Annotated in this window: 35 protein-coding genes, 2 tRNA genes, 1 other RNA gene and 3 pseudogenes (2 of these 41 only partly in view); 15 read left to right on the forward strand and 26 right to left on the reverse strand. The window is 57.0% G+C overall.

Annotated elements, in window-relative coordinates; all coding sequences use genetic code 11:
- From J2Y83_RS00750 to J2Y83_RS00775, 6 genes and pseudogenes are all read right to left on the reverse strand, one after another.
- A protein-coding gene (locus J2Y83_RS00750; RefSeq protein ID WP_253392643.1) for a M48 family metallopeptidase crosses the window boundary here: on the reverse strand, positions 1-927 show its 5' portion. 651 nt of this gene lie to the left of the window's left edge; only the first 927 of its 1,578 coding nucleotides appear in the window; it begins with the start codon at positions 925-927; its stop codon lies beyond the left edge, outside the window.
- Between the two features lie 13 nt (positions 928-940).
- Positions 941-1,306 carry a hypothetical protein gene (locus tag J2Y83_RS00755; protein ID WP_253392645.1) on the reverse strand — a complete coding sequence of 122 codons (366 nt, stop codon included), beginning with the start codon at positions 1,304-1,306 and terminating at the stop codon, positions 941-943.
- Positions 1,307-1,343: 37 nt separating this feature from the next.
- Entirely contained in the window at positions 1,344-2,687 is a 1,344-nt protein-coding gene (locus tag J2Y83_RS00760; protein ID WP_253392647.1) for a CHASE2 domain-containing protein, read from the reverse strand.
- Positions 2,688-3,057: 370 nt separating this feature from the next.
- Entirely contained in the window at positions 3,058-3,522 is a 465-nt protein-coding gene (locus J2Y83_RS00765; protein ID WP_253392649.1) for a DUF2442 domain-containing protein, read from the reverse strand.
- A pseudogene (locus J2Y83_RS00770) lies at positions 3,510-3,739 on the reverse strand (DUF4160 domain-containing protein). The gene J2Y83_RS00765 and the pseudogene J2Y83_RS00770 overlap by 13 nt, the downstream one beginning before the upstream one ends.
- Positions 3,740-4,770: 1,031 nt before the next feature.
- Entirely contained in the window at positions 4,771-5,667 is an 897-nt protein-coding gene (locus tag J2Y83_RS00775; protein ID WP_253392651.1) for a LysR family transcriptional regulator, read from the reverse strand.
- A 136-nt stretch (positions 5,668-5,803) separates the two neighbouring features.
- Here J2Y83_RS00775 and J2Y83_RS00780 point away from each other — a divergent pair, with 136 nt between their 5' ends.
- Both J2Y83_RS00780 and J2Y83_RS00785 read left to right on the forward strand, forming a co-directional pair.
- Positions 5,804-6,550 (forward strand): SDR family oxidoreductase, encoded by a 747-nt coding sequence (locus J2Y83_RS00780; protein ID WP_212801742.1) that lies wholly within the window; start codon positions 5,804-5,806, stop codon positions 6,548-6,550.
- A gap of 81 nt (positions 6,551-6,631) precedes the next feature.
- Complete coding sequence (locus tag J2Y83_RS00785; protein ID WP_253392654.1) at positions 6,632-7,306, forward strand: glutathione S-transferase family protein; 675 nt, start codon at positions 6,632-6,634, stop codon at positions 7,304-7,306.
- Positions 7,307-7,935: 629 nt separating this feature from the next.
- Here J2Y83_RS00785 and J2Y83_RS00790 read toward each other — a convergent pair.
- Entirely contained in the window at positions 7,936-8,211 is a 276-nt protein-coding gene (locus tag J2Y83_RS00790; protein ID WP_253392657.1) for a hypothetical protein, read from the reverse strand.
- Positions 8,208-8,495, reverse strand: a pseudogene (locus J2Y83_RS00795) (integrase domain-containing protein); the annotation flags it as partial. The gene J2Y83_RS00790 and the pseudogene J2Y83_RS00795, both read right to left, overlap by 4 nt.
- A gap of 370 nt (positions 8,496-8,865) precedes the next feature.
- Here J2Y83_RS00795 and drt3a point away from each other — a divergent pair.
- Entirely contained in the window at positions 8,866-10,134 is a 1,269-nt protein-coding gene (gene drt3a / locus J2Y83_RS00800; protein ID WP_253392659.1) for an antiviral reverse transcriptase Drt3a, read from the forward strand.
- Positions 10,131-12,113 (forward strand): antiviral reverse transcriptase Drt3b, encoded by a 1,983-nt coding sequence (gene drt3b / locus J2Y83_RS00805; protein ID WP_253392661.1) that lies wholly within the window; start codon positions 10,131-10,133, stop codon positions 12,111-12,113. The genes drt3a and drt3b overlap by 4 nt, the downstream gene beginning before the upstream one ends.
- 485 nt (positions 12,114-12,598) lie before the next feature.
- On the opposite strand, the gene J2Y83_RS00815 is transcribed toward drt3b, so the two are convergent.
- Positions 12,599-13,579: an integrase domain-containing protein gene (locus J2Y83_RS00815; RefSeq protein WP_253392664.1), complete on the reverse strand. Its 981-nt coding sequence runs from the start codon at positions 13,577-13,579 to the stop codon at positions 12,599-12,601.
- A 1,103-nt stretch (positions 13,580-14,682) separates the two neighbouring features.
- On the opposite strand from J2Y83_RS00815, the gene J2Y83_RS00820 reads away from it, so the two are divergent.
- Positions 14,683-15,030 carry a hypothetical protein gene (locus J2Y83_RS00820; RefSeq protein WP_041475665.1) on the forward strand — a complete coding sequence of 116 codons (348 nt, stop codon included), beginning with the start codon at positions 14,683-14,685 and terminating at the stop codon, positions 15,028-15,030.
- Positions 15,031-15,061: 31 nt separating this feature from the next.
- Here the strand turns inward: J2Y83_RS00820 and J2Y83_RS00825 are convergent, their stop codons facing one another.
- From J2Y83_RS00825 to J2Y83_RS00845, 5 genes are all read right to left on the reverse strand, one after another.
- Positions 15,062-16,381 carry a tyrosine-type recombinase/integrase gene (locus J2Y83_RS00825; RefSeq protein ID WP_253392666.1) on the reverse strand — a complete coding sequence of 440 codons (1,320 nt, stop codon included), beginning with the start codon at positions 16,379-16,381 and terminating at the stop codon, positions 15,062-15,064.
- 172 nt (positions 16,382-16,553) lie between these two features.
- A tRNA-Thr gene (locus tag J2Y83_RS00830) sits at positions 16,554-16,629 on the reverse strand.
- 130 nt (positions 16,630-16,759) lie between these two features.
- Positions 16,760-18,136, reverse strand: coding sequence for an HlyD family type I secretion periplasmic adaptor subunit (locus tag J2Y83_RS00835; protein WP_253392669.1), 1,377 nt, complete (start codon positions 18,134-18,136; stop codon positions 16,760-16,762).
- Positions 18,126-20,279 (reverse strand): type I secretion system permease/ATPase, encoded by a 2,154-nt coding sequence (locus tag J2Y83_RS00840; protein ID WP_253392671.1) that lies wholly within the window; start codon positions 20,277-20,279, stop codon positions 18,126-18,128. The genes J2Y83_RS00835 and J2Y83_RS00840 overlap by 11 nt, the downstream gene beginning before the upstream one ends.
- A 46-nt stretch (positions 20,280-20,325) precedes the next feature.
- Positions 20,326-21,678 (reverse strand): TolC family outer membrane protein, encoded by a 1,353-nt coding sequence (locus tag J2Y83_RS00845; RefSeq protein ID WP_253392673.1) that lies wholly within the window; start codon positions 21,676-21,678, stop codon positions 20,326-20,328.
- 346 nt (positions 21,679-22,024) lie between these two features.
- On the opposite strand from J2Y83_RS00845, the gene J2Y83_RS00850 reads away from it, so the two are divergent.
- The gene (locus tag J2Y83_RS00850) at positions 22,025-37,099 is read left to right on the forward strand and encodes a retention module-containing protein (protein WP_253392681.1); all 15,075 of its coding nucleotides are present in this window, start codon (positions 22,025-22,027) and stop codon (positions 37,097-37,099) included.
- A 123-nt stretch (positions 37,100-37,222) separates the two neighbouring features.
- Positions 37,223-37,561, forward strand: coding sequence for a tryptophan synthase subunit beta (locus J2Y83_RS00855; RefSeq protein WP_253392683.1), 339 nt, complete (start codon positions 37,223-37,225; stop codon positions 37,559-37,561).
- A gap of 44 nt (positions 37,562-37,605) precedes the next feature.
- Here J2Y83_RS00855 and lapD read toward each other — a convergent pair whose 3' ends face one another.
- Both lapD and lapG read right to left on the reverse strand, forming a co-directional pair.
- Positions 37,606-39,564: a cyclic di-GMP receptor LapD gene (gene lapD / locus J2Y83_RS00860; protein ID WP_253392685.1), complete on the reverse strand. Its 1,959-nt coding sequence runs from the start codon at positions 39,562-39,564 to the stop codon at positions 37,606-37,608.
- Between the two features lie 11 nt (positions 39,565-39,575).
- Positions 39,576-40,268: a cysteine protease LapG gene (gene lapG / locus J2Y83_RS00865; protein ID WP_373423816.1), complete on the reverse strand. Its 693-nt coding sequence runs from the start codon at positions 40,266-40,268 to the stop codon at positions 39,576-39,578.
- Positions 40,269-40,556: 288 nt separating this feature from the next.
- Between lapG and bcsQ the strand changes: the two genes are divergently transcribed.
- Positions 40,557-41,516 carry a cellulose biosynthesis protein BcsQ gene (bcsQ, locus tag J2Y83_RS00870; RefSeq protein WP_253392687.1) on the forward strand — a complete coding sequence of 320 codons (960 nt, stop codon included), beginning with the start codon at positions 40,557-40,559 and terminating at the stop codon, positions 41,514-41,516.
- A 241-nt stretch (positions 41,517-41,757) separates the two neighbouring features.
- Here the strand turns inward: bcsQ and J2Y83_RS00875 are convergent, their stop codons facing one another.
- The 5 genes from J2Y83_RS00875 to J2Y83_RS00895 all read right to left on the reverse strand — a co-directional run bounded on the left by J2Y83_RS00875 (position 41,758) and on the right by J2Y83_RS00895 (position 45,963).
- On the reverse strand, positions 41,758-42,945 hold the full coding sequence (locus tag J2Y83_RS00875; protein ID WP_253392689.1) for a methyltransferase: 1,188 nt from the start codon (positions 42,943-42,945) through the stop codon (positions 41,758-41,760).
- A complete protein-coding gene (locus J2Y83_RS00880) occupies positions 42,926-43,615 on the reverse strand; it encodes an ABC transporter permease (RefSeq protein ID WP_046385364.1) in 690 nt (229 codons plus the stop codon). Before J2Y83_RS00880 ends, J2Y83_RS00875 begins: the two co-directional genes overlap by 20 nt.
- Positions 43,616-43,653: 38 nt before the next feature.
- On the reverse strand, positions 43,654-44,349 hold the full coding sequence (locus J2Y83_RS00885) for an ABC transporter permease (RefSeq protein ID WP_104904104.1): 696 nt from the start codon (positions 44,347-44,349) through the stop codon (positions 43,654-43,656).
- A 74-nt stretch (positions 44,350-44,423) separates the two neighbouring features.
- Entirely contained in the window at positions 44,424-45,176 is a 753-nt protein-coding gene (locus tag J2Y83_RS00890) for an ABC transporter substrate-binding protein (RefSeq protein WP_253392691.1), read from the reverse strand.
- 13 nt (positions 45,177-45,189) lie between these two features.
- Complete coding sequence (locus J2Y83_RS00895; protein WP_247405983.1) at positions 45,190-45,963, reverse strand: ABC transporter ATP-binding protein; 774 nt, start codon at positions 45,961-45,963, stop codon at positions 45,190-45,192.
- A gap of 553 nt (positions 45,964-46,516) precedes the next feature.
- On the opposite strand from J2Y83_RS00895, the gene gabP reads away from it, so the two are divergent.
- The gene (gabP, locus tag J2Y83_RS00900) at positions 46,517-47,908 is read left to right on the forward strand and encodes a GABA permease (protein ID WP_253392693.1); all 1,392 of its coding nucleotides are present in this window, start codon (positions 46,517-46,519) and stop codon (positions 47,906-47,908) included.
- Between the two features lie 121 nt (positions 47,909-48,029).
- On the opposite strand, the gene J2Y83_RS00905 is transcribed toward gabP, so the two are convergent.
- The 3 genes from J2Y83_RS00905 to J2Y83_RS00915 all read right to left on the reverse strand — a co-directional run bounded on the left by J2Y83_RS00905 (position 48,030) and on the right by J2Y83_RS00915 (position 51,088).
- Positions 48,030-49,405, reverse strand: a protein-coding gene (locus J2Y83_RS00905; RefSeq protein WP_253392694.1) for an IS3 family transposase whose coding sequence is annotated in 2 segments (ribosomal slippage) — positions 48,030-48,902 and positions 48,905-49,405 — 1,374 coding nt in all. Because the reading frame shifts where the segments join, the coding sequence is not laid out codon by codon here.
- A 251-nt stretch (positions 49,406-49,656) separates the two neighbouring features.
- Positions 49,657-50,070 carry a hypothetical protein gene (locus J2Y83_RS00910; RefSeq protein WP_253392696.1) on the reverse strand — a complete coding sequence of 138 codons (414 nt, stop codon included), beginning with the start codon at positions 50,068-50,070 and terminating at the stop codon, positions 49,657-49,659.
- A gap of 70 nt (positions 50,071-50,140) precedes the next feature.
- Positions 50,141-51,088 carry an alpha/beta hydrolase family protein gene (locus J2Y83_RS00915; RefSeq protein ID WP_253392698.1) on the reverse strand — a complete coding sequence of 316 codons (948 nt, stop codon included), beginning with the start codon at positions 51,086-51,088 and terminating at the stop codon, positions 50,141-50,143.
- A gap of 214 nt (positions 51,089-51,302) precedes the next feature.
- On the opposite strand from J2Y83_RS00915, the gene relB reads away from it, so the two are divergent.
- From relB to J2Y83_RS00935, 4 genes and pseudogenes are all read left to right on the forward strand, one after another.
- Positions 51,303-51,494, forward strand: a complete 192-nt coding sequence (gene relB, locus J2Y83_RS00920; RefSeq protein ID WP_253392700.1) for a type II toxin-antitoxin system RelB family antitoxin — start codon at positions 51,303-51,305, stop codon at positions 51,492-51,494.
- A pseudogene (locus J2Y83_RS00925) lies at positions 51,484-51,791 on the forward strand (type II toxin-antitoxin system RelE/ParE family toxin). Before relB ends, J2Y83_RS00925 begins: the two are co-directional and overlap by 11 nt.
- 41 nt (positions 51,792-51,832) lie before the next feature.
- Complete coding sequence (locus J2Y83_RS00930; protein ID WP_253392703.1) at positions 51,833-52,807, forward strand: arsenic resistance protein; 975 nt, start codon at positions 51,833-51,835, stop codon at positions 52,805-52,807.
- Between the two features lie 78 nt (positions 52,808-52,885).
- Positions 52,886-54,493: an ArnT family glycosyltransferase gene (locus J2Y83_RS00935; protein WP_253392705.1), complete on the forward strand. Its 1,608-nt coding sequence runs from the start codon at positions 52,886-52,888 to the stop codon at positions 54,491-54,493.
- 142 nt (positions 54,494-54,635) lie between these two features.
- Here the strand turns inward: J2Y83_RS00935 and J2Y83_RS00940 are convergent.
- Positions 54,636-54,703 (reverse strand) — tRNA-Ser (locus tag J2Y83_RS00940).
- 354 nt (positions 54,704-55,057) lie between these two features.
- Here J2Y83_RS00940 and J2Y83_RS00945 point away from each other — a divergent pair.
- Complete coding sequence (locus J2Y83_RS00945; RefSeq protein ID WP_223496715.1) at positions 55,058-55,615, forward strand: hypothetical protein; 558 nt, start codon at positions 55,058-55,060, stop codon at positions 55,613-55,615.
- 108 nt (positions 55,616-55,723) lie between these two features.
- Here J2Y83_RS00945 and ffs read toward each other — a convergent pair.
- Positions 55,724-55,820: signal recognition particle sRNA small type (gene ffs, locus J2Y83_RS00950), an RNA gene on the reverse strand.
- A 349-nt stretch (positions 55,821-56,169) separates the two neighbouring features.
- On the opposite strand from ffs, the gene J2Y83_RS00955 reads away from it, so the two are divergent.
- Positions 56,170-57,671: the 5' portion of an HD domain-containing protein gene (locus J2Y83_RS00955; RefSeq protein WP_253392707.1), read on the forward strand. Its footprint extends 1,072 nt past the window's final position; the window shows 1,502 of its 2,574 coding nt (coding positions 1-1,502); it begins with the start codon at positions 56,170-56,172; its stop codon lies beyond the right edge, outside the window.

Raw genomic sequence — 57,671 nt, forward strand, 5'->3', positions numbered from 1 at the left:
CAACTCCTGGGTGAAGCGGTTGAGATTGAACTGTTGCAGTGAATCCTGCATGGCGTTCTTGCGTGCGGTCAGGAAGCCGCTGAGCAACGGTTTCTGCTTGCCCTGGAAGTCGTTGAGGCGCTCCAGGCTATGGGTAGCGGCACGCGGTGCGTAACCGGCGCGGATCATCAGGTCGGTGCCGAGCAGGTCGGCCTGGTCTTCCTGGGTGCGGCCCCACGCGGTGCTCCACACATGGTCGGAAAACGTGTTGGCCAAGGTGGTGTAGAGCACGGTGTTGCCGATGGTTTTCTGGGTGCCGGCGGGGTCTTTGCTGAACAGCTTCATCGTGCCGGAACTGCGGTCCACGCCGGTGTCGGCGGCCATGGTGGCCAAGGCAACGGTGGACGCCACGGTGGTGAACATCTCTTTCTGCTGCTGGAAGGCCGCCATGCGGTCGTGGTGGTGCAGCAGAACGTGGCTCATTTCGTGGCCGAGCATCGCGGCGATTTCGTCTTCGCTGCCGACGTTATCCAGCATGCCCAGCGGCACGAACACATTGCCGTAAGGGTCTGCTGATGGCCCGAAGCTGTAGCTGTCGGTGATCTTCACCTGCAAGGCCGGCAACTCACCTGGCCAGCCCTTGGACAGGCGCGTGACAATCCCCTGCAGGTACACCTGCAGCATCGGGATATCCACCAGGTTCTGCTGGCGTGCTTCGGCCGCCGGTACCGCGCGCCCGTCATAGCTCAAGCGCTGCTGGCTCTGGCGTTGCGGGTCGAGCTTGTAGTACTGGCGCACGTCGGTGTTATCCACGTAGTGGCCCTGGACCCTGGATTGGGTCGAGGGGCCCACCAGGTTCAGGAACGCCTGGTCGGCGCCTTTCAATGTCGCGCAACCACTGAGTACCGTGCTGGCCAGCAAGCTGGCTGCCAATAGAGATCCCTTCACCGCACCGCTCCTTTTATTGATTGCAGCCCGCACCAAAACCGATGGTGGAGTTGTTGCGGCTGTCTTTGGTCTGGCTTTTGGTCAGGCCCTGGCAGGGCAGGTCGACCACATTGAGCGGCGGCTCGATGCGCAGGTCCATGGTGTCCAGCCAAACCTTCTGGCCCGCCAGCTCAACCTGCACCAGATCCAGCGCCTTGTTGTACTGCAACACGGGGACGGCTTGGGTCGGCGTGTCTTTTTTCGGCAACTCGCGCTGTTGTTTACCCTGTTCATCCAGCACGGCCACCGGGTCGGCCAGGAACGCCTTGATGCTGTGGGTTTCCGCCCAGGCGCCCTGGGTGAAGAGCGCAACGAGCACGACGATCAGACTTCTGTTCATCCTTGGATTCCTTGAGTCAAATGACAAAGCGGCGCACTCAGCGATCGCGATCGAAGAAGGCTTCGATCCGTTCGCTGAACAGCACCAACGACAGCAACACAATGCCCAACACGTTCACCGGCGTGATGTGGCTGAGGCTCAGCAGCACACTCACCCCGGCAAGCGCGGACATCACCAACAGCCATGACGGGCACGGCGAAGAAAAAAACCAGATTTCCTGACGCCGCCACCGGCTCCAGGTGCGCAGGCCCGCCAGCCGCCGCGCATGCAGCGCCTTGAGCACGGCGATCAACGCCAGCAGGCCCAGTTCAAGCAGGTCCAGCCAATTAAATGGCAGGCCAGGAAAGTTGGCGGGCTCATGGTCATAGTCCATGCCCACATTGATCAGGTTGTCGAGGGCCATGGCATGCAGATAAACGCCAGGTAACTGGCCGTGTACCGGCGACTCCACCAGATCACCCGTCGAGGTGATATTGGCCCCGACCAGCACCAGGCGATCGCGCAGCAACTCGGCGACCAAGGCTTGGTCGTCCGGGTCGCTGACTTCCAGGTCGCTGGCCGCTAACGTCAGCGTATAAGGGCAGCGTGCCTGCTCCGAGTCATCGAGTTTCCAGAACACCGCCTGGAGCAACTGCGCCACCCCATCCAGCAAAAAATGCCGCGCCGGCGCGCAGTGGCGCACATCGGCGATCCGCGCCTGCTCTGGCGCCAACTTCAGCCCCCATTGCACCGCGATCGGTTGCCGACGTGCGGCGGTTTGCGCGTCCACCGGCGGCGACGGGCAGGCCTGTGTCTCACAGAATGCGCGGTACAGCGCCAAGGCGGGTGTTTCCATCAGACCTATCGGCGTATTCACCGCCAACGGGTACTTGTCGTCCACCCCCGCCCACGCCACCAGGGCCGGGCGACTGACCTCGACAAACGGCGCCAGCGTATTGGCCTGGCCCGCCTCGCCACGCGCCACCCCGGTATTGGCCAGCCACAACGGAATGCCCTGGCGTTGATAGCGCTCGAACACATTCGCCAGTAACTGACTGCCCCGTGCCGGGTCGCCGAAAGAGTGGTCGTGGCTGTAAAGCAAATCGACGAACACCGCTTTGGGCTTAAACGCCAGCAAGCGCTTGAACAACTTGCTCTGCTCGCCATAGGGCATCGGCCAGGAGGTGGCGTTGCGCATCAGGTACGCATCATCGATCAACACCACCGCCACCCGCTGCTGGCCGTCATTGGCGTAGTGGCTGGCGAACATACGGTTGAGCCACTGCGCCGACGCCTTGTCGCTGGAACTGGCCAGGCCGAAAGGATCGAGGATCGCCAGCAGCACGATGATGACCGCCAGCCAATAGCGGCGATGTTTGAACAGCGGAGGGGTCGACAACATCCATGTCTCGATAGAAAAGCACAAGCAAGACAGGGGTTTTAACGTGGTGGGGAGGGGGTGTCAATTGGGAAAGTGGCGAAGTGCCATATTTCTGCGTGTGGGTTGTCTGCCTAGTCTGAAACGCTTTGTTAGCCTTAGCGGCGCGACAACAGAATCTGGAGCGATTCAAATCGCTGCCGCTTTAAAGCCAGAATGTCAGCCTCTAAATTTAGAGGACCCAGGGCTATCGATGGCTGGCAAGTGAAGCATTGCTTACACATGTTCAGATCGCCAACGAGCGACTCACCAGCACGAGTGCCAACAACAAGATACGAAAACCCCGCACGGGGCGGTGTTCGGGGGCTACGTGATCAGTATCGCCGCCAAGGTTTCACGCACGTTTGAGCTGGGGCTGTTCTTGCAGACGATCCCAACCCAGGCAGGCCAAGGCCAATGTGCGGGGCACCGCTTCGCGGCCGTTGCTGTAGCGGGTGATGCTCCGCGTGCCGACACCCAATGCCTCGGCGGCTTGCGACAGGTTGAGCCCGGTACGCGCACGCCAACCGATGAAGATGCGCGTGTTTTCATCCGGCGCTGCCTGAGCCAAGGCGTCCAGGTACAGCGTGTCGGCGCCGATTTGAATGTCCAGTTCGGGCCATTCCACCGTCCATCCATCATCGCCCACGGTCGCGCCTTTGAACGCTTTGGCCGCTTGCAGCGGTTTGAGCCCAGGGTAGGTGGCCACGTCGCGGGTCATATCCAGCAGAAACTGTTGGCCGTCGATAAATGTCAGCTCCAGCGCATGGCCGGGACGCGCCTGCACAGCCCGCAGGCGGGGGCGTTTCATGGATGCCATTTATGCCATTCCTCCAGTAATTCGTCTTGGTGCAAACGCACCCAGGCCAAAGCCTCTTTCAGCACCACCGTCGGCGCTCGGCCCAACATCGCCTCACATGTTTCAAGGCTTATCAAGACATCGACGCCGCCGCCCGTCAGTGTACGTGGGGCGGTAGGTGGTCTTTTTCCCGCAGCTCTATGCGGTACTTTTCGCGAAATCGGTGTTTGGTAGACATGCTCGAAGCGTATCGCCAATTTGGCGATACATCAAGTAGTCGGAGGCGGTCATGAGCGCAGCGGCCACGTGGAGCTGAGGGGGTATCTCGACGGTCTGAGAGACGCTCAGGCTTATTGGTCGCCGCCTGGAGGCGCCTCAGTTACGGAGATCTTAGAGCCAAGGTTTTTAAAGTACTCCGTCAATATTCACGAGCACTACAACCGAGTGTTCAGGCAAACGTTACGCGGCTCGGTGGGCTAACGCCTCATGAAGCGAAGCAGATTGTTCGTTTTTATCAATTGGCTGACAGCGTTAGGTTGGATGTCACCGCTGGTGGTTTGCTTTTCAATGGGACGGCGGACTCAGATAGTTTCCGTGAGGCAGCAGATCTATTGGAGACGGTTATGAAAATTGGCCGTGAATTGACATCGGAGCGTAATAAAAAGAAGTGGGGTGCGCGGAAAACTGCAGGTTAGTTGTTTGAGTGTGGACGTTTTGTGGACGTTTTCACTAAATTCACCCTACAAGTTTCTGAAATTTCCCAACCTCCAGAAACCACAAAGCCCCGCATTGCGGGGCTTCGAGATATGGTGCGGCACCAGACGAACGGTACGTTTCGGGGAGGCCAGGTTTTTCGGGCGTCTGGAGTTCGTTGGAAAATTCGACGTACCCCAACTAGTAACTATAAATAAATCAGCTAGTTATGGCGTTCGCTGGAATCGAACTCGGGATTTTTTAGATGTCAGCACGTTGTCTGTCTGCAAGAAATTCAGAGCCGCATACGGAATGGTAAACCTCCCGAATTCGAACGTTGTTGATCATCCCCTCCGTCGAGAATAGGTAGGAATCCGCCAAAAGCTGCCGTGGCGACAGGCAGCAGACGAGCCGCTCGGATGTGTCTACAAAACTAGGGGCGATTCAGATTAGTGCCTGCGGTGAATCAGAGCACTTGAGATACAAACGTTACGTCCCATGACTGTTCAGACCCGCCGATTGCAACTGTGGTAAGCGTGCATCCGGTCTCACTACAAGGGGCCTTCGTGGTTCTGGTTACCTTAGGCGTTCTTGGAATGCAGAGCTTTTTGCAAACACATTCGCCATGAAGTCCATGAAAACGATGGCTCGCTTGGGCAGCAGCCGATTCGCTAGGTAAACGACCTGGATCGGCACCTGTGGTGCTACGTAGTCGCTAAGCAGCAGCTGAAGATTGCCACTTCTTAGCCCTTCCTCATAAAGCCATTGAGGGCCTTGCGCGATTCCTAATCCTGCATTGACGTACTCACGTATCGCCTCGGGTGAATTGACCCGCAGGCGACCGGAGACCTGGACATCAATGTCTTTAAACCGCCAGTTAGTACCGGTAGATAGCAGAGTGTAAATAAGGCAGTCGTGTTTCTTCAGGTCATCAGGCGAAGAGGGAGAACCACGTTTCTCCAAGTACTCGCGGCTGGCCACACACACACGCTCGAACCACGCTAGTGGCCGGGCACGCATTGCGCTGTCCTCCAGGTGGCCAATGCGAATCGCGAGCTCGGCTCCCTCGTCGACCAGATTGACGTAGCGATCATTGATCTGGAGATCGAGCGACACTTCTGGATAGAGCTCCAGAAAGCTAGCCACCTGGGGCACGATAAAGGTGTGCGCCAATGCAGTCGGGCATGCGACGCGCAGTAACCCAGACGGTGCCACGTTCCCTCTCAGAGAGGACTCTGACTCTTCTACTGAGTCCAAAATACGCCGCGCATCTGCGTAGTACCGCTCGCCTTCCGGTGTGAGCGTCAGCTTTCTTGTCGATCGGTGAAGCAGCCTGGCTTGCAGATGATCTTCGAGTGCGGCGACGTAACGGCTGACGTTCGGTTGTCCGAGTCCAAGATCACGTCCCGCAGCTGAAAAACTGCCGGTCTCGACGGCGCGTACGAAACAGCTCATCAGTAACAACCGATCCATCACACGTCCTCTTTCATGCGTATTTTGCATGAGATGTATTCTCTTTAGCTATCTTATCAGCGCTCCAGCATGAATACATAGTTGCTCTCAGAAGGTCAGTCGTCCGACTGGTCGTCACAAATGAGAGGAAGTTTACATGTCCCGTTTACAAGGCAAGCGTACGCTCATCACTGGCGGCACAAGTGGCATTGGTCTGGAGACCGCAAAGCAATTCCTCGCAGAAGGCGCTCGGGTGATCGTCACTGGTGTTAATCCTGAGTCAATTGCAAACGCCCAAGCTGTCTTAGGTAGCGAGGTTCTGGTGTTACGAGCCGACTCCGCCAGTGTCACAGCCCAGAAGGAGCTGGCGCAGGCTGTTCAGTCTCATTACGGGCAGCTCGACGTTGCCTTCCTCAATGCTGGCGTATCCGTCTGGAAGCCAATCGAAGACTGGAACGAGGAGATGTTTGACCGCTCCTTTGACATCAATGTCAAAGGCCCTTACTTCCTCCTGCAAGCACTGCTGCCGGTCTTCTCAAACCCTGCATCGGTGGTTCTTAACACCTCGATCAGTGCGCACCTGGGCGCCGCGCGTTCATCCATTTATGCCGCAACAAAGGCGGCCTTTCTAAACATGTCGAAAACGCTCTCTAGCGAGCTTCTACCGCGTGGTGTTCGAGTAAATGCGGTCAGCCCTGGGCCGATCGACACGCCGCTGTACGACAAGGCGGGTATTCCCGATGCCTACCGCGAGCAGGTCAACAAAGATATTGCTGCGACTATCCCATTTGGCCGTTTTGGCACGCCTGAAGAAGTAGCTAAGGCGGTGGTGTACCTCGCGTCGGACGAGTCTCGTTGGACGTTGGGAACAGAAATTATTGTTGATGGTGGTCGCTCGCTTTAACGAGATAGGCACGCCTTCGAGTCTGTACATCCCGCTTCCTGCCCGGATGCGGGAGTTGTCGGAAAAACAGTGGGTATTCAAATGTCGCAATCACAGCTCACGCTCGTTAGCCACGAGCTTTGTCCGTTTGTTCAGCGAGTGGCAATTTTACTTCACGAAAAGCAGGTTCCATTTCAGCGCATTGATGTGGATCTGAAGGTCAGGCCCGACTGGTTTCGGGTCATGTCGCCAACGGGCAAAGTCCCGCTTCTAACGGTGCAAAAAGGCGACGAGGGTGCGAACGTACTCTTCGAGAGCGTGGCAATCTGTGAATTCATCGAAGAGGTGTATCCGGAGCCCGCTTTGCACCCGGAAGATGCAATCACCCGTGCTCAACACCGTGCCTGGATCGAATTCGCCACTGCCATGCTCGCGGATGCGTGGGGATATTTGAATGCAGCGGATCAGCAGACAGCGCTTAGTAAATCAGCAGTGTTGAGAGGCAAACTAGAGCGATTCGAACTTGAAAAATCGGACGGCGATTACTTCGCTGGTGCGAAGCTCAGCATGGTGGATATAGCCGTTGCTCCAGTTTTTCGCTACTTCGACATACTAGGATTCGAACCAAGTCATCCATTGTTCGATGGACTTGTTCGCATTGCAGAGTGGCGCCATGCGCTAGCAAACCGAGCGAGTGTTCAAGCTGCAGTTGCCGAAGATTATGCGTCCCGGTTCCGCACGCATCTTCAGCAAGCCAAGGCCATTTTGGTTAGCTGAATCGGGCGTTTCGGTTCAGCCCGCGCTCGACTGCGGTCTCATCGAAAAGTCCTGCACCCAACTCCTGCTCCTCTAAAGCTCATAGCCCTCGCTGAACTCTCAGAGAGGCTGCTTATTGGTCGAGGCGCGGCCTACTGATGCTCAGATGGTTTTGCTGGCGACAGATCTCCACACGTATCGGCGGCGCATCGACCGTCATCCTGGCCGCTCTCCTGCTCGTTTTTTTCCACTGAGAAGAAGTATTTAGAGACTAGGCGCAGCCTGGCCCCGGCCGCTTCTTACAGGCTGCGGCTAGTGATTTTTGCCAAGGTTAGATCACCGGCCCCCACGTCGACATTCAGCGTATTCTCAGTCCGCTTGCTCCGAGAATTCGTTAGCGAATGGCCTCCCCTTGAAGACAACCGACAGCCCGCCCCATGGTGGGCTTTTTTCGTATGGCTCCAAATGGCCCAGAGTGTGTAAAAACGCTTAGCCAAAATTGAAGTGCGCGCGTCTACGTTAAATCTGAAATTTATCGGCACGTCAGCAGATGTGGATTTCGCGTAGAAACGCGATTTTCAGTCCGGTTTTGAGTACCTGTCGCGCTCAAAAACGTTTTTACACAGCCTCGGCCGTTTTCTGACCTTCGTTTAGAGGTTGAACTGCCGGGATTTTCCTAAGCAATGAGTGAGTAATTGCATGGTCAGCAAATAGTAATAGCGCGTCGATTGAGTGTGCTGGTTTAGGTGGTGATTCAAAAACCACGCAAGGTGTTTTCTCTGCCAAGTCCATGGATTGTCGCGTTGCCAGCGCTCAGCGATCGCTGTTTGGATGGCCTTCGCCTGACGCAGGTGGCGTTGGCGCGTGGTATGCGACCCGGTCAGGACGCCCGTCAGGAACAGATCCATATCGAATACCGTGCTCATGCGCGACCACCAATGTAAGCGGCCACCACGACGATACGGTTGTGCCCCAGCTCATAGCTGATTTGTACTCGGGCTTCCTGATCGAGACGTCGGTCGAGTTGATAGCAATGGCCACCGTTGATGGGGGTGGGACGGTGGGTGATTTGCTCATAGCGTTCGCACGCATAGGCTGCCCGCAATTCGTGGAAGCCTTTGAGGTTGTACTGATGGAGGATGTCCCGTGCAGGACGGACGATTCCCCGTTGGAAATCGAGGTAGGTTTCGTTCGGTGCAAGTAGGTTGCGGCACCAGGAGTCGAATTATATCGTAATACATTGTTTTTAAAGAAGTTATTGTATTGATGATTAGTTTTGTATCCCTAAAACTACCTTAATCCCTTCACGTCATTTCATGCTATCAAGGAAGGCTGAGTAGTTAAAATCAGCGCGTCTTTCTCTGTTTTTTCAGGTTGGTGCCGCATCTATAGAAACTTCATATTGATCCGTGAGGGACCTTGGATGGACGGCGCGATGGCTTTTTGATAGCTTCGACTGATAGTCGATAGGACAAAATGAGGGGCTCGACGTCCAAAGTGTTAGGGATATCGCTAGCATTAACTCGAGAATGGAAGCTTCGAAGCGCGCACATAAAGCCGCGTCTTGTGAGTATGTAGTCATGATGATAGAAATACCATACACGAGTAGGAAGCTTGTTGAATGTATAGGCTTTCAAGATATTATTAGATTTCCTCACTTGCAAGACAGAAACAATCGTGCGGATCTTGCGAACAAGACTCTAAATTTATTAAGTCGTGGCCAAGTTTTCAATGGGTGTTTAAGGCAGATAAATATTGGGTCGGATAAAGGATATGTGTTCAATATTTCTTCGGCTGATCTGGTGGCGCGACTGGTCTCAAAAAATATTAGAGTGAACTATAAACTTAAACAAGCTGATCGCCAAACTATCATATCTAATGCAATGTCTATGTTTAAGGAGGGGTCTCCTTTTGATGTTTATAGATTGGATATAAAGAAATTTTACGAGAGTATTGATTCGAAACTCTTATTCGAGCGGCTGATAGGAGAAGGTAAGTGTTCGTGGCAAACAATTGTTTTACTGGATCAGTTTCTTAACACGCTGGCCGCATATGATGTGACTGGATTGCCTCGAGGTCTAGGAATTAGCGCTACTCTTTCAGAGTTTTATCTAAAGGAATTTGATCTAGCTGTATCCGCGCTCCCAGGAGTTTTTTACTATGCACGTTTTGTGGATGATATTCTTATAGTTACATCTGGGCAAATAGCGAGAGGTAGCTTTGAAAGTCAGGTTGAAGAATTATTGCCTCAAGGGCTGGAGTTTCACACTGCGGGGAAAAGAGATTATATCGCAGTAGGGAAAGTTGCTAAGGAAGCCGCTGGTAAAAAATTAGATGGATTTGATTATCTTGGTTATAACATTAGAATATTCAGCGAGCATTCGGAAGAAACAGTAAACGGTGTTTTTCGTAGAAAGGTGTTTTGTGATATATCTAAGGTAAAGGTTGAGAAGATTAAAAAGAGATTGCTTAATTCGTTTTCAAGCTATCTTGCTAGTTCGCAATATCCTACTGATTTCGTCCTGTTAAAAAATAGAGTTAGGGCTTTGACAGGGAATTATTATATCGTCGATCCGATGACCGGAGTAGATATTAAAACCGGCATATATTATAACTATGTCCAGAAAAATTTCGTCGGGCGTTGTGCGCTTGATGAGTTGGACGCCTTTATTCGTGGAGTCTTATTTTCTACAAAACATCAGCTTTCACGAAGGGTTATATCAGCATTGAGCCTTGATAAAAGAAAGCAGTTGGCTGGGTATGGTTTTAGAACTGGGTTTGTGAACGCAAGATTTCATTCATTTAAATATGATACGCTAAAGAAAATAAAGGAGTGTTGGCGTAAATGAAACCCGGGATGCGTCGAGTAAAAAAAGAGGACTTTGCTAGAGTTGTGCTAACTGAGACGTGTCCGTATGAGGTCCCTATAGTTTTTAGTAATCTCGGTTTTTACTGGCATCTTAAAAAGTATGAAGCTGGAAGTAGTCTCTTTCCGGACATAATGGATTATTTGTTCTATCGAGATTTGGCGTCGGAGTATACCTTACCATTGACCTATAAGATTCGTAAGGATGAGGCGTCTGTCCGAACTTTATCTTTATTGCACCCTAGGTCTCAAGTTAGCTTTGTGGAGCTCTATAAGACTTACGGTGATCAAATTGTTTTTTCTTGCTTAAAAAGCTCGTTCAGTATCCGCCGGCCAGGTGGGGTGGCGAGTAAGTACTATACAAAGAGCGAGAATGACAATATAAAAAAATTTCGCTCCGATAATGTGGTGGTTTCTGCAACTGAGTCCAGGCACAGATACCTTTCGTCATATTTCTCTTATTTTGGATATACACGGCTTTATCGTTTTTTTGAATCCTACGATTTTTTGCAGTTAGAGCAACAATACTCTTCTTTTTGGTCGATTGATATATCAAGATTTTTTGATAGCATTTACACGCACTCGATAACTTGGGCGTTGAAAACGAAAGAGTTCTCTAAAGCTAACTCGAGCGTCAAAAATACATTTGGAGCCGTTTTTGATCGATTGATGCAGGCGTCAAACTATAACGAAACTGCTGGGATTGTGATAGGTCCTGAAGTATGTAGGATATTTGCTGAAATTATTTTTCAACAAATTGATCGTGATGTAGAGGAAGAAGTCGCCAAAAAAGGTTTAGTCTTAGGAAGGGATTATGCTGTTCGTAGATATGTTGACGATATTTTTGTTTTCGCTATAAGTGAAGATTTTGCACAGCAGGTATATAGATCAATAGAGAGCAATGCGAAAAAATATAAACTAAACATAAACAAAGCAAAAACAATTAAAGCTTCTCGACCGTTTGTAACTGGTAAGACCAGATCTTTGAAAGTTGTTAAAAATACGCTGGCTAAATTTTCAGAGAAAATGGTCGCTGTAGGTAGTCCCGATGGTGCAAGTAAGTTTACTCCTAATCGAATATATAACCGTAGAAGGGTTGTGGTTGATTTTATTAGCGAAGTTAAGGCTGCTTGTATTGCGGACGTCGATGCATATGGCATGGTTTGTGGTTATTTAATATCCGCTTTGACGAGGATTTTAGTCCAAGTGACAGAGGCGAATATTGGTAGAGTATTTTCTGATGACGAAGATCTCAATAAATATTCCGATTTCTATTATGTAATTATTGACGTGATTTTCCATTTGTTTACCGTAAATCCCAGTCATACAGGTACGGTGAAGATTTTTGTAGCAGCGACACTTTCGTGTTCTTTCTACGAGGCACATCTTCCAAATGAGTTGAACTCAATAAAAAGTAAAATCTACACTGCATGTCGTGACTTTTTTGAGAGTAGTGAATATGCGAAGATGTCCTCTGGCAATAGCGATCACGCAATGCTTGAGGCGTTAAATTTACTCGTTGTGCTCAAAGGGTTAGGTAGTGATTATTTGATTCCGCGGGAAACGTTGCAAAGCATTGTAGATGTTTCAATCGGTCGTCAAATGTCATATTTCGAAATAATTTCGTTGCTTTACTATGTAGAGAATATTCCTTCTTATGCATCTATAAAAAGGGCTGTGTTTTCAAATATTAAGGCAAAGCTTGAAGATCTATCAGATATTAGATCGGATGCTGAAAAAATCTATTTGTTCTTAGATATTATGACCTGTCCCTATATTGATAAAAAGTTTAAGCATAAAATCGCAGAAAAATTGTATAAGCAGATTAATAGTAAGATTCCAACAGCGCCGATGGTGGCTGATCTCGCTTTGCGGTTGGAAAAGTTTCCTTGGTTTGTATCATGGGAAAATGCAGACTTTCTATCTGCTCTAGAAAAAAAGGAATTGCTAAAAGGTTACTAGTGATCTATATTTTTTGAGTAGGGTATACCGATCAGCTTTACGACCTGAAAAGGTTGGCTAACCGAAACCGATTTCCGCGGAGGCTCTGGATGAGCTTTTTAGGGGGGAGGGGATGGAATCATTTGCTGGTCAAGGAATGGCGGGCAACCGCACACACTATACTGGTTGGATACCCTACACTATTTTTCCATGCAAACGTAATGCCTCTCTTCTCCTTGCCTAAAACTGCCATTTCTTGTCTAGGCGCAAAACAAGAATTTTAACTGAAAGTAGGTAGTAGTAGCGTGTTGTTGGTGCGTTAGCACTAGTGTAATAGTTTAGAAACCATACCAAGTGTTTTCGTTTCCAATTCCAAGGATTATCTATTTTCCAGCGCTTAGAAATAGCGGATTGGATTGTCCTCGCTTGACGTAAATGACGAACTCGAGTGGCATCCGACCCGATCAGTACGCTCGCCAGGAACAACTCCATATCGATGGTTTTACTCATGTTCGACCACCGATATAAGCCGAAACAATATCTATACGGCCGTGCCCAAGTTCATAACTGATCTGTATTCGAGCCTCTTTATCGAGATGGCGCTCGAGTTGATAACATCTGCCATCATTGACTGGCGCGGGATGACGGGTGATTTGCTCATAGCGTTCGCACGCATAGGCTGCCCGCAACTCGTGGAAGCCTTTGAGATTGTGCTTATGAAGGATGTCCCTTGCGGGACGGGCGATTCCCTGTTGGAAATCGAGGTAGCGTTCGTTCGGTGAAAGCAGGTTGCGGCTACCGTCGGGCGAGACCTGTTTGGCAAACCTCAATGCATCACGAATATGCTCATCTACCATAATCCAGCGAGGCGCCGACGCGCCTGAGCGGCCGCCTTTGGTGCCATCCTGGATGTTAATCTTGCCGTATAGTTCGGCCTCACGTTTTAGACGCGGAAGGTCGGCCAATATGGCCTCTCGTAAGCGCATTCCGGTTGCTCGCGCCAGTTGCACGATGGCAGCAGCGCGTGGCAGTTGGTGTTCGCAAAGCGTATCGACGATTTGCTTCACCTGATAATGGTCTTGGCCTTTCGGTGCTACGGTGCGGACGCTGGTGCGCTGCTTTCCTATCGCTTTGCTCGGACTCGGCACCTTCACATATTGATCACCGCGAAGCGCGGCCATGGTCCGATTCACACTGGACAATTGGTTTTGCGCAGTGGCGATGGCGAGTTCGCCCTGTTCAACTTGCTGACGCAAATGCCCGGCGTAGTCCAGCAAGGTCTGCCGATCAATCTGCCGCGCATCGTTGAACCCCGGCCCATCCTCCGAACGACACCATCGCACAAACGCCTGCCACCGATCACTGTGCGCCCTGACCGTGCCGTAACGCCCGCCGCCAAACAGATCCCGCAATGCCTGCGGCCCGGCATAGCTCAACTGCCGACCGTAGCCAAAATTGCACCCATCTCGTTTACCGACCAACGCCATGATCAAACTCCTCTCGAAGCCAAAATCTTTGAGACCTTCCCCACGTCATCCCGCCACGAATGTTGAGTGTTATCAGGGATCAAGGCCCCTGCGACCTGTGAGGGTTGTCCACTAACGCGGGACTGGCGGCTCTTTACGACCGGGAGCTTGGGCATCTCATGATCTGGCCTCCTGAACACCGATAGCGGTGGGCGGGTGGAGGCTGCACTGGCTGACGAGACCGGCGCCGCGAGATCCTGAGTCAGGTGAAGGCAGTGATGCGATGACCGGGGCATGCCTGACTGTCAGTCAGGTGCAGTCCATTCCTTGGGCTGCGGCACCATCATCTGCATCGCTGTTGCTGGTGACTTCGGTGTTTGTCACGCCGATTGTCACGTGGGGGAATGCCGCAAAGCCTTGTACGAGGTGGGCTGCAGCAGTGGTAGGAGCGCCCGTCTCTTTCCGGGAGAAAGAGACGGGCGCAGGTTAGCGCACGGAATGGCCAAGCGGATAGGTTGCTGCAGGGCGGCTATGAAAGGGGGTGAGTTGCCGCAGTGGGCGCACTGGTAAAAGTAGGCATCCATCACATCGCTGTGACCGTGCGAGCCGCCGGACGCTAATCGCACTTTGGGAGAACCACCACGGTGTGGCGTAGCCTTAAAGGTTCTGGCTACCTGGGGTTGCTGTCAGCGACAGCGCTTTGCCCGATCTTTTCTACGCCTGTGGATAATTCGGGTCAAGGCTCGAATTTTTGGGAGTTCTGCGGTTGTGGATGAAATTATCCACCGGTGGAAATCTGTGGTTTTCCACAGATAGTTGCGTGGGCTTTAGATTTTTTAAGTGAGGTCCATCCAAACAGGGCGGCTTTGCAGCCCTGTTTGGATGGACCCGCGTGGACAGATCACTGAGATATGAAGACCGAGCGCTTACTCGGTTGCGCCACGTTTTGCTTTTAGGCGAGTGATGTTCGCTCCGGTCTGGTTCGCGAATTCGTTTGGAGTGACATGCTCCTGTCAATTGCGGGGGTAATGCACCTGCTTTGGGTGGAAACGGTCAGAGAGAGTTCTTAATCTGTGACTGGATGACATGGTGATCGGCACTGTGATCTCAAAAGGAGCATATCAATGAGACCGAATTTCTTTCTGGACGATGAAGATGAAGCCATCGCCAAGAGCTATTTCAAGAAGGTTAATAGCATTGGTTTTGTTTGTGTCGGTTTGGCGTTGACGATAATCACAATGCCTCATCCCGAGCGCGCTGCATGGTTTGTCTTCGCGGTAGCGATCATCTATGCGTTTAGCCACGGTGATGGTTACAGGAAGATTGTTGCCAGCTATTTGTTGCGTCATAAAGGATTCGGCGGTGGTATTCGTTTGGTGTTGAAAGTAGCTCTCTTCGTGTTGGGCACAAGTCTGTTGTCTGGGATTGGGCTTCAGATCTTGACGCCTGAGGTTTTAGGCATCCTCCCATAGCAGGACTGTCTCAGTGACCTGGGTGGCGGATTCAATCATTGATCCGCTTCACCTTCATCCGGGTAACATTCGCCCCAATCTGATTAGCGAACTCATGCGGAGTGACATGCTCTTCACGGTTGGCTTCCAGGTACCGGCTCCACCAGTTCATGATCAGCCTGCGCTCCTCGATGAACTCGGCCTTGTGGATGTAAGCGGCGCGGACGTTGTTGCGCTCCTTATGGCTCATCTGCCGTTCAATGGCTGTCTCCGACCACAATCCTGACTCGATCAGTGCGCTGCAGGCCATCGAGCGGAAGCCATGGCCACAGATTTCGGTTTTGGTGTCGTAACCCATATTTCGAAGCGCGCTGTTCACTGTGTTTTCAGACATGGGTTTCCAGGGCTTGGCATCGCCTGCAAACACCAGGTCGAATTTGCCGGTGAGGGCGTGGATCTGTTCAAGCAGAGTCACGGCTTGCGGCGATAAGGGTACAAGGTGGATGTCCCCGGCCATCTTTGTACCCCTTGTGGAAAAGGGCACTCCGTCCAATGCCGGACGAGTATCCGGTATCTCCCAGGTGCCACGCTTGAGGTCGAACTCGCTCCAGCGGGCGAAGCGCAGTTCGCTGGAGCGTACGAACACATGCAGCGAGAGCATGACCGTCAGACGGGTAAGTGCGCGGCCTTTGTAGGTGTCGATACGCTCCTGCAATTCAGGCAGACGCGATAAGGGTAGAGCGGGGCGGTGAACCACTCTAGGGGCTTTGATCAAGCCTTCAAGGTCGGAGGCAGGGTTTGCCGCGATCTGTCGAGCACGTTTCGCCTCGCGCATGATGCTTTGCAGGTAGTTTTGTACCCTTAACGCGACGTCAATCGTGCCACGCTTCTGGATTGCTTCCAGAGGTTGCATCAAGTCGTGAGTGTCTAAGTCGACAATAGCGCGATCACCGATTAGTGGAAAAACATGGGTTTTGAGACGGCTTAGGACCGTCTTGGCATGGCCCGGAGCCCATTTGGCAGACATCGCTTTGTGCCAGTCCAAGGCTGCGCTCTCAAAGGTTCGGCCTCGGATTGCGGCTTGCGTCTTGGCTTGGTGTTTGGACTCGATGGGGTCGATGCCTTCCGCCAGCATCCGCTTGACCTCCAGGCGCTTCTTGCGCGCATCGGCGAGGCCGACCACGGGGTAGTTGCCGAACGAGGTCAGTCCTTCACGACCATCAGGTTTTACATACCTGAATCGCCAGCCTTTGCGGCCATTGGGTTGGACTAAAAGGTAGAGGCCGTCGCCGTCGAAAAGCTTGTAGGCGCGGTCGGTGGGCTTGGCTGAACGGCAAGCCGAATCGGAGAGTGGGGCAGTGGTGCGCGACATAAGGGTACTCCTCCCTTTATCGAATGACCTTACCCCTATCTTTATCCTTAAAACGGCTGGTATCCATAAGATTTTGGCGGAATCCGACGGAACGCCAAAACGAAAAAACCCGCCATAAGGCGGGTTTTTCGGGGGTTCCAGAGATTTTGAAAGCCTTCTCTGGAACCTTGTATGGTGCCGGCACCAGGAGTCGAACCCGGGACCTACTGATTACAAGTCAGTTGCTCTACCAACTGAGCTATACCGGCGTGTTAGGGCGACGATTATAGCGATTGAAAAAGTTCTGTAAACCCCTGAAATCTGACTATTTTTGCGAAAACCCAAGTTTTCGCCCTTCGCCCTGCATTTACCCGCTGTTCCAGCAACAAATTGCCCCAATCAGCGCTCGTGCATGGCCTCTGCACGGGATTTGATGATCGGTTTGAGCAGGTAGCTCAAGATGCTCTTCTTGCCGGTGATGATGTCCACGGAGGCCACCATGCCGGGGATGATCAGCAGGGGTTTGTCGTCGGTGCCCAGGTGGCTGCGGTCGGTGCGCAGTTTGATGAGGTAGAAAGTGTTCTTCTTCTCTTCATCCATCACGGTGTCGGCGCCGATCTGTTCGAGTTTGCCTTTGAGGCCGCCGTAGATGGTGTAGTCGTAGGCGGTGAATTTGATCATCGCTTCCTGGCCAGGGTGCAGGAAGGCGATGTCTTGCGGGCGGATCTTGGCTTCTACCAGCAAGGTGTCGTCCAGCGGTACGACTTCGGCGATGTCGCTGCCGGGCTGGATGACGCCGCCCACGGTGTTGACCAGCATTTGCTTGACGATGCCACGCAGGGGCGAGGTGACCATGGTGCGGCTGACGCGGTCTTCCAGGCCTTTGGACGTGGCCTCGGCCTTGCTCAGGTTGGTGCGTGCTTCGTTCAACTGAGCCAACGCTTCGCTGCGGAATTTGCCGCGGGTCTCGTCGATTTTGCGCTGCACTTCGTTGATGGCGGCCTGGGCGCGGGGGATGGCCAGGGTGGTGCCGTCGAGCATGCCGCGGGTTTCCACTTCGGAGCGCTTGAGGCGCAGCACTTCTACCGGCGAGATCGCGCCTTGTTTTACCAGCGGTTCGGACATGCCGATCTCTTGGCGCAGCAGGTTCAGGCTGTTGCGGTATTGTTCCTGCTTGGAGGCGAACTCACGCTGTTCCTGCTGACGTTGCAGCAATTGTTGTTGCAGCCCGCCAATTTCATCGGACAGTTGCTGGCGTCGGCTCAGGTACAGCGACTCTTCGTTCGAGGCCTGGTTGGGCACCGCTTTGCGCGCTTCTTCGGTGATGTTCAGCGGGCGATTTTCGATCTCGGCGCTCAGGCGCTCAACACGCAGCTCCATGGCCACGCGGTCGGCTTCGGTTTCGCCGACGTTGGAGGCAAAGCGTGTGTCGTCCAGGCGTACCAGCGGCGCACCGGCCTCGACGATCTGCCCTTCGTGAACGTAGATCTGGGCGACGATGCCGCCTTCCAGGTTTTGGATCTTCTGGATGCGCGAGGAGGGGATCGCCTTGCCTTCGCCTTTGGTCACTTCATCGATGATCGCAAAGTGTGCCCACAGCAGCAGGAACACGAAGAAGCCGATCACGCCCCAAATGGTCAGGCGCACGATGCGCGGGGCGTCGTCGACCAGGGCTTTTTCGACTTCGGGCAAGGGCTGGTCTTCGAGCGAGTCGGTGCCCCTGAAATAGCCGAAGATGACGTCTTTCAAACGGCGTGAGCCGGAATTAAGCGACACTGATTTGCCCCTTTTTCAGCGCTTCCATAACGGCCGCTTTTGGACCGTCTGCGAGTATCTGGCCACGGTCGATCACCAGCAGGCGATCCACCAGGGTCAGCAGTGAGGCGCGGTGGGTAACCAGAATCACCGTCTTGTTTTCGATGACCGACTGCAAGCGCTGTTTCAGGCGCTCTTCGCCGGTGTTGTCCATGGCGCTGGTCGGTTCGTCCAGCAGCAGGATCGGTGGGTTCAACAGCAACGCACGGGCGAGGGCGACGTTTTGTCGCTGGCCGCCGGAGAGGTTTTGCCCGCGTTCGCCCACTTGCAGTTCGTAACCTTGCGGATGCAGCCTGGCAAATTCATGCACGCCGGCAAGTTCTGAGGCCTGTAGCACCATTTCATCATCCACGTAGCGCGCGCCCGAGACGAGGTTGTCGCGCAAGGTGCCGGCCAGCAGTTGGATGTCCTGTGCCACATAGCCGATGTTATGACGCAATTCGCTGACATCGATCTGGCGAATGTCCACGCCATCGACCAGCAACGAGCCCGAATCCGGCTGGTAAAGACCGACCAGCAGTTTGGCCAGCGAGCTTTTGCCCGAGCCGCTGCGCCCGATGATGCCGATTTTCTCGCCCGGCTTTACATTCAGGTTGATGCCGCGCAGCGCCAGGTTTTGTTGGTTCGGGTAGGTGAAGTCGACTTCGCGGAACGTCATCGCACCTTGCAGTGCCTTGCGGCTGAGCGGGCGTTCGTCGTAGTTGCGTTCTTGCGGCAACTCCATCATCTGGTCGACCGACACCATCGTCACCTTGGCTTGCTGGTAACGCGTCAGCAGGCCCGACAGTTGGGCCAGCGGGCCCAGTGCGCGGCCGCTGAGCATGTAGCAGGCGACGAGGCCGCCCATGCTGAGGGCGCCATCAATGATTTGGTATACGCCGAAAATGATCATCGCCACGCCGGCCACTTGCTGGATCAGCAAGGTGATGTTCATGGCCAGGCCGGACAACACTTTGACCCGCAGTTCCAGGCGGCTGAGGGTGCCAATGGTCTGTTCCCATTGATACTGGCGTTCGCTTTCTGCGTTATTGACCTTGACCGCATCGAGCCCGGCGAGGGTTTCGATCAGGCTCGACTGGCGCTCGGCGCCCAGGGCCATGGTGCGCTCCAGTGTCGCAGTCAGCGGTTTTTGCAGCATGTGGCCGATACCCAGGGCCAGCGGGAAGGCGATGATCGGGATCCACACCAGGTGGCCGCCGAGCATGGCGATCACCACCAGGATGATCAGGGTAAAGGGCAGGTCGATCAGGCTCGCGAGGGTCAGCGAGGTGAGGAAATCGCGCATCCCCTGGAATTCATGGATGTTCTGCGCAAAGCTGCCAACCCGTGCCGGGCGTACTTTCATCGCCATGCCCACGATGCGCTCGAACAGCGTCGCGGAAATGATCAGGTCGGTTTTTTTGCCCGCCAGGTCCAGGCATAAACTGCGCAGGCTCTTGAGCAGCAGGTCGAACAGGTAGGCGCCGCAGATACCAATAGCCAGCACCCACAGGGTCGAGGTGGCCTGGTTGGGGACTACGCGGTCGTACACGTTCATCACAAACAGCGGTGCGGCCAGGGCGATCAGGTTGATCACCAGGCTCGCGGCGATCGCGTCGGCGTAGAGCCAGCGCGAGCGCTTGAGGGTGTCTCGAAACCACGAGCGTGCACGCGGGATCAGCGTGCCGCTGGTGATGTCAAATTTATGCTGCGGTTGGGCGAAAAATACCCGACCGCTGTAATCTTGACTCAATACTTCACGGGTGATGTGCACTTCGCCGCCGTCGCTTTCGCTGAGCAGCAGGCGCGCCGTGTCACCTTCCCATCCCAACAGCACCGCGCTGCGCCCTTCCTTGAGCAGCAGCATGGCGGGCAGCGCGATGGACGGAATCTGTTCCAGCTTGCGTTGCAGCAACCGTCCCTGCAAACCCGCCCGAGCGGCTGCGCGCGGCAGCAACTCGGGGCTCAAACGCTGGGCCGCCAGTGGCAGCCCAGTGGTCAGCATCGCGCGGCTGGCGGGTTTGTAATGCAGTGAGCAGAGTGTCAACAACCCATCCAGCAGGGGGTCGTCATGCTGACTGCGCGGGTCATGGTTGAGTTGCGCCACACCTATTTCAGAATCCAAGCTGACTCTCACTTAATGCAGTTGAGTGGTCCAACTCCGTCAAGAATCAGTTCATCCCTGGCAGGTTTACCGACGGTTTAATATCGTTTTGCACAACCGATGCCATCGGAGCAACCACGCCCTGACTTTTCAGCAGTTGGCCCATATCAGCCTTGATTCGATACTGCGTATATAGCTGCAGGCTTTTGATCTCCGCCAGGCGCTGCTGCGCAGTGAACAGTTCATTCTCGCTGTCGAGCAAGTCGAGCAGTGTACGCTCACCGAGGCTGAACTGCTGCTGGTACGAGGTGCGCACTTTATTGCTGCGGTCTACGTATTGCTGCGCGATCGGCACCTGCTGGGTCGCGTTATTGTAGGCGTTCCACGCCAGGCCCAGCTCTTCGTTCAGCTGACGCAGGGCGTTGTTGCGGATATCCAGCGCCTGGGTGGCCTGGGAGGCCTTGGACTGCAGGTTGGCCTTGTCGCTGCCGCCGTTGAACAGGTTGAACTGCATGTTCAACATGGCGGAATAGCCATTGTCATGGCCTTCTTCGCCGCCGATGTTGTTGTTGGCCGAGCGTTGCAGTACCGCATCAAAGCGCGGGTAGAAGGTCGATTTAGCGGATTCGTACTGCTTTTCAGCGGCGCTGATATCCGACTCGGCAGAGCGCAATACCGGGCTGTCCGCAATCATCTGGCGACGGGCTTCATCCAGGCTGGCCGGCAGCAAGGTCACAACACCCGACGGCCTCTCCAGTTGGTCGGGCTCTTGGCCGACCACGCTCAAGTAGTTGGTGTTCGCGTCAGCCAGGTTGGTCTGTTCGGTGATCAAGTTGTTTTGAGCTTGAGCCAGACGGGCTTCGGCCTGGTCCATGTCCGCCATTCTTCCGACGCCACGGCTGGTGCGCAATTTGATCTGGTCAAAAATACGTTCGTGGCTTTTCAGGTTGTCTTCTGCCAATTGCACCATCTCGCGACGGGTCAAGACATCCAGATAAACCTGGGCGACCGTCAGGGCGGTGCGCTCGGTAGTGTTGAGCAGTGCATAGCCCCGGGAATTGGCGGTGGCTTGTTGGCGGCCTATTTCATTTTGGGTGCCAAAACCTTGGAACAGGTTTTGCTGCAGGCGAATGGTTGATTCGCCGCGGTTCAAGGTCTTCCATTCGTGGCTGTTGCTGGCTGCGCGGGTCGAGGTGTTATCCGAGCGTTCACGGCCATAACCGCCCAGCAAGTCGACTTTAGGCAGGTAGCCGCCTTTGGCTGCGTCGACTTGGTAGTCAGCAGCAATGCGTGCATTGACACCCGATTGGATCTCCGGATGGACTTCCACCGCTTTCTGCATCGCCTCCGTCAGGGTTTGAGCCTGTACGAAACTGGCGGCTAGAGCAAAAGGCAAAGCTTTGAATAAGTGCAAACGCATTGTGATTCTTCCCTGGGGATTGGTTGCCTGAAAAACCGCAACAAACTTGGATAGTGCATTGGAGTGGCAACCGAAATCACTGCTTGTCATGAGAGCTGGACGGTGCAAACAGAAAGTCGCGATGCCGCTTAAATATCAATGTGACATTACCGGGCAGATTGTTTAGGATGGCGTCAAATAGGTCAATACCTTGACGGAAAAGTAATTTGCTGATTGAAACAACAAATTATTGACGCCAAATTTTTTTACATGGGATTAACGTACTCCAGCTATTGAATCGGCACGAGAGAAAAAGGCCGGTCTCCATGATGGATACCCCTGAACGGTAATACACGGAGAGTCTTTTATGAGCAGCGTTGCGGTCGTCAAAAGCATTGTCGGTCAAGTGTTTGCGGTATCCCCGGAAGGGATTCGTCGCCTGCTGGTAGAAGGGGATCGCTTGTTCACTGGGGAGCTGGTGGAAACCGGTCCTGGCGGCTCCGTGTCGCTGGAGCTTGCCGATGGCCGCACCCTGGACCTGGGTCGCGACAGCCAGTGGAGCGCGAACGCGCCTGACTCGGTGACCGACCTGAGCGCTGCCACTGCCCAGGCGGCACCTTCCGTTGCCGAGCTGCAGCAAGCCATCGCTGCCGGTGCCGACCCGACCCAAGACCTCGAAGCCACCGCTGCTGGTCAGACTGCCACCGGCGCAGACGGCGTCGCGGGCGGCGGCCACAGCTTTGTCGTGCTGGAAGCCACCGCAGGCACGGTTGACCCTACTATCGGTTACCCGACGAACGGCTTGAATGCCGGCGATGCCGCGGCCAATCAGTTCACCGCCGCTACCAATAATGGCGTCGACCCACTCAACGTCACCATCACCCTGACCGCCACGCCGAGCATCACCGAAGCCGGTGGCGTCGTGGTTTACACCGCGTTCATCACCCAGGCGCCGACCAGTGACCTGACCGTCACCTTGTCCAACGGCCTGTCCGTCGTGATTCTCGCCGGCCAGACCTCGGGCGCACTGAACGTCACGTTCGCGGGCAATGACACGCCTTACCTGGATGCCTCGTCGATCTCCGCCACCATCGCCGGTACGTCCGGCGGCGGCAACCTGATCATTACCACGGACCCGGCGCCGGCGGTTACGCAGATCAATGACACCATCGACACCACCACCGTCACGCTGAGCGCGAACGCGTCGGTCGATGAGGGTGGTCAGATCGTCTATACCGCGACCGTGAACAACGCCGCGCAGACCGACGTCACCATCACGCTGTCCAACAACACCACTATCACCATCGAAGCCGGTAAAACCACGGGCACCGTCAGCGTCGATACGCCGGCAAACCTGGCCGACGGCAAAGACCTGACCGTCAGCGCCACCATCACCGGTGCGAGCGGCGGTAACTACGAAAACCTGGCGATCAACCCGGAAGCCGCCACGACCACAGTGGTCGCTGTCGACGATCCGAGCGTGCTGGTCGCGGACACCAACACCGTTGTCGAGGATCTGGCTGCCACTGGCAACGTGCTGAGCAATGACAGCGACATCGACAACGTGCTGACCGTCGCGACGTTTACCGTCGACGGCAACACGTATGCCGCAGGCAAAGTCGCCTTTATCGAAGGTGTCGGCTCCATCACCATCGGTGCGGATGGCGCGTATGCGTTTAACCCGGCCAAGGATTTCAACGGTGAAGTGCCGCAGATCGGCTACACCACCAATACCGGTTCGAGCAGCACGCTGGACGTGACGGTGACGCCGGTTAACGATGCGCCGGTGGCAGCGGTTGTTGAAGCTGGCGGGGCTGAAGATTCGGCCCAGGGCATTGCGGTCACACTGAGTGCGACCGATGTGGATGGCCTGGCGAACGTGAAATCGTTCACCGTCGGCACGCCGACCAACGGCACGTTCTACACCGACGCGGCCATGACCAAGCCAGTAACGGGCGCTATTGATGCCACCAATGGCGAAGCCACGGTGTACTTCAAGCCAAATGCGAACTTCAACGGCACCGCGGACTTCACCTACACCGCGACCGACAGCGGCAACGCTGACGGCAGCAATCCGCTGACTTCTGCGCCTGCCAACGGCACCATCACCGTGACTCCGGTCAACGATGCGCCAGAAGCTATCGCCACTACTGCGACCGGTTCCGAAGATCCGGCCCAGGGCATTGAAGTCAAACTTTCGGCTACTGATATCGATGGCGTGGAGAACGTGAAATCGTTCACCGTCGGCACGCCAACCAATGGCACCTTCTACACCGATGCCGCGATGACCAAGCCGGTGACCGGTTCCATTGATGCGGTCAACGGCGAAGCGACCGTTTACTTCAAACCAAACGAAAACTTCCACGGCACCGCGGATTTCACCTACACCGCGACCGACGGCGGCAACGCTGACGGCAGCAGCCCGCTGACTTCTGCGCCTGCTAACGGCACCATCACCGTGACCCCGGTCAACGACGCGCCGGTGGCTGATGCCACTGCTGCGACCGGTGCTGAAGATCCAAGCGTAGGCATCGCGGTCAAACTGTCCGCGACCGACGTAGACAGTCCGACGGACGTTAAATCGTTCACCGTCGGCACGCCAACCAATGGCACGTTCTACACCGACGCGGCCATGACCAAACCGGTGACCGGTTCGATTGATGCGGTCAACGGCGAAGCGACTGTTTACTTCAAACCGAACGAAAACTTCCACGGCACCGCGGACTTCACCTACACCGCCACCGACGGCGGCAACGCTGACGGCGGCAGCCCGCTGACCTCGGCTCCAGCCAACGGCACCATCACCGTGACTGCGGTCAACGACGCGCCGGTGGCTGATGCCACTGCTGCGACCGGTGCTGAAGATCCAAGCGTAGGCATCGCGGTCAAACTGTCCGCCACCGACGTAGACAGTCCGACGGACGTGAAATCGTTCACCGTCGGCACGCCAACCAACGGCACCTTCTACACCGACGCGGCGATGACCAAACCGGTGACCGGTTCCATTGATGCGGTCAACGGCGAAGCCACGGTTTACTTCAAACCGAACGAAAACTTCCACGGCACCGCGGACTTCACCTACACCGCTACCGACGGCGGCAACGCTGACGGCACCAACCCGCTGACCTCGGCTCCAGCCAATGGCACCATCACCGTGACTGCGGTCAACGACGCGCCGGTGGCTGCGGAAACTGCTGCGACCGGTGCTGAAGATCCAAGCGTAGGCATCGAGGTCAAGCTGTCTGCCACCGACGTAGATGGCGTGGCGGACGTGAAATCCTTCACCGTCGGCACGCCAACCAATGGCACCTTCTACACCGACGCGGCGATGACTAAACCGGTGACTGGTTCCATTGACGCGGTCAACGGCGAAGCCACCGTTTACTTCAAGCCAAACGAAAACTTCAACGGCACCGCGAACTTCACCTACACCGCGACCGACGGCGGTATTACTGGCAACGGCAGCCCGCTGACTTCGACCCCAGCCAACGGCACCATCACGGTGACTGCGGTCAACGACGCGCCAGTACTGGGCAACGCTTCGACCAACGCATTCGGCGACACCTACATTGAAGGCAAGCCAGGCGGCTACGTGGCGGCGACCTTGACCGTCAGCGACGTCGACAACAGCACCCTGCAAAGCGCCAAAGTCACACTCGTCAACCACCTGGCAGACGATGTGCTGATCGCAGATGTCAGCAACACCAAAATTGCAGTCAGCTACGACAAAGCCACTGGCATCCTGACCCTGTCTGGTGAAGCCACCAAGGCGGAATACCAGGAAGTCCTGCGTTCGGTGCACTTCGCCAGCGAAAGCGAGAACCCGGACCCGGCCAATCGCACCCTGACCATCACCGTCAACGACGGTCAGCTGGATTCGGCACCCGTGACCTCCGTGGTGAACGTGGTTCCGGTGAACGATCCGCCTGAGGTCAAGTTCGACAGCACCACGTTCACTGAACAAAAAGACGCGGTCGCGCTGGTCGAAAACCTGACCATCAAAGACGTCGACAACACCACCTTCAGCAAAGTCGTGGTCACTGTCGACAACCTGGCTTCGGGTGACGTGCTCAGCAATACCGACGTGCTCAAGGCCCTGGCCGTTGCCGGCATCACCATCACCCAGAGCGGCAGCGCCGCCGACGGGAAAATCGTCTACACCCTCACCAGCGACTCGGCGACCGGCAGCAGCGCCGCCGACTTCGTCAAGGTAGTTGAAGCCATCACCTTCCAGAGCCCGGGCGACAATCCTGTCGGCACTGATCGTACCGTCACCATCGATGTGACTGACGTCGGCGGCGCCAACCTGGATCGCGAACCGCCGGAAACCGGCAGCGCCACCGGCAAGGTCACTATCGACCTGTTCAACGACGCACCGATTGCATCGGCCGACAACACCACCGCCGATGAAGACCATACGGCCAAGATCGTGCTGGACGGCAAGGATGTGGACGGTACCGTCTCCAGCTTTGTCATCACCACCTTGCCGGAAAACGGCAAGCTGTACAGCGACGCCACGCTGCAAACCGAACTCAAAGTCGGCGATTCGGTGCCAGCGGGTGCCGACGGCAAGGCCGCGGTTTACTTCGCCCCGACCGGCGACTGGAGCGGCAAAACTGAACTGACCTTCACCGCGGTCGACAACGGCGGTAAATCGAGCACCGTGACGACGGCCGACATCACGATCGCACCAGTTACCGACACTCCGCACCTGGGCCTGCTCGGCGGCGGCCCTGTGACCTCGATCAACTTCGACGGCGCCAACCTTAATGGTTCGTGGGGCATCGTCGGGGTAAATGACGCCAACAACGCGCCTGTCAGTGGCACCTCGAGCACTCCGTGGCTCACAGGGAATGCCGACGGCCAAGTCGAAATCGGCCAAAGCAGCATCTACGGCGTAGAGACCCCAGGCAACAGCCAGGTCATCGAGCTTGAGAAAAACGCCGGCGACGACGCCAGCCTGTACACCATCATCAAGGCAGAAGCCGGCACGGCGTACACCATCTCGGTCGACTACTCGCCACGTGCGGGTGCCGAGAACAATTCGGTGATCGACGTATTCTGGGGCGGCGTCAAAGTCGGCACCCTGGATAGCACCACCGTTGGCATGCAGACTTACACCTTCGTCGTGCCGGTCACCGCTGACGGCGATGCCAAGCTCGAATTCAAAGCCCCGGCTGGCGAGACAAACAACTCGTTGGGCGGCGTGCTGGACAACATCAACGTCACCCAGGTGCTGAACACCGGCCTGGAAGACCATGCGATCAAGCTGTCGACCATCGACGCCTACGCCACCGACAAGGATGGCTCCGAGACGCTCAAGCTGGAAATCAGCGGCGTCCCGCTCAACGCGACCATCACCGATGGCACGCCGGGTCACACCTTCACAGCGACAGCTGGCAATCAAAGCGTCGACATCAGCGACTGGAACAAGGCCACCCTGGTCTTCACCCCGGCGGAAAACGCCAACGGCCTGGTGAACCTGACTGTCACTGCGACTGCGCAGGACGGCACCGCTGATCCGAAGTCTGAATCGATCACCCTGCCGATCAATGTGATAGCGGTCAACGACCTGCCGGTGATCGTTGTAGAGGCGAATACCTTGGTCGAAGAGAAGGTGGCCGAAGGCACCGTTGCCGGTACCTTTACCGTCAGTGATGTTGAAACCCCGGTTGCTGACTTGAAAGTGACTTTCACTGGCGACAGCAACAAAGACGGTTACTACACCATCGTCGGTAACGCCGTGGTGCTGACCCTGGCGGGTGCGGACTTCGTTAACGCGGGTAACAAACTGCCTGCTATCGACCTGACCGTGACCGATGCCGATAAAGGCAGTTCTCACGCCAGCGACACGCCAACCGTGACCCTGGTTAACGACATCCCGGTTATCGACGTAATCGCGACGACTGTGGTTGAAAACAGCGCGGTTGCGGGCACCGTCGTAGGCAACTTCACCGCCAGCGATGAAGAAACCCTGCGCGCTGACCTGAAGGTCACCTTCACCGGCGACAGCAACAAAGACGGTTACTACGCGATCTCCGGCGACACCGTGGTGCTGACTAAAGAAGGCGCGGACTACGTCAACACTGGCAAACCACTGCCGGCTATCGACCTGACCGTGACAGACGCGAGTAACGCCAGCTCGCACGCCAGCGATACGCCAACCGTGACCCTGGTTAACGACATCCCGGTTATCGACGTAATCGCGACGACTGTGGTTGAAAACAGCGCGGTTGCAGGCACCGTCGTAGGTAACTTCACCGCCAGCGATGAAGAAACCCTGCGCGCTGACCTGAAAGTGACCTTCACCGGCGATAGCAACAAAGACGGCTACTACGCCATCTCTGGCGACACCGTGGTGCTGACTAAAGAAGGCGCGGACTACGTCAACACCGGCAAACCACTGCCAGTGATCGACTTGACCGTCACCGACGCGAACAACGCCAGCTCCCACGCCAGCGACACGCCGACCGTGACCCTGGTTAACGACATCCCGGTCATCGACGTGATCGCCACCACCGTGGTTGAAAACACTGCCGTTGCCGGCACCGTTGTAGGCAACTTCACCGCCAGCGATGAAGAAACCCTGCGTGCCGACCTGAAAGTCACCTTCACCGGCGACAGCAACAAAGACGGTTACTACGCGATCTCCGGCGACACCGTCGTGCTGACCAAAGAAGGCGCGGACTACGTCAACACCGGCAAACCACTGCCAGTGATCGACCTGACCGTCACCGACGCGAACAACGCCAGCTCGCACGCCAGCGACACGCCGACCGTGACCCTGGTTAACGACATCCCGGTCATCGACGTAATCGCCACCACCGTGGTTGAAAACAGCGCGGTTGCAGGCACTGTCGTAGGTAACTTCACCGCCAGCGATGAAGAAACCCTGCGCGCTGACCTGAAAGTGACCTTCACCGGCGACAGCAACAAAGACGGCTACTACGCCATCTCCGGTGACACCGTCGTGCTGACCAAAGAGGGCGCGGATTACGTCAACACCGGCAAACCACTGCCGGCTATCGACCTGACCGTCACCGACGCGAACAACGCCAGCTCGCACGCCAGCGACACGCCGACCGTGACCCTGGTTAACGACATCCCGGTCATCGACGTAATCGCCACCACCGTGGTTGAAAACAGCGCGGTTGCAGGCACCGTTGTAGGCAACTTCACCGCCAGCGATGAAGAAACCCTGCGCGCTGACCTGAAAGTGACCTTCACCGGCGACAGCAACAAAGACGGTTACTACGCGATCTCCGGCGACACCGTCGTGCTGACCAAAGAAGGCGCGGACTACGTCAACACCGGCAAACCACTGCCAGTGATCGACCTGACCGTGACAGACGCGAACAACGCCAGCTCGCACGCCAGCGACACGCCGACCGTGACCCTGGTTAACGACATCCCGGTCATCGACGTGATCGCCACCACCGTGGTTGAAAACAGCGCGGTTGCAGGCACTGTCGTAGGTAACTTCACCGCCAGCGATGAAGAAACCCTGCGCGCTGACCTGAAGGTCACCTTCACCGGCGACAGCAACAAAGACGGTTACTACGCCATCTCCGGCGACACCGTCGTGCTGACCAAAGAAGGCGCGGACTACGTCAACACCGGCAAACCACTGCCAGTGATCGACTTGACCGTCACCGACGCGAACAACGCCAGCTCCCACGCCAGCGACACGCCAACCGTGACCCTGGTTAACGACATCCCGGTCATCGACGTGATCGCCACCACCGTGGTTGAAAACACTGCCGTTGCCGGCACCGTTGTAGGCAACTTCACCGCCAGCGATGAAGAAACCCTGCGCGCTGACCTGAAGGTCACCTTCACCGGCGACAGCAACAAAGACGGCTACTACGCCATCTCTGGCGACACCGTGGTGCTGACCAAAGAGGGCGCGGACTACGTCAACACCGGCAAACCACTGCCAGTGATCGACTTGACCGTCACCGACGCGAACAACGCCAGCTCGCACGCCAGCGACACGCCGACCGTGACCCTGGTTAACGACATCCCGGTCATCGACGTAATCGCCACCACCGTGGTTGAAAACACTGCCGTTGCCGGCACCGTTGTAGGTAACTTCACCGCCAGCGATGAAGAAACCCTGCGCGCTGACCTGAAGGTCACCTTCACCGGCGACAGCAACAAAGACGGTTACTACGCGATCTCCGGCGACACCGTCGTGCTGACTAAAGAAGGCGCGGACTACGTCAACACCGGCAAACCACTGCCAGTGATCGACTTGACCGTCACCGACGCGAACAACGCCAGCTCCCACGCCAGCGACACGCCGACCGTGACCCTGGTTAACGACATCCCGGTTATCGACGTAATCGCGACGACTGTGGTTGAAAACAGCGCGGTTGCGGGCACCGTCGTAGGCAACTTCACCGCCAGCGATGAAGAAACCCTGCGCGCTGACCTGAAGGTCACCTTCACCGGCGACAGCAACAAAGACGGTTACTACGCGATCTCCGGCGACACCGTGGTGCTGACTAAAGAAGGCGCGGACTACGTCAACACTGGCAAACCACTGCCGGCTATCGACCTGACCGTGACAGACGCGAGTAACGCCAGCTCGCACGCCAGCGATACGCCAACCGTGACCCTGGTTAACGACATCCCGGTTATCGACGTAATCGCGACGACTGTGGTTGAAAACAGCGCGGTTGCAGGCACCGTCGTAGGTAACTTCACCGCCAGCGATGAAGAAACCCTGCGCGCTGACCTGAAAGTGACCTTCACCGGCGATAGCAACAAAGACGGCTACTACGCCATCTCTGGCGACACCGTGGTGCTGACTAAAGAAGGCGCGGACTACGTCAACACCGGCAAACCACTGCCAGTGATCGACTTGACCGTCACCGACGCGAACAACGCCAGCTCCCACGCCAGCGACACGCCGACCGTGACCCTGGTTAACGACATCCCGGTCATCGACGTGATCGCCACCACCGTGGTTGAAAACACTGCCGTTGCCGGCACCGTTGTAGGCAACTTCACCGCCAGCGATGAAGAAACCCTGCGTGCCGACCTGAAAGTCACCTTCACCGGCGACAGCAACAAAGACGGTTACTACGCGATCTCCGGCGACACCGTCGTGCTGACCAAAGAAGGCGCGGACTACGTCAACACCGGCAAACCACTGCCAGTGATCGACCTGACCGTCACCGACGCGAACAACGCCAGCTCGCACGCCAGCGACACGCCGACCGTGACCCTGGTTAACGACATCCCGGTCATCGACGTAATCGCCACCACCGTGGTTGAAAACAGCGCGGTTGCAGGCACTGTCGTAGGTAACTTCACCGCCAGCGATGAAGAAACCCTGCGCGCTGACCTGAAAGTGACCTTCACCGGCGACAGCAACAAAGACGGCTACTACGCCATCTCCGGTGACACCGTCGTGCTGACCAAAGAGGGCGCGGATTACGTCAACACCGGCAAACCACTGCCGGCTATCGACCTGACCGTCACCGACGCGAACAACGCCAGCTCGCACGCCAGCGACACGCCGACCGTGACCCTGGTTAACGACATCCCGGTCATCGACGTGATCGCCACCACCGTGGTTGAAAACAGCGCGGTTGCAGGCACTGTCGTAGGTAACTTCACCGCCAGCGATGAAGAAACCCTGCGCGCTGACCTGAAGGTCACCTTCACCGGCGACAGCAACAAAGACGGTTACTACGCCATCTCCGGCGACACCGTCGTGCTGACCAAAGAAGGCGCGGACTACGTCAACACCGGCAAACCACTGCCAGTGATCGACTTGACCGTCACCGACGCGAACAACGCCAGCTCCCACGCCAGCGACACGCCAACCGTGACCCTGGTTAACGACATCCCGGTCATCGACGTGATCGCCACCACCGTGGTTGAAAACACTGCCGTTGCCGGCACCGTTGTAGGCAACTTCACCGCCAGCGATGAAGAAACCCTGCGCGCTGACCTGAAGGTCACCTTCACCGGCGACAGCAACAAAGACGGCTACTACGCCATCTCTGGCGACACCGTGGTGCTGACCAAAGAGGGCGCGGACTACGTCAACACCGGCAAACCACTGCCAGTGATCGACTTGACCGTCACCGACGCGAACAACGCCAGCTCGCACGCCAGCGACACGCCGACCGTGACCCTGGTTAACGACATCCCGGTCATCGACGTAATCGCCACCACCGTGGTTGAAAACACTGCCGTTGCCGGCACCGTTGTAGGTAACTTCACCGCCAGCGATGAAGAAACCCTGCGCGCTGACCTGAAGGTCACCTTCACCGGCGACAGCAACAAAGACGGTTACTACGCGATCTCCGGCGACACCGTCGTGCTGACTAAAGAAGGCGCGGACTACGTCAACACCGGCAAACCACTGCCAGTGATCGACTTGACCGTGACAGACGCGAGTAACGCCAGCTCGCACGCCAGCGACACGCCAACCGTGACTCTGGTTAACGACATCCCGGTTATCGACGTAATCGCGACGACTGTGGTTGAAAACAGCGCGGTTGCAGGCACCGTCGTAGGTAACTTCACCGCCAGCGATGAAGAAACCCTGCGCGCTGACCTGAAGGTCACCTTCACCGGCGACAGCAACAAAGACGGCTACTACGCAATCTCTGGCGACACCGTCGTGCTGACTAAAGAAGGCGCGGACTACGTCAACACCGGCAAACCACTGCCGGCTATCGACCTGACCGTGACAGACGCGAGTAACGCCAGCTCGCACGCCAGCGACACGCCAACCGTGACTCTGGTTAACGACATCCCGGTTATCGACGTAATCGCGACGACTGTGGTTGAAAACAGCGCGGTTGCAGGCACCGTCGTAGGTAACTTCACCGCCAGCGATGAAGAAACCCTGCGCGCTGACCTGAAGGTCACCTTCACCGGCGACAGCAACAAAGACGGCTACTACGCAATCTCTGGCGACACCGTCGTGCTGACCAAAGAAGGCGCGGACTACGTCAACACCGGCAAACCACTGCCGGCTATCGACCTGACCGTGACAGACGCGAGTAACGCCAGCTCGCACGCCAGCGACACGCCAACCGTGACTCTGGTTAACGACATCCCGGTTATCGACGTAATCGCGACGACTGTGGTTGAAAACAGCGCGGTTGCAGGCACCGTCGTAGGTAACTTCACCGCCAGCGATGAAGAAACCCTGCGCGCTGACCTGAAGGTCACCTTCACCGGCGACAGCAACAAAGACGGCTACTACGCAATCTCTGGCGACACCGTCGTGCTGACCAAAGAAGGCGCGGATTACGTCAACACCGGCAAACCACTGCCGGCTATCGACCTGACCGTGACAGACGCGAGTAACGCCAGCTCGCACGCCAGCGACACGCCAACCGTGACTCTGGTTAACGACATCCCGGTTATCGACGTAATCGCGACGACTGTGGTTGAAAACAGCGCGGTTGCAGGCACCGTCGTAGGTAACTTCACCGCCAGCGATGAAGAAACCCTGCGCGCTGACCTGAAAGTGACCTTCACTGGCGACAGCAACAAAGACGGTTACTACGCGATCTCCGGCGACACCGTGGTGCTGACTAAAGAAGGCGCGGATTACGTCAACACCGGCAAACCGCTGCCAGTGATCGACCTGACCGTCACCGACGCGAACAACGCCAGCTCTCACGCCAGCGACACGCCAACCGTGACTCTGGTTAACGACATCCCGGTTATCGACGTAATCGCGACGACTGTGGTTGAAAACAGCGCGGTTGCCGGCACCGTCGTAGGTAACTTCACCGCTAGCGATGAAGAAACCCTGCGTGCCGACCTGAAAGTGACCTTCACCGGCGACAGCAACAAAGACGGTTACTACGCGATCTCCGGCGACACCGTCGTGCTGACGCAAAAAGGCGCGGACTACGTCAACACTGGCAAACCACTGCCGGTCATTGACCTGACCGTGACTGACGCGAGTAACGCCAGCTCGCACGCCAGCGACACGCCAACCGTCACCCTGGTCAACGACGCGCCGACTGCCACCAACGGTTCCATTCAAGGCAACGAAGACACGTCGATCGATCTGCAATGGTCGACCTTCGGTGTCAAGGATGAGGATTCTTTGACCCCGAAAGTGGTATTCACCAGCCTGCCTACCGGCTCCATCGAGTACAAAGTCGGAAGCGAATGGGTCAAGCTCACTGCCGCCGATCTGAAAACCGATACCTCGCCAGGCAAGTCATTCAGCCAGGCTGACTTCGATAGCCACAACGTTCGCTACTCCCCGGTGGCCAACGAATCGGGCGACAACAGCTTTGGCGGCACCGGCGTTGGTAACAAGCAGGTCGACTACACCGAACTGAAGTTCCAAGCTACCGACGGCAGCCTCTACAGCGATACCAAAACCGTCACTGTAGATATCCACCCGGTGGTGGACGTTCCTGTCGTGACGGTCGGTGCATTCAGCGCTGTGCCAACGGGCTTGGTCATTCAAACCTGGGTCGGCGGAAACCTGCCTTCTGCTCTGGGCACCAACGGTAACGGTGCTCCGCTGTCCAGCGATCTGATTAAGGTGCTCGACGCCAAAACCGCCGCCTCCGCCGCCTCCACAGGTGTGACCAGCAATGTCAGCAACAGTAACGTGGTGGAAGGCACAGCCACCAAAGTCTCGGGCCTGATCTTCCTGGAAGCTGGCAAGAGCTACACCTTCACCGGTACTGCCGACGACAGTCTGGCAATCACCGTGGGTGGCAAGCTGGTCGCTACCGAGACCTGGAGCAAGGGCAGCGTGATTACCGGGACGGCCTATACGCCGACCGAGTCGGGTTACTACACTCTCGACATTTACCACTACAACCAGGCTGGTGCGGGCAACTACGACGTCAATGTGTCGATCAACAACGGCTCGTCGATGTCGCTGGGCAACAGCGGCGTGCAGACCTACACCAGCGTGGACGCGTTGAAAGCTGCCGGTGCGGTCCTGGGCGATAGCCACGTGGTCAATGGCGAAGGCTATTACACCGGCTACGTCTACAACCATGGCCTGGAAGACACCACCATCAAGGTCGGCCCGATCACTACCACGTTTGTCGATAACGATGGATCGGAATCACACAAGGTGGAAATCAGCGGCTTGCCGAAAGGCACCGTGATTACCGACGGCACCACTGGCCATAGCATCACTTCGACAGGCACGACAGCGCTCTACGATGTCAGCACCTGGAACCTGAAAACCCTGACGGTTACGCCGTTCAAGGATTCGACCACCAGTTTTGACATGACCGTGAAGGCGACGGCCACAGAGTTGAGCACCGGAGAAACAGCGGTTACGACCGGCAAAGTGAGCATTGTGGTCACTGCGGTCAACGACGCACCGACCCTGGACCTGAGCACCGCAGACGGCTCCGCCCTCACCAGCTACAGCGCGGCTTACACCGAGCGCGGTACCGGTGGCGTAGCGATCACCGGCAGCGTAGCTATCGGTGACGTCGACAGCACCCAGATGCAAAGCGCGACCATCACCTTGAAAAACGCCAGCGCGGGCGACCAACTCAGCTCGAGCCTGGTGACAGTGGGCGGTACTTACAAAGGCGTCACCCTGACCAGCGTCGGTACTGACGTCAGTGGCAAAATCGTCCTGACCCTGTCGGGTGCAGCTGACTCGGCCACCTACAAGTCGCTGCTTGAGTCGTTCCAGTACTCCAGCACCAGCAAGTATCCGACTACGGGTGATCGCACCGTCGAGATCTCGGTGAAGGACAACGAAGGTTCTGACAGCCTGAGTTCGTCGGTGGCGACCAGCACCATTACCGTTGCGCCACAGGCTTATGTGGTGACTGAAGGCGGCGGCGCTGCCGATGTCATCGACCTGAGCAGCTCCTCGGCCAACAACATGGTGGTCGGTGACAAAGGCGGTATCGTCAATGCGGGCAGCAACTACAACATTGCCTTCATCGTCGATACCTCGGGCAGTATCGGTAGCAGTGCGATGACGTCGATCAAGACACAGCTTGCGACCGTGTTCGATACCTTGATCAGCAATGCCGGTAAGAGCGACTCGGGTATTGTGAAAGTGTTGCTGGTCGACTTCGATACTCGGGTCGAAGCGCAGGTCTCGGTCAACCTCGCCGACAAGGACGGTGCTAAAGCTGCCTTGCAGGCTGTGTTGACTCAGATGGCGTCCAAATCGAGCGACATGACCAACTATCAGGATGCGTTCAACGCCGCCACCAATTGGTTCAAGAGCGACGAAGCCACCAGCAATGTGGGTGCAAAAAACCTGACGTACTTCATTACAGACGGTGAGCCGAACGTGTACACCGCCGTTGATGGCAACCCTTACCTGGGCGTGGCCAGTCGGAATGGCTCGTCTGTTTACTTTGACAGCGTCGTCAAGAACTCCAATTACGTCTTGGGTCAGACCTCCTCGGTCACAGCGACAATCAATGGCAAGACGCAGGTGATTGTCGATGGAGCCGGCCATGTCTATTCCTACGATAGTCGTGGCAATCAAACTTACGAAGGCGACGTGGTGGCCAACAGCAGCGGCGGTTTTGACGTCGCGTCGGTCTATAACAACTCCAGCACAGCCATGAGCAACGCCCAGTCGGCCTACTCCGATCTGGTCAACGCGGTTCCAGGCAAGGTTGTCGTCGAGGCCATCGGTTTGGGCTCGAACATTGATACCACTGTGCTCAAGCAGTTTGATACCGATCACACCGTTTCCACGATCGACACCGCGAAGCTGGCGGATGCCATCACCGGCCACGCGGCCGATACCGGCGCCGACACCCTCACCGGTGGTTCGGGTAACGACATTCTGTTCGGCGACCTGATCAGCTACAACAACCTTGAAGGCAGTGCTGCACTCAAGGCGTTCGCGGCCGACAAACTGTCCACAACCGTCGACCACATCGACGACCGCACCTTGCACCAGTTCATCAGCGAGCACGTCGCCGATGTCGGCGCATTGGCCAGCGCGTCGAACATCTATGGTACTAGCGATGGTGCTGACAAACTGATCGGCAACGTCGGCGACGACATTCTGTTCGGGCAAGGCGGTAACGATGTGCTCTCCGGCGGTGCGGGTAACGACATCCTGGTAGGCGGCAAGGGCAACGACACCCTTACCGGCGGCGCGGGGGCGGATACCTTCGTGTGGCTCAAAGGGGATACCAACACCGGGACTGGCGTCGATACCATCACCGACTTCAAGCACGGCGAAGGCGATAAGTTGGACCTGTCCGATTTGCTGCAAGGCAATAACGACGCCAACCTGACCAACTACCTGAAGTTGAGCACCGACTCGGCGGGCAATTCGACGCTGAGTGTCAGCAGCAGCGGTTCGTTCACGGCGCAGGGTGGCACGGCCGATGTCACGATCAAGATCGATGGCGCCAACTGGGGCAGTGGCAGTGCTGCGATCAACAGCCTGATCGCCGGTGGTGACCTGACAGTCAAGCATCACGACTGATCACCCTGGAGCGCCAATCTTTCGGGATTGGTGCTCCACGGGCACCAGCTTTGGGAAAATGTGTGTAATCTCTGTGGGAGCCAGGTGCGGCGCCTGCAGGGATTTTTTATTGGGAGAACGCTGATGTTCTACGTGCAACGCGATCAATACGACGCTTTGGTCCGCGTCGAGGCGCAGGCTTTCGCCGAATCCACCGGGACTCTACCGGCGGATCATCAGGACATTCAGGCGTGGTTTGCCACGGATGTGATCGACAACAGCCTCAAGCAGCTCCAACAGAGCGACTCCGAGATGATTCGGGTGCTCGATGACTTGATTCAGGTGCTGACCGCCAAGGGCGTGATCCGCATCACGGACTTGCCGCCCGCCGCGCAGGTCAAGGTGATGGAGCGTACCCATGCACGGACGGCGCTGGGCGGGTTGAGTGAGCTGATCAATGACGATGAAAGCGGTTTGATCTGAGGCGAGCGCACCTCCTTAACGGCATGAGCGTCAAGGAGGCATGATTATTCGTCGCTCCACTTCCACGGTGAGGGCTCACCGACCAGTTGGCCTTGCACCCCTTCAATACCCATCTCGCGAATCACGCGTAACTCACCTTCGGTTTCCACGCGCTCGGCAATCAACGGCAAGTCAATGCTGTGGGCGGCACGCTGGATCGCCTCGATAAAAATGCGCTTGTGGCTTTCCTGATCAATGGCTCGGATATAGCTGCCGTCGATTTTGAGGTACGCCAGGCCCAGTTTTGCCAGGTTGCCAATCATGCTGAAACGCCCGCCGAAACGTTGCAGGCCAAGGCTGTATCCCAGGCTGCGCATGCGTCGGGTGAGACGCTCCAATTGGAGTTGCTCGGGCACTTGCTCTTCGCCGATCTCCAGCGTCAGGCGCGCGCCGAGTGCGGGATGTTGCGCCAATCGCTCGAACATCCGCTCCAGGGCTTGTGGGTCATTCAAGGTCGCTGCCGAGAGGTTCAATGCCACCGATTGGTTGTGCTCTGCCAGGTGTTTGATCACCAGGTCGAGCATCAGTTGGTCAAGCCGTGCCGTCCAGCCGAAGCGCTCCAGCCAGGGCAGGAAGTGCCCCGCCGCAATGGTCTGGTCCTGGTTGTCGAGCAGGCGCGAGAGCACCTTGTAGTGCAGCACCTGACGGGTATCGCGGCTACTGACCACCGGTTGGAAAAACAAGCGGAAGCGCCCCTGGTTCAGGGCATCGTCGAGCAGGGTGTGCCAGCTGTGCGGGTCGTCGCTGACGGTGCCTGGGGTCTGGTGCTCCAGGCATACCCAGGTTTGGCCGCCACCGGCTTCAGCCTGGGCCAGGGCCTGGTCGGCCAGCATCAGCAGGTCTGCCGAGGCATCACCGGGTTTGTAGGGTGCAAGCCCGATGTAGGCCACGATCGACATGTCGGTGGCGCCGGTTTCGTGCAGGCTCTGCAGGATGATTTCCAGCGCCTGGGCCAGTTGCACCGCTTCGTGACGCACCAGGCCGGGGGCAAGCACCGCGAACTCGCCGCCACGGCTGCGGGTGATCAGGTTATGGGTTTCCGGGTACTTGGCACAGGCACGCACCAGTTGCTGGCTGACGGCTTGCAGCAGTTGGTCGGTGCGTTGCCCGCCCAGGCGCTGGTTGAGACCGCCCAGGTCGTTGACCCGCAAGATCAGCAGGTAGCCTGAACTGGCTTCCTCCAGGTTGCTGACCCGCGAGTTGAGCTGCATTTCGAAATAACGCCGGTTCGCCAACCCGGTCAGGCTGTCCTGATAGGACTCCACGCGCAGCTTCTCGCTGCGTTCGGTCTGTTCATTGAACAACGCCTTGAGCTTCTCGACCATCTGGTTCATGGCCTGCACCACGCGCCGCAATTCGGGGGTGCGGGGCAGGTCGGGCAGGCTGATGAATTCGCGCCGCGCAATGGCGTGGGACTGCTCGACCATATAGTCCAGCGGCTTCAACTGACGGCGCAGCAACAGCGCGCCCAGCACCGCACTCGCGGCGCCGCAGAGCAGCAACCAGCCCAGGCTGCCCAGCGCGCTCTGCCAGAGCTTGGCCAGGGCAAACATCGGGTGGCTGACCACCTCAACCCGTGCCGCCTGCTGCCAGCCACGGCTGACGATGGCATCGCCGCCGGCCGGCGCGAGGCCGATCATCTTCACGAACCAGGCCGGTACGCTGCTGGCATCAGGCTCGGCGGCACGCTCCACCAGCACCTGGTTATTGCTCAGGTCCACCACGCGGATGCTCGCGTAGTAGCCACTGTCAAAGATCGAGCTGACCATCAGCTCGGTCATCGCCGGGTCATCGATGTTCGGCGTCAGCGACAGCGCCAGTGCGGTCGCCGCGTCCTGAGCGTGGGAACGCAACTGGTTGACGTACTGCGCGCGCGAGCTTTCCAGGCTGACGAAGAAGCTACCGCTGAAGGCGACCACTAGAAACACGCAGATAGCGATCAGCAATTGTTTGAACAGTGACATCGTAGCTCCTGTTAATTACCCGAATTGGCCGGAAACCCTTCGGCGGTCATTTTTTTCAAGACGTCCTGCCAGCGTGACAGGCGCTTGGTATCACCGACTTTCTTGTTGCCCGCCGCGCCGGTCAGCCACAGCCCCTCGCCGTTGAACGCGTAGACGGGCAGCAGGTCCGGACGCTGGCTGGCCGGCAGAATGGGGTCCATCAGGCTGTCCAGCACCAACGGCATGGCTTCCGGGCTTACATAGTAGGTCAGTACCATATGCGCACGATTCTGGCGCAAGGCTTTGACGTAGGTTATGCGCAGCTTCTCGGCCGGGACACCCAAGTGACGCAGGCTGAAGTATTTGGCGATGGCATAGTCTTCACAGTCACCGGCGCCTTTCCACAGGGATTGAATGGGCGTCGCCCAATAATCAATCTCGTGCCACAGGTCGATATCTTCCTCGTAGTGCAACTGGCGGTTAAAGAACACGTTGACCACGTTGAGTTGCTCGGTCTCGCTGACCTGTTTTTGCGTCGCCAGCAGTTGCTGCCAGGCATCGATGCGCTGGCGCCCTGCGCCCAGAGGCCCGTAAAGCGCCTCGGCGCGGCGGCTGATCTGGCTGAAGTCCCAATCGGCGAGCAGATTGCCCAGCAGGCCGCCACCCAGCAACAGCGTGATGGCCAGACCGTACAGGAACCGAGGGAAGTTAAAGCGTATCGCCACCGCGATTACCCGAGCTTGCAGCATTGAAGGTGCGGCAATGGTGCGGTGATACCGGGTAAAAAACAATGGCACGATGAAATCACTGTGCAGCAATTTAGCCTAATTGGCTGTCAGTAAATTGGCTATTTTCCGCTCGTCTGAAAGGAATGCACCAATACCATCAAAATAATGACACCTCATACCGCCTGCTACAGAATGTCGCAACGAAAGCGCCGACAAAAAGACCTGCGGTCAGCCTTATCTGCCGACCGTTCACGTCTTTGATTGCGCCGTGAAGGAGCTCTGGCCATGAGTCGTACCGATGATCTATTTGCCCTGTGCGGCAATAGCCGGACCCGCGACCCCAAGGGGCGAAACGCACGGCTGCATTTTTTCGGCACCCTTCCGTTCGATGATGGCACCCGCGTGAACCAGAAAGACGGCTCGCGCTTTTCCACCCATGCGCCAACGGCCTATGAGCAACCCCAGCCTTACGACTTGAGCGCACCGTGCCCTACAGTGGTGGCGCTGGTCTCGGTCAATGGCGGCGTCGGCCGCAGTACCTTGGTCACGGCGTTGAGCAGCGGCTTGCAGCGCCTGGGCGAGTCGGTGGTGGCGCTGGACCTCGACCCTCAAAACGCGTTGCGCCAGCATTTCGGCGTGGACCCTGAACTCCTTGGCGTCGGCCGTGCCAGCTTGCTCGACACGCGATGGGATACCCTCCTGCAAGCAGGGTTCGCCGGTTGCCAGGTGATTCCCTTTGGGAACACCGGCCTCCAGCAGAAGGACAACCTGCAGGGCTGGCTCACGCGGGAGCCGAAGTGGCTGGCACAGCGCCTGTCGACGTTGGGGTTAAGTGAACGACAGATCATGCTCATCGATACCCCGGCTGGCGATAACGTCTATCTGCATCAAGCGTTGAGCGTGGCTGATTGTGTGTTGGTCGTCGTCCAGCCGAATGCCGCCTGTCTCGGTACGCTGGACCAATTGGACGCCGTGCTGGCGGGTTACCTTGAGCGTGAGCGCCCGCCACAACGCCTCTACGTAATCAATCAATTGGATGAGCGCTCGGCGTTCAGCCTGGACATGGTTGACGCCTTCAAACTGCGCCTGGGCGACCGTCCGTTGGAAGTCGTGCATCGCGAACCGTCGATCAGCGAAGCGCTGGCCTTTGCTACGGACCCCTTGGATAACCTCGCGGCGAGCGTGGCCTGCGACGATATCAACGACCTGTGCCGGTTATTGATCGCCCGGAAAAAAGCCCGCTAAATCACGCTTTATGCGCTTAACGCCAAATGCTTATGCACAATCGGCAGGTTGGCAGCGCCCCGGAACCGGCCCTGGGTGGAGCCATTCTCAACACGGCGCAACTGCCTGTTTTGCGTGCGTTTTATTCTGTGAACAAAAAGTGACCAATGTGGCGTTTTGCCTGTAGCGCAGACGTTTAAATCCTCTGTAAAGATTTCATCAACAGAGTTATCCACAGGCCGAGTGCAGAAAAAATCGCCCCTTAATCGCGCTCAGCCAGCACCATAAGGTTGCGCGGGGTCAGCCTGGTTTCGCAGAAGCTGCCTACTTCAACCTTGTAGCCTTGTTCGCGCAGAAACAGTGCCCGATCCAGCACCAACCACAGCTCCAGCGGGCGCCGAAACAACCCTCGCAGCAATTCCAGGTTTCTGACCTCGGCCAAGCGCCGCCACCCGCGTGCCTCCAGCGCTGCCCAATCCTGCTCGCCTGTGGATAACCCTTTGAGGCTGGCCAACTCGCGGCAATAGTCGGCGAAGGGTTTATCCAGCCAACTGGCGGGCAGGGACGGCGTGGGCAAGTACGTGTCGCAATGGCGCAATTGGCGCTGCAGGTGATCGAAACCCAGGCGCCTGGCCATGGACGTATCCCGTTGCTGGCGTACCCGCTTGCCGGCAGTGACGGTTTCGCTGAGGGGCAGACCCAGGTCATCGACCGATAACTGCAACGCCGAAGCGCGGCCTGCGCCCGACAGCGGCTGGTAGCGGTCGGCATGGATGCGGTTGTAGCAGCACGGCGCCAGCGCCAGTTGCTTGCAGCCGGCAACGCTGGCCAGTTGCAGCAGGCGCACGTGCAGGTCACCGCAGGCGTGCAGGGCGACGGGGGTGTGTTCGGCGCTGAGCGTTACATCGGCCAGCACGTCTTGCAGGCGATGGGTGACCGGCAGTTGATGGTGGTCGCTCAAGGCCTGGCCGGAGCTGATCAGGGCCGGATCGTATTCCAGGCAGGTCAGTTGCTGCCCGGTATGCAGCAGGCGGCGGCCGAGGTGGCCTTTGCCGGCGCACCAGTCCAGCCAGTGCCTGGGTGTTTGCGCGAACCGCAGGGCGGCGCCGAATGCTTCGATCTGTTGCCACTTGCGGCCAGGCACATCGACGTTCAGGCGGTGGCGGGCGGGTGCCAGGGGCTGGGTCGGTAACTTATCCACAGCACTGAGACGCAGCGCTTGCGCGGCCAGTTGTGGAAAAGGCGCGGGGGCGGGCAGCTCGTGGGGCTGGTTGTGGCGGCTTTCCGCGTCGGCCAGCGAGCGCCGGCGCAGCCACTGGGCGAGCTCGGGGTGTTGGGATTCCCAGGGTAACTGGCGATGCGTGAAGGGCCGTGGTCGCCACAGCCCCTGGTGTTCGCTGAGGAACGCATCCAGCGCCTGGAAACGCGCTTCAACGTCCCTGGCAGGCATCGACTCGCAGCCAGCGTTCCAGCAGTTTGAAACCGCGCACCAGCACGTAGGCCATCAGCAGGTAGAACAGCCCGGCGGCGAAGAAGATCTCCACCGGCAGGTACGTGCGCGCAATGATGGTGCGCGCCATGCCGGTCAGTTCCAGCAGCGTCACCGTACTGGCCAGGGCGCTGGCCTTGAGCATCAGGATCACTTCGTTGCTGTACGCCGGCAGGCCGATGCGCGAGGCGCGCGGCAGGATGATGTAGAACAGCGTCTTCGGCTTGGACATGCCCAGGGCCCGTGCCGCTTCGATTTCACCCGGCGGGATGGCCTGGATCGCACCGCGCAGGATCTCGGCGATATAGGCGGCGGTGTGCAGGGTCATGGTGGCGGTGGCGCACCAGAACGGATCGCGCAGGTACGGCCACATGAAGCTGTTACGCACCGCATCGAACTGCGCCAGGCCGTAGTAGACCAGGAACAACTGCACCAGCAACGGCGTGCCGCGAAAGAAGAAAATGTAGCAATAGGGCAGGGTACGCACGTACCAGCGGCGCGAAGAGCGGGCGATGCCCAGCGGGATCGCCAGCAGCAGGCCGGCAATCACCGCGATAGCCACCAACTCAAGGGTGAGGGTCGCGCCCTGGGCCAGTTTTGGCAGCCATTTGATGATCACGGCCCAGTTCAGGCCCAGGTCGAAATGGGACAGCCAGCTATAGTCGCCGCTCATTGGGTGCTCCTTGCAAAGCCACGACTGGCGCGTTTTTCCAGGAAATGCATGCCGGTCATGGCGAGCACGGTGAGGCCCAGGTACATGAACGCCGCCACCATGAAGAAGGTGAACGGCTGCTTGGTCACGGTCACGCCGATCTGCGCATGGCGCATGATTTCTTCGAGACCGATCACCGATACCAGCGCGGTGTCTTTCATCAGGATCATGAACAGGTTGCCCAGGCCCGGCAGGGCGATGCGCCACATCTGCGGCATGATCAAGCGGGTGAAGATGCGAAACTTCGACAGGCCCAATGCCACACCGGCTTCGCGGTGGCCCTTGGGAATGGCGAGGATCGCGCCACGGAACACTTCCGTGGCGTAAGCGCCAAAGCACAGGCCCAGGGCGATGACCCCGGCGGCAAAGGCACTGAGAGACAGGTCGGGGTTACCGAAAAACTCCCCGAGGGCGCGCATCAGGTTGACCGTACCGAAGTAGATCAGCAGCACCCACAACAGTTCGGGAATACCGCGAACGAGGGTCGAGTAAGCCCCGCCCAGCCATTGCAACGGCTTGTACGGGGAAGTCTTGGCCAAAGCGCCGGCCAGGCCGAGTACCAGCCCCAGGCACAGGGCCGTGAGCGCCAGCTTGACGGTCATCAGCGCGCCGGCGGCGAGCGCCGGGCCGAATCCGTAGAGATCGAAATTCATGGTGTTTTCATATCGCGGCAGGCAAAGCTGAAAGCCGACGCGCCCCTGGGCGCGCGCCGGGCATACCGTTCAGATCATTCGATGCTGAAAGGGAAGTACTTGTCGTTGATCTTCTTGTAAGTGCCGTCGGCCTTGATCTCTGCCAGGGCTTTGTTCAGGCGTTCGCGTAGCGGGTCGCCTTTGCGCACGGCGATACCTATCTTGTCGCTCTCGACCACCGGGTCGCCCTTGAACTCGTAGGCGGAACCGTCTTTGCTCTTGAGCCATTCGTACTGCACGTACTTGTCGGCGAGGATGCCGTCCAGGCGACCGGAAGTCAGGTCGAGGTAGGCGTTTTCCTGGGTGTCGTAGAGCTTGGCGGTGGTGTCAGGCAGCTTGTCTTCCAGGTAGGTACCGGCCAACGTCGCGCGTTGTGCGCCGATAATCTTGCCCTTCAGGTAATCCGCGTCGGGCTTGAAGTCTGCTGTGGCTTTCGGCGCGATGAATTGCAGCTTGTTGGAGTAGTACGGGTCGGTGAAGTCGACGGCTTGCTTGCGTTCGTCGGTGATCGACAGCGAGGACACCAGGAAGTCGAACTTCTTGGCGTTCAGCGCCGGGATGATGCCGTCCCAGTCCGACACATACACTTCGCACTTCTCGACTTTCATCTTGGCGCACAGGGCGTCGCCGATGTCTTTGTCGAAGCCGACGACGTTGCCGCTGGCATCTTTATTGTTGAACGGCGGGTAGGCCGCTTCGATCCCCATTTTCAGGGTTTCTGCCATGGCCGAGGCGCTGAACGCCATCGAAACGGCCGCGGCCAGAAGGAATTTTTTATAGTTCTGCATGCATGTTGCTCCGTTAGCGGTTGCTGGACATGAATTGTTTGCAGCGCGCCGAAAGCGGGTTGTCAAACACCTGCTGTGGCGATCCTTGCTCTTCGACCAGGCCTTGGTGCAAGAACACCACTTCACTGGACACCTGGCGGGCGAAGCCCATTTCATGGGTGACCAGCAGCATGGTGCGGCCTTCTTCGGCCAGTGCGCGGATCACATTAAGTACTTCCTGAACCATTTCCGGGTCAAGGGCCGAGGTGGGTTCGTCGAACAGGATGACTTTCGGCTGCATCGCCAGGGTGCGCGCGATGGCCGCCCGTTGCTGCTGGCCGCCGGACAATTGCGCGGGGTAGGCGTGGCGCTTGTCGCTGATGCCGACCTTGGCCAGCAGGGCTTCGGCCACTTCGATGGCTTCGGCCTTGCTCTGGCCGAGCACACGGCGTGGGGCCTCGATGATGTTGTCGAGGATGCTCATGTGCGGCCACAGGTTAAAGTTTTGAAACACAAATCCGATTTCGCTGCGCAGGCGGTTGATCTGCTTGCCGTCGGCGGCCATCAGCTCGCCGTTCTTCGCCGCCTTGAGCTTGAGTTCTTCGCCGGCCACCAGGATCTGCCCCTGATGCGGGTTTTCCAGCAGGTTGATGCAACGCAGGAATGTGGACTTGCCGGAGCCGGAGGAACCCAGGATCGAGATCACATCGCCGTCGCGAGCGGTCAGCGAGATACCTTTGAGTACCTCCAGCTCACCATAGCGTTTATGCAAGTTGCGGATTTCAAGCGCGGGCGCGGCCAAAGCCATGTGCGGTCCTCATTGTGTTCGTTGCGTTCCTGCTGTTGGGTCGCCTTCCTGGCGAGGCGCCAAGCTAGCATAGCGTCTGGATGGCAGCCAACAGCGCGGCTGATGGTCAACAGGTGGTCTGCGGCAGGGTGTCGCATCGGCACAGCAGCGTGTCGCGCCAGCAACAACCGAACAGCCGTTCGAACCTGAAAATCCCGCAGGCTTCGCGTGAAAAAGGGCGCGATGGTGCCAGCTTTGGGCGGGTGTTGGAAGGGTTAACCGGGCAAACGGTATTCCTCGGCCCTCTTATGGGGCGTTACATACTTTTTGTGTGTATTTATGGTGCGCGCATTGGGGTGAAAGTGGGTCGCTCGGTAACGCTATAGCGGAATGCCATGATTCTCAATGACTTGCGAGGGCTGTTGGATCGTCCTACAGCCCGCGTCAATTGGGGTTTTGTAACATTTTGGCGCAAATATTGCGTAAAAAATAAAGAACGCCCTGTTTGTTTCTTTTCACGAGGAAGGCACACACCGGGCGGATCGTTTTCGCAATTCCTCGTATAGGTGTGTCAATGAGTAGTACGCAAAGCTCCAATGACCTCGAACAGGGGCTCAAACCGCGTCACGTCACCATGCTGTCGATTGCCGGCGTCATTGGTGCCGGTTTGTTTGTCGGCTCCGGCCACGCGATTGCCGCCGCCGGCCCTGCGGTACTGCTGGCCTATGCCGCTGCCGGCGCGCTGGTGGTACTGGTAATGCGCATGTTGGCCGAGATGGCCGTGGCGTCACCGGACACCGGTTCGTTCTCTACCTACGCTGATCGGGCGATCGGGCACTGGGCCGGTTTCACCATCGGCTGGCTGTACTGGTGGTTCTGGGTGTTGGTGATTCCATTGGAAGCCAACGCCGCCGCGACCATTCTTAATGCCTGGTTCCCCAACGTGGCCATCTGGGCGTTTACCCTGATCATCACTTTGCTGCTGACGGCGACCAACCTGTTCAGTGTGAAGCACTATGGTGAGTTCGAGTTCTGGTTTGCGCTGATCAAAGTCGTGGCGATCGTGGGCTTTGTGATCCTCGGCCTGCTGGCGATCTTCGGCTTCCTGCCGAACAGCCAGGTCAGCGGTGTTTCGCACCTGTTCGACACCCAGGGCTTCATGCCCAACGGCATGGGCGCGGTGCTGGCGGCGATCCTGACCACCATGTTCTCGTTCATGGGCACCGAGATTGTCACCATCGCGGCCGCTGAGTCGAAGGACCCGGGCCAGCAAATCACCAAGGCCACCAACTCGGTGATCTGGCGGATTGGTTTGTTCTACCTGCTGTCGATCTTCATCGTGGTGTCCCTGGTGCCTTGGAACGATCCGAACCTGGCTGCCGTAGGTTCCTACCAGACCGTGCTGGAAGGCATGGGCATCCCGAATGCCAAGCTGATCGTCGACCTGGTGGTCTTGGTTGCCGTGACCAGCTGCCTCAACTCGGCGCTGTACACCGCCTCGCGCATGCTGTTCTCCCTGGGCCGTCGTGGTGATGCACCTGCCGTGTCCAAGCGCACCAACAAAAGCGGCACGCCTTACTGGGCGGTGATGCTGTCCACGGGCGCTGCGTTCCTGGCGGTCTTCGCCAACTACGTGGCACCGGCGGCGGTGTTCGAATTCCTGCTCGCCAGTTCCGGCGCCATTGCGTTGCTGGTGTACCTGGTGATCGCGGTGTCGCAACTGCGCATGCGTCAGAAACGTATTGCGGCCGGCGAGACGCTCGTCTTCAAGATGTGGCTGTTCCCAGGCCTGACCTATGCGGTGATGGTGTTCATCGTTGGCACGCTGACCATCATGCTGTTCCAAGAAGCCCATCGGGTCGAGATCATCGCGACCGGGGTCCTGAGCTTGCTGGTGGTGGCGGCGGGGCTGCTCGTTTCGAGCCGTCGCAAGGCGCTGAGAGTAGGCGCTGCGGTGCTGAATTGATGTGATGGAGTGCGGTGCTTGATGGCGCCGCAGTTCGAATGTGGGAGGGGGCTTGCCCCCGATGGTGGTGTATCAGTCAATTAGATGTCTGAAGTGCGCCCCAAAAGTTGGACAGTGATTGTTAGGCTACAGCGGACCGGGCTCTGTACGCTACAGGGCTCAGTCCGCCAAGCTTCGTTTTGATTCGTTTATGGTTGTAGTAATGGATGTATTCAGCCAGTCCAGCCTGCAACTGAGCCACGCTGTCGAAGCTTTCCCTGTAGTAAAATTCTGACTTCAACGTACCAAAGAAGCTCTCCATTGTGGCGTTGTCATAGCAGTTTCCTCTGCGTGACATGCTCTGTTCCAACCCTGCTTTTTCTAGTTGATCCCGGTACTTTGGGTATCGATAGTGCCAACCCTGATCCGAGTGCAGCATGGGTTTGACGCCCTCAGGCAAGCGCTCAAGAGCTTGTTCCAGCATGTCGCCCACCAACGCATATTGGGGGCGCGTGGCGGTCTGATAAGCCACGATTTCTCCGTTGTACAAGTCTAAAACTGGAGACAGATACAGCTTTCCGCCAGCCACTTTGAACTCGGTGACATCCGTTACCCATTTCTGATTCGGTTGTTCAGCCTCGAACTGACGAGCCAGGGTATTGGGCGAGACTTTTCCCATCGGCCCTCGATACGATCTGTATTTCTTCGGTCGTACCGTACATTTCAGACTCAACTCCCCCATCAGTCGCCGCACCGTTTTACTGTTGATCAACTGTCCGTTGCTGCGCAGAGCTAAAGTCATACGACGATAGCCGAAGCGCCCCTTATGCTCGTCTTGAAGGCTCTGGATAGAGGCTTTCAGCGAAACGAACCGGTCTGATCCGTCCATCGCCTTGAGTTGGTAGTAGTACGTGCTGCGGGCGAGCCCAACCAGTTTGAGCAAAGGGTCCAAAGGGAAGCTTTGCCTCAACTCAGAGACTAATCGGGCTTTTTCTTCGCTTCTTTCTCGCGCCTCATTACCGCCTCGCCTAACTCCCCAAGCTTTTTTAGGTAGGCGTTCTCCATGCGCAAATACTGGAGTTCATCAAGTAAAGCCTTGTGAGCACGCTCTTGGTCGGTGAGTGGGGCAGCCGTTTTTCGAGGTTTAGCTGGTGGTTTGGACATAGCGATATTCAATCCTTTTTCCCCTGAGGCCAGGGCTCCAATACCGCCACTGTAATACTGCTGCTGCCATCTGCCCACTTGGGTAGAGTCACCCAGATTGAAGAGTGCCGCTGCGCGGCGAAAAGAGAGGGAGTCACGCCACATGCGTTGCAGAACGGAGAACTTGAACAAAGCACTATAACGTCCACCGGAACTACTCAGACTGGCCTCACCGTGCAGCCGGTAAGCTTCCACCCAGCGGCGAAGCAAAGTGGGGTCCATTTGAAATCGGGCTGCAATATGGCGAAAGCCTCGGCCTCGCTCTAGGAAGGCGGTAATGGCGGAAAGTTTGAACTGCGCGGTGTACTTGCTCATGAAAAAGCCCCAGGAGTTGGATGAGTGTCCAACTTTTGGGGCGCACTTCAGTCGGCTGTCACACCGTTATCGGGGGCAAGCCCCCTCCCACATTTTGTGTTGTGTCGGTCTTGGGAAGGCACCAGCGCCTGGAGCGCCGGCGCCTCCGGCTTGCTCGTGACGGCGCGCTGAATTGATGTGATGGAGTGCGGTGCTTGATGGCGCCGCAGTTCGAATGTGGGAGGGGGTAAGCCCCCCCCACTTTTTTTGCGTCAGTCTTGGGAAGTCACCAGCGCCTGGGATGCGGCGACGTAGTCCGCCTGGAACGCCGGCGACTCGATCCATGCCAGCGCGGCCGCCTCATCCTCGGTGTCGGTGGCCCACTGCCGATATTCGATCAGTGCCGCCAGGATAAAGTCGGTGGCGTTTTCTTCGCCTTCCTGCTCCAGCACCAATGCCAACAGTGGGTGCGCCAGGAACACCCCGCACAGCGCTTGTTGGCTGATTTCGCCGGCCGTGCGCATCTCGACAAACAACTCGGTCAAATCCACCGACTCAAGATCGATGCGGCTGTCATCGCCGGCAAATGCATCCGGCTTGGTTGCGACGGCGCGTTGGGTGCGGTTTTGCTTGGCCTTGGCCTTTGCCCGGTGGGCGCGTTTTTGCTGCTTGTCTGGCGAGGCCATGGGCTCACGTCCTTGGTTCAGGATCTGGATCGGGTATTGAAGCGCAGGTTGGGGAAAATCCCAAGGGGTTCTAAGCACGCGTCGCCATGCGTTGGCCCGGTGTGTGGGGTGTCAGCTCGCCATGTTTTAGCCATGCCAGTGCAATCGGCCACAAGCGATCCTCATACTCGCTGCGAAAGAATGCGAAATGCCCGACCTGCGTTTCTCCAATATCACTAGGAGCGATGCGCAGGTGAGTGCGTTCGCTGCGGTCGAAGTAGTTCAGCAACCGCTCGATGGCCGGCACGGTGCCGAAGGGATCGTCGGTGATGCTGATCGCCAGCACCTGCGCCGTTACCCGAGCAAAGGCCAGTTCGCCCAAGGCGCGCGCGCTGGGGCGTGTTTCATAGCGGGGTGTTGGCGTACTCCAGTCCCGCACCACGCCGGCCGGCGTATCCTCCAGCCAGCCCAGGCGCTTGCCCGGGAAGTAGCCAAACAGCGCCGTTACCAGCGGCATCAGCACATGCCACTTGCCAACCATGCGCCAGCGCCCGCTCGCCGCGTAATCGCGCCAATAGGCGAATTGCGCGCCCACCGTCACCAGGCGCCGAATCACCGCCCCAGACGCCCCCATCCCCGCCGCACAGCCGCCAAAGCTGTGCCCGACCACATCGATCGGCTGCCCCGGGAACTCGCGCTGCGCCCGCTGCAATATCGCCTCGAAATCCAGGCTGCCCCAATCCGACCATGAGGCCTTGAAGCCTCGCAGCGAGCCGCAGCGGGACTCGCCGATGCCGCGATAGTCGTAGGTGATGACGTCGAAGCCGTTGGCGAACAGGTAGTCGGCAAAGCGTGAGTAGTGGCGACAGCGCACGGAGGTGGCGGCGTTGATGATGACGACCGGGCGCGTAGGGTCGGTTCGGATGTGACGCCAGATGAAGCCGCCAAGCGGGTAGCCGTCTGCGGCGGGTTCCCTGAAGGGGGTGTTTTGGTTGGATCGAGTTGCATGCGTTAGCGAAGAGGTATCATTCAAATTCATCGTTTTTGGCCCGTGCCGATTTTTTTATTTTTGGTAACGGTTGGCCAGTTCGCCAGCACTTGTACTTCGTTCCGCTGACTCACTAATCTCTGGCGCTCGCAACGCCTACAACACCCGCGCACAGTAGCTTGTTCCGAAAAAACCACACATCTGAGAGAAACGACAGCCAACCATGGACAGATTAGACTGGCAGGCATCCATTACGGAGGTCTCTATGAGCATTCCACGTTCTCCCATCGTTTCAGAGTTTGAAACAGAAGAGCAGGCTGCGAGCTACGACCTTTGGTTTCGTGCCAAGGTGCAGGCTTCAATTGACGATCCTCGTCCTAGTATTCCGCATGATCAGGCGATGGCTGAAGTCGAGAAGGTGCTGGAAGAGAGGCGCAAGGCTCGTGCTGCTCGTTAAATGGCGACCTGAGGCAATTGTCGCCCTGATGAGATCATTGATTACATCGAGCAGTACAACCCTGTTGCCGCCGTCTCGCTGCACCAAACTATTGTGGCGGCCACCGAGGGGTTGTCCCTGATGCCATACGGATTCAAGCACGGTCGCTTGTCTGGTACTCGGGAAATGGTTGTTCATCCAAACTATCTGGTGGTCTATCGAGTGACGGAGCACGTTGAGATAGTGACGGTGTTACACACTCGCCAAGAATATCCCAGGGATGTGATCGGGCCACACCACTCGACCTCACGCCAGTAGATGCTTAGGCTTGCGTCTTTGCCATCGACGAGAGCGTCTTGATGACCCGCGACACCCTCGAACACCACCAGATCCCCATCTACTTCGTCGCCGTCCTCCTGGCCGCCGCTTTCGGTCTGCTCGCGCCGTCATTGGCGCATGGTCTCGGCTTGCTGGTCACGCCGGCCATCGCGGTGCTGATGTATGCGATGTTCCTGCAAATCCCGTTTCTGGCGCTGCGCCAAGGCGTGGGCAACCAGCGTTTCCTGGCGGCTTTGCTGCTGGCCAATTTCATCCTCGTGCCCTTGCTGGTGTGGCTACTGACGCGTGGCCTGGTGGAGCGCCCGGCCTTGCTGGTGGGCGCGTTGCTGGTGTTGCTGACGCCGTGCATCGACTACGTGGTGGTGTTTACCCATATCGGCAAGGGCGATTCGCGCTTGATGCTGGCCGCGACGCCGGTGCTGTTGTTGCTGCAGTTGGTGTTGTTGCCGGTGTACCTGGGTTTGATCCTGGGTGCGCAGTCCGCGGTGGTGGTGGAGGTGTGGCCGTTTGTCGAGGCGTTCCTGTTGTTGATCGTGGTGCCGATGGTGCTGGCGGTGAGCACCACGTCGCTGGCGCGGCGATCCCCGGTCGTCAACGCTTGGAACAGTGCCTGGGCCTGGTTGCCGGTGCCGGCGATGGCAGCGGTGCTGTTTGTGGTGGTCGGCTCGCAAATCACCTCGGTGGTGCGCGATATCGGCCTGCTGCTGCCGGTGATTCCGGTCTACGTCGGCTTCGTGCTGCTGGCGCCATTGATGGGGATGTTCGCCGCGCGGCTGTTCGCGCTGCCGGCGGTCACGGCGCGCGCGGTAACGTTCAGCGCGTCGACGCGTAACTCGCTGGTGGTGTTGCCCCTGGCGCTGGCGTTGCCCGAAGGCGTGCGCGGGTTGGCGGCGACGGCGGTGATCCTGCAAACCCTGGTCGAGTTGATTGGCGAGTTGATCTACGTTCGCCTGATCCCCGCGCTGGTGTGGCGCGCAGATCGGCCAGAAGCATGAATGTTCAGGTCTGTTCAGGCGCTATTTGGGATGCGTTCGGCACCATAAGCCGCCGCTCCCCACCTGACAGGACAACCGATGGATCACCGCAACCGTTTTCGCCTGGAGTCCCTGGGCATTTTTCTGATTGCTTTGTTGCTGTTCACCTTGGGGATCTGGGATCAGCAACCCCAAGGGTTTGACGGACGCTGGGCGCTGTTCCTGCAGGAAATGTTTCGTCATGGGGCGAGTCTTTTTCCGACCACCTACGGCCAGCCTTACGCGGACTATCCCGGTACCGCGACGTTCTTCAGTTTTGTATTCGCCCGGTGGTTCGGCGCGCCCAACCACCTGGCGAATATCCTGCCCACCGCGCTGGCCTCTGCCGGAGTGGTGGCGCTGATCTATCGCTTGCTGGCCCCGTCCAGTCGCGCCTGGGCGCTGCTGACGGTGTTGCTGACCTTGCTCACCACCCAGTTGCTCGAAAAGTCGCGCTCGGTGTGCCTGGATCAGATGGTGGCGCTGTTATGCGTCGGCAGTTTCTACCTGCTGCACAGTGGCGAACGCCTTGGCTCGCGCCTGCGGCGGCTGGCGGTGTTCCCGCTGTTCATCCTGGGCTTTGCGATTCGCGGGCCGTTGGGCTTGATCGAAGTCTGCGGTGTGGTCTGCGTGTATTGGGCGTTGGGCCGCCCGGGAGAGCGGGTCAAGCAAGTGCTGATCCACGGCGTGCTCGGGTTGCTGCTGTTGGCGTGTTGCTGGTGGCTGCTGATGCAGTTGGCACGGATCAGTGGGGGGCAGGCCTTTGCCGATGAAGTGTTCAAGATGCAAGTCGGTGGGCGCCTCGATGAAATCGGCGAACCGTTCTATTTCTACTTCCAGCTGAGTCTGTACCGTTACTTCCCCGTGGTGCCCCTGGCGTTGGCGAGCATGGTTGCGCTGCGGCATCGCTGGTCGGAACGCTGGGGCAACGACGACGTGCAGCTGGTCGCACGGCTCGGCGCCTGCGGCTTGATGATTCTGCTCGGGCTGTCGGTGCCGCACTTCAAGCGCGCTTATTACATCCTGCCCATGGTGCCGATGTTTGCCGCTGTTGCCGCCTATGGGCTGCTCCACGCGCAGAACTGGCTCGTCGGGGTGCGTCGCTGTTACACGTGGCTCGTCGCAGCGCTGCCGGCATTGTGCGTGGTTGTCGTCTTTGTGTGTCGGCACGGGTGGCAAAAGCACGGTTACTGGCCGGACGTTTCGTTACCGTTGCTGATCGGCGTGTGGGTGATCCTGCAGGTGGCGGCATTGATCGCCTGGCGTCGCGCGGGGCGCTTGGTGTGGCTCAGCGCGATCGCATTGGCGGCGCAGTGGTTGTTGCTGGTGACGGTGGTGGAGCCGGCCAAGGACCTGCAGTTCGACACCCGGAAATTTGTCAGTCAGGTGGAAGCGCTTCGCGCAGACGACCCGGGACCGTTGGTGTTTGTCGACCTTGCCCGAGACACCTGGGCGGTACGCTACATGATGAACCTGGATCACGACGAGCAGCCGCTGTTTATCGGGCGCAACCAACTGGATCAGTTGGACGCACTGCCGCGGCCGTCTTGGGTGATCGTGGCGCGCAAGGAAACCGAGCAGTTGAAGGGGACTCCAGTGGAGCATCTGGAACCGATGTTCAACGGACGACTGAACGACAATCCGTTGTTGGTGTTTTTGCTCAAGTAGACGGCGCGAGGCGGGTATTGCGTGCTGGGGCGGCGGGGAGCCGCCCCGGTTTGAATCGGTAAAACGAAGACAACAAAAAGCCCGCGCTAGGCGGGCTTTTTGTGTGCTTCAGATGATAGTTGCACCACCTGAAACTTAATAGTGGTGCCCAGAGACGGAATCGAACCGCCGATACACCATTTCATATCCGAACCGCTTGAAACCACGGGCTAAAGCTGCGCGATAGTGGCGTCATTGTACGACTTCTTTGTACGGATTGACCTGCCTATTTTTGGCTGGAAAATATGAGCTGGCTTGTATTAGTAATGAGTCGGCCTTCCAGCCCTCGTTGGGGGGGGGCATGGAATCGACGGCCTAAACTCAAGGATGACGTCACGTCGCTATACAGCACACTCCAAATCCTACCGGAGTCGGTTGTCTACATATCCATCCCGGTCACCGTATGGGCATTGTGCTTTGCGTACCGGCACTTCACCTTCGATCCCGATAAAGGAAGTATTCAGTGATGCGTTGGGCTACTGTTACTTGCGTAAAATACACTGACGCACATTTTCAAGGATTGAAATGAAAGCCACATTGCTTCTGTTATCCGCCTTAGTCCTGCTCTACGGCTGCGCCACGCCGCTCACCTCCGACATGTCTAGCCCCTCAATTGCCGACACCAAAACTGTGGTGTTCGGCGGCAAAACGTTCGTCCTGAAATTCCAAAAGCCGGGCTTGTGGGAGTATTTCCCAGCAGAGGAAAGCATCGATGCCTGGAATGAAATGGTGGACTTTACCGTCGTACCTCGCGAGATGAACCGCTTCAAACCCCTCGACCTCGCCAAACGCGCCATCCAGCTTCATCAGCAGGAAAATCCGAACATGCCGGCAGTCCTGCTGACCGACAATAGAACCGGGATCGATTACGCGATGATGTTTTATCCCAGTTCACTGCGTAAAGACGGGCAATTTTCGGAGATCAGCTATTTCAAGTATTACAAGGATGGCGCCACCGGCCAGACCATCATCTTTCACTTCGCCAGGAATATTCCAAAACCGAGCAACCCCTCTGACAGCGCAGCAGAGATAGGCCAGGAGATACCGCCGCTGATGGAAGTATTCCCGCTATACCGGCCGTAATACCGCTGAGCGGACAGCACGAATCTATTCGAAGGCGGTGATTGTCATCATAGCGTCTATAAGATTTGGATTTTGAAGGGGGTTGCAGGAAGAGCGATCTGGAGGTACTCCCACCAGCCACACCCCGGCACACAATGTTCCCGCTGTGGCTGCTGCCTTCCGGCTCTGACCAGGTTCACGGGTAATCGTTGCGGGGGGACCGATGGGGGTCACCATAACGACGCTCGCCTGGGGCTTCCAGAGGAGCATCGCACGATTCTTCACCATCACGCAGATGTGAATTTGTGGGCATTGTACCGCCAGTACAGCGGCCCTGAGCAAGTCATTTGTACCACCATTTCGCCCCTCTTTTGTACCACCACGACTAGCGAAGCGCACAACCTAGCCCCTGCCCTTAGGAATTGAGAATTTGAAAACTCACGAAATAGCCTGCTAGCAACTCTGCAGATTCAAATCAGAATTTACGATTGCCCACTTCCCACCGAGATGGCACTAGCTTATTCTCCAAAAACGCGCCAAAAAATCGTTAATTCCGATTCTAAATGGATTTTAAAATGAACGACCTACCGCAGACGGTACTATCAAGCCAGCTTTACAGCAACCTATCAAGCGACCAAGAGCTAATAACTTCACTTATAAGCATGAGAAAGGTCGCAGAGAGCTTAGCCTCAACTATTTCAACAAGTGTTCCATGCTTCACAGACCATTCAATAAAACACATGGACGCACTATGGCTAATTACCGATCAAGTTTTAACATCGACAGAAATAGCTCAGCTTTCTACCGGTGAAGCCTTTTTGCTAGCTACCTCTTTTTACCTTCACGATTTGGGCATGGCGTATGCAGCCACCGAAGAAGGTAGAGCGATATGTATTGAATCAGGCCATTACAAGGCATTTATGTCTTCTTTTACTCCGGAAAACCGAGCAAAAGACGAGATAAAAGCTCAAGCACTAGCATATACCGTAAGAAAAATACACGCCCCCGCAGCACATGAACTCGCAACCAATAAAATACCGGGATCAGAATACTATCTATTTGAATCAAAAACATTAAGAGACTCTTGGGGTGCAACCTGTGGTCAAATTTCTGCCAGTCATCATTGGAGCATTGAAAGGCTTGATATAGAATTAGGTAAAACTGGAACAGTGCCTCTCCCAGGAGGAAGGAGTGGTGACTTAGGATATGTGGCCTCAATCCTTAGAATCGTAGACTACGCCCATATAAATAGAGAACGAGCCCCATCAATAGAAAGAGCTTTTAAACAGCCTCTACCAGAGGACAGTTTACTACACTGGCTTGCTCAAGAACAAGTTGACGGCCCATTCAGAGATGGCCACGAACTCACCTATCGGTCAGCTGTCGGTATATCAAATGTTGACTCATGGTGGCTCTATTATGAAATGCTCTCTGGACTTGATGCTGAGATAAGGGCAGTTCAACGATACCTCAAAAAGCGCCCTCACAGCATCAACCGCTTTAGCCTTCAAGGAGTTTTAGGGGCGGCATCCCCAGAAGAGACATCTACATATATCAAACCGAACGGCTTCATGCCTATAGAGGTCAACCTCAAAACTGGATCTATAGACAGATTAGTCAAGCTATTAGCGGGTGAGTCGCTATATGGAAACGATCCAATGGCGGCTATCAGAGAACTACTACAAAATGCGAACGATGCTGTGCGCCTCAAATTTCACACGGCGGCAGACGAGTATGATGCACAGGTTGAAAAACTCCCCATCAAAGTAGAGCTATTCGAAAATGCAGAGGGTCATTTTTTAAGCGTTTCAGATTTCGGCGTAGGAATGACAAAAAGGATAATGACCGACTATCTAATTTCTATAGCATCAAACTACTGGGACTCTCAATTTCATTACGATTATCCTGACGCCTTAGAAAAAGGATTCCTTCAGGCAGGGAAATTCGGAATAGGTTTCCTTTCCGTGTTCATGCTTGGAGATGAGATTGAAGTCACATCCAACAAGGCTGGCGGCGAAAAAACTCTCCTGAAGCTTCACGGCGTAGGCAGGAGAGGAGAGATTACGAATTCTAGTCT

Source organism: Pseudomonas marginalis (genome assembly GCF_024169655.1).
Classification (GTDB): domain Bacteria; phylum Pseudomonadota; class Gammaproteobacteria; order Pseudomonadales; family Pseudomonadaceae; genus Aquipseudomonas; species Aquipseudomonas paraveronii.

What these genes read in the sequence shown, in the direction of transcription:
- J2Y83_RS00755 (WP_253392645.1), bottom strand. Translation starts at nt 1,306, where the DNA reads ATGAACAGAAGTCTGATCGTCGTGCTCGTTGCGCTCTTCACCCAGGGC.
- J2Y83_RS00760 (WP_253392647.1), bottom strand. Translation starts at nt 2,687, where the DNA reads ATGTTGTCGACCCCTCCGCTGTTCAAACATCGCCGCTATTGGCTGGCG.
- J2Y83_RS00765 (WP_253392649.1), bottom strand. Translation starts at nt 3,522, where the DNA reads ATGGCATCCATGAAACGCCCCCGCCTGCGGGCTGTGCAGGCGCGTCCC.
- J2Y83_RS00775 (WP_253392651.1), bottom strand. Translation starts at nt 5,667, where the DNA reads ATGGATCGGTTGTTACTGATGAGCTGTTTCGTACGCGCCGTCGAGACC.
- J2Y83_RS00780 (WP_212801742.1), top strand. Translation starts at nt 5,804, where the DNA reads ATGTCCCGTTTACAAGGCAAGCGTACGCTCATCACTGGCGGCACAAGT.
- J2Y83_RS00785 (WP_253392654.1), top strand. Translation starts at nt 6,632, where the DNA reads ATGTCGCAATCACAGCTCACGCTCGTTAGCCACGAGCTTTGTCCGTTT.
- J2Y83_RS00790 (WP_253392657.1), bottom strand. Translation starts at nt 8,211, where the DNA reads ATGAGCACGGTATTCGATATGGATCTGTTCCTGACGGGCGTCCTGACC.
- drt3a (WP_253392659.1), top strand. Translation starts at nt 8,866, where the DNA reads ATGATGATAGAAATACCATACACGAGTAGGAAGCTTGTTGAATGTATA.
- drt3b (WP_253392661.1), top strand. Translation starts at nt 10,131, where the DNA reads ATGAAACCCGGGATGCGTCGAGTAAAAAAAGAGGACTTTGCTAGAGTT.
- J2Y83_RS00815 (WP_253392664.1), bottom strand. Translation starts at nt 13,579, where the DNA reads ATGGCGTTGGTCGGTAAACGAGATGGGTGCAATTTTGGCTACGGTCGG.
- J2Y83_RS00820 (WP_041475665.1), top strand. Translation starts at nt 14,683, where the DNA reads ATGAGACCGAATTTCTTTCTGGACGATGAAGATGAAGCCATCGCCAAG.
- J2Y83_RS00825 (WP_253392666.1), bottom strand. Translation starts at nt 16,381, where the DNA reads ATGTCGCGCACCACTGCCCCACTCTCCGATTCGGCTTGCCGTTCAGCC.
- J2Y83_RS00845 (WP_253392673.1), bottom strand. Translation starts at nt 21,678, where the DNA reads ATGCGTTTGCACTTATTCAAAGCTTTGCCTTTTGCTCTAGCCGCCAGT.
- J2Y83_RS00850 (WP_253392681.1), top strand. Translation starts at nt 22,025, where the DNA reads ATGAGCAGCGTTGCGGTCGTCAAAAGCATTGTCGGTCAAGTGTTTGCG.
- J2Y83_RS00855 (WP_253392683.1), top strand. Translation starts at nt 37,223, where the DNA reads ATGTTCTACGTGCAACGCGATCAATACGACGCTTTGGTCCGCGTCGAG.
- lapD (WP_253392685.1), bottom strand. Translation starts at nt 39,564, where the DNA reads ATGTCACTGTTCAAACAATTGCTGATCGCTATCTGCGTGTTTCTAGTG.
- bcsQ (WP_253392687.1), top strand. Translation starts at nt 40,557, where the DNA reads ATGAGTCGTACCGATGATCTATTTGCCCTGTGCGGCAATAGCCGGACC.
- J2Y83_RS00875 (WP_253392689.1), bottom strand. Translation starts at nt 42,945, where the DNA reads ATGCCTGCCAGGGACGTTGAAGCGCGTTTCCAGGCGCTGGATGCGTTC.
- J2Y83_RS00885 (WP_104904104.1), bottom strand. Translation starts at nt 44,349, where the DNA reads ATGAATTTCGATCTCTACGGATTCGGCCCGGCGCTCGCCGCCGGCGCG.
- J2Y83_RS00890 (WP_253392691.1), bottom strand. Translation starts at nt 45,176, where the DNA reads ATGCAGAACTATAAAAAATTCCTTCTGGCCGCGGCCGTTTCGATGGCG.
- J2Y83_RS00895 (WP_247405983.1), bottom strand. Translation starts at nt 45,963, where the DNA reads ATGGCTTTGGCCGCGCCCGCGCTTGAAATCCGCAACTTGCATAAACGC.
- gabP (WP_253392693.1), top strand. Translation starts at nt 46,517, where the DNA reads ATGAGTAGTACGCAAAGCTCCAATGACCTCGAACAGGGGCTCAAACCG.
- J2Y83_RS00910 (WP_253392696.1), bottom strand. Translation starts at nt 50,070, where the DNA reads ATGGCCTCGCCAGACAAGCAGCAAAAACGCGCCCACCGGGCAAAGGCC.
- J2Y83_RS00915 (WP_253392698.1), bottom strand. Translation starts at nt 51,088, where the DNA reads ATGAATTTGAATGATACCTCTTCGCTAACGCATGCAACTCGATCCAAC.
- relB (WP_253392700.1), top strand. Translation starts at nt 51,303, where the DNA reads ATGAGCATTCCACGTTCTCCCATCGTTTCAGAGTTTGAAACAGAAGAG.
- J2Y83_RS00930 (WP_253392703.1), top strand. Translation starts at nt 51,833, where the DNA reads ATGACCCGCGACACCCTCGAACACCACCAGATCCCCATCTACTTCGTC.
- J2Y83_RS00935 (WP_253392705.1), top strand. Translation starts at nt 52,886, where the DNA reads ATGGATCACCGCAACCGTTTTCGCCTGGAGTCCCTGGGCATTTTTCTG.
- J2Y83_RS00945 (WP_223496715.1), top strand. Translation starts at nt 55,058, where the DNA reads ATGAAAGCCACATTGCTTCTGTTATCCGCCTTAGTCCTGCTCTACGGC.